48 protein-coding genes and 3 tRNA genes (2 of these 51 only partly in view) are annotated in these 57,671 nt (G+C 47.7%); 35 read left to right on the top strand and 16 right to left on the bottom strand.

Going from position 1 to position 57,671, the window contains the following annotated elements; all coding sequences use genetic code 11:
• Both JYJ62_RS02630 and metH read right to left on the bottom strand, forming a co-directional pair.
• Window positions 1-1,503 carry the 5' portion of a nitrite/sulfite reductase gene (locus tag JYJ62_RS02630; RefSeq protein WP_205340622.1) on the bottom strand. It extends 156 nt beyond the left edge of the window, so only the first 1,503 of its 1,659 coding nucleotides appear in the window; its start codon is at window positions 1,501-1,503; the stop codon falls past the left edge of the window.
• 202 nt (window positions 1,504-1,705) lie between these two features.
• Window positions 1,706-5,398, bottom strand: a complete 3,693-nt coding sequence (gene metH, locus JYJ62_RS02625) for a methionine synthase (protein ID WP_205340621.1) — start codon at window positions 5,396-5,398, stop codon at window positions 1,706-1,708.
• Window positions 5,399-5,565: 167 nt separating this feature from the next.
• Between metH and JYJ62_RS02620 the strand changes: the two genes are divergently transcribed.
• Window positions 5,566-7,842 carry a fatty acid cis/trans isomerase gene (locus tag JYJ62_RS02620; protein ID WP_205340620.1) on the top strand — a complete coding sequence of 759 codons (2,277 nt, stop codon included), beginning with the start codon at window positions 5,566-5,568 and terminating at the stop codon, window positions 7,840-7,842.
• Between the two features lie 75 nt (window positions 7,843-7,917).
• On the opposite strand, the gene JYJ62_RS02615 is transcribed toward JYJ62_RS02620, so the two are convergent.
• Complete coding sequence (locus JYJ62_RS02615) at window positions 7,918-9,846, bottom strand: transglycosylase SLT domain-containing protein (protein ID WP_205340619.1); 1,929 nt, start codon at window positions 9,844-9,846, stop codon at window positions 7,918-7,920.
• A gap of 185 nt (window positions 9,847-10,031) precedes the next feature.
• On the opposite strand from JYJ62_RS02615, the gene JYJ62_RS02610 reads away from it, so the two are divergent.
• Entirely contained in the window at window positions 10,032-11,951 is a 1,920-nt protein-coding gene (locus tag JYJ62_RS02610; protein ID WP_205340618.1) for an ATP-binding cassette domain-containing protein, read from the top strand.
• Between the two features lie 127 nt (window positions 11,952-12,078).
• Here JYJ62_RS02610 and JYJ62_RS02605 read toward each other — a convergent pair whose 3' ends face one another.
• A complete protein-coding gene (locus tag JYJ62_RS02605) occupies window positions 12,079-12,528 on the bottom strand; it encodes a universal stress protein (RefSeq protein WP_205340617.1) in 450 nt (149 codons plus the stop codon).
• A 671-nt stretch (window positions 12,529-13,199) separates the two neighbouring features.
• Between JYJ62_RS02605 and fadB the strand changes: the two genes are divergently transcribed.
• The 9 genes from fadB to rmuC all read left to right on the top strand — a co-directional run bounded on the left by fadB (window position 13,200) and on the right by rmuC (window position 25,371).
• Window positions 13,200-15,347 (top strand): fatty acid oxidation complex subunit alpha FadB, encoded by a 2,148-nt coding sequence (fadB, locus tag JYJ62_RS02600; RefSeq protein ID WP_205340616.1) that lies wholly within the window; start codon window positions 13,200-13,202, stop codon window positions 15,345-15,347.
• A 30-nt stretch (window positions 15,348-15,377) separates the two neighbouring features.
• On the top strand, window positions 15,378-16,553 hold the full coding sequence (fadA, locus tag JYJ62_RS02595; protein WP_205340615.1) for an acetyl-CoA C-acyltransferase FadA: 1,176 nt from the start codon (window positions 15,378-15,380) through the stop codon (window positions 16,551-16,553).
• A gap of 61 nt (window positions 16,554-16,614) precedes the next feature.
• Window positions 16,615-16,848, top strand: coding sequence for a DUF1653 domain-containing protein (locus JYJ62_RS02590; RefSeq protein ID WP_205340614.1), 234 nt, complete (start codon window positions 16,615-16,617; stop codon window positions 16,846-16,848).
• Between the two features lie 152 nt (window positions 16,849-17,000).
• A complete protein-coding gene (gene topA, locus JYJ62_RS02585; protein WP_205340613.1) occupies window positions 17,001-19,610 on the top strand; it encodes a type I DNA topoisomerase in 2,610 nt (869 codons plus the stop codon).
• A gap of 80 nt (window positions 19,611-19,690) precedes the next feature.
• Complete coding sequence (locus JYJ62_RS02580; protein WP_205340612.1) at window positions 19,691-19,939, top strand: hypothetical protein; 249 nt, start codon at window positions 19,691-19,693, stop codon at window positions 19,937-19,939.
• A gap of 7 nt (window positions 19,940-19,946) precedes the next feature.
• Window positions 19,947-20,828: a pseudouridine synthase gene (locus JYJ62_RS02575; protein ID WP_205340611.1), complete on the top strand. Its 882-nt coding sequence runs from the start codon at window positions 19,947-19,949 to the stop codon at window positions 20,826-20,828.
• 257 nt (window positions 20,829-21,085) lie between these two features.
• Entirely contained in the window at window positions 21,086-22,843 is a 1,758-nt protein-coding gene (locus JYJ62_RS02570) for a DEAD/DEAH box helicase (protein ID WP_205340610.1), read from the top strand.
• A gap of 201 nt (window positions 22,844-23,044) precedes the next feature.
• Window positions 23,045-23,827 (top strand): amidotransferase, encoded by a 783-nt coding sequence (locus JYJ62_RS02565; RefSeq protein WP_205340609.1) that lies wholly within the window; start codon window positions 23,045-23,047, stop codon window positions 23,825-23,827.
• A complete protein-coding gene (rmuC, locus tag JYJ62_RS02560; RefSeq protein WP_205340608.1) occupies window positions 23,815-25,371 on the top strand; it encodes a DNA recombination protein RmuC in 1,557 nt (518 codons plus the stop codon). The genes JYJ62_RS02565 and rmuC overlap by 13 nt, the downstream gene beginning before the upstream one ends.
• Here the strand turns inward: rmuC and JYJ62_RS02555 are convergent.
• The 3 genes from JYJ62_RS02555 to JYJ62_RS02545 are packed head-to-tail and all read right to left on the bottom strand — an operon-like array spanning window position 25,368 to window position 26,516.
• On the bottom strand, window positions 25,368-25,814 hold the full coding sequence (locus JYJ62_RS02555) for a DUF2489 domain-containing protein (protein WP_205340607.1): 447 nt from the start codon (window positions 25,812-25,814) through the stop codon (window positions 25,368-25,370). The genes rmuC and JYJ62_RS02555 overlap by 4 nt on opposite strands.
• A gap of 1 nt (window position 25,815) precedes the next feature.
• Window positions 25,816-26,013, bottom strand: a complete 198-nt coding sequence (locus JYJ62_RS02550; RefSeq protein WP_205340606.1) for an SEC-C metal-binding domain-containing protein — start codon at window positions 26,011-26,013, stop codon at window positions 25,816-25,818.
• A 5-nt stretch (window positions 26,014-26,018) separates the two neighbouring features.
• A complete protein-coding gene (locus JYJ62_RS02545) occupies window positions 26,019-26,516 on the bottom strand; it encodes an LEA type 2 family protein (protein WP_205340605.1) in 498 nt (165 codons plus the stop codon).
• 133 nt (window positions 26,517-26,649) lie between these two features.
• On the opposite strand from JYJ62_RS02545, the gene JYJ62_RS02540 reads away from it, so the two are divergent.
• Window positions 26,650-27,198, top strand: a complete 549-nt coding sequence (locus JYJ62_RS02540) for a hypothetical protein (protein WP_205340604.1) — start codon at window positions 26,650-26,652, stop codon at window positions 27,196-27,198.
• A 35-nt stretch (window positions 27,199-27,233) separates the two neighbouring features.
• Here JYJ62_RS02540 and JYJ62_RS02535 read toward each other — a convergent pair whose 3' ends face one another.
• On the bottom strand, window positions 27,234-27,704 hold the full coding sequence (locus JYJ62_RS02535) for a YchJ family protein (RefSeq protein ID WP_205340603.1): 471 nt from the start codon (window positions 27,702-27,704) through the stop codon (window positions 27,234-27,236).
• Between the two features lie 94 nt (window positions 27,705-27,798).
• Here JYJ62_RS02535 and dinG point away from each other — a divergent pair, with 94 nt between their 5' ends.
• Window positions 27,799-29,943 carry an ATP-dependent DNA helicase DinG gene (gene dinG / locus JYJ62_RS02530; RefSeq protein ID WP_205340602.1) on the top strand — a complete coding sequence of 715 codons (2,145 nt, stop codon included), beginning with the start codon at window positions 27,799-27,801 and terminating at the stop codon, window positions 29,941-29,943.
• A 28-nt stretch (window positions 29,944-29,971) separates the two neighbouring features.
• Complete coding sequence (locus JYJ62_RS02525; RefSeq protein WP_205340601.1) at window positions 29,972-31,117, top strand: serine hydrolase domain-containing protein; 1,146 nt, start codon at window positions 29,972-29,974, stop codon at window positions 31,115-31,117.
• A gap of 80 nt (window positions 31,118-31,197) precedes the next feature.
• Here the strand turns inward: JYJ62_RS02525 and folD are convergent, their stop codons facing one another.
• Entirely contained in the window at window positions 31,198-32,055 is an 858-nt protein-coding gene (gene folD, locus JYJ62_RS02520; protein ID WP_205340600.1) for a bifunctional methylenetetrahydrofolate dehydrogenase/methenyltetrahydrofolate cyclohydrolase FolD, read from the bottom strand.
• Window positions 32,056-32,324: 269 nt separating this feature from the next.
• On the opposite strand from folD, the gene JYJ62_RS02515 reads away from it, so the two are divergent.
• From JYJ62_RS02515 to JYJ62_RS02505, 3 genes are all read left to right on the top strand, one after another.
• Window positions 32,325-32,401, top strand: a tRNA-Arg gene (locus tag JYJ62_RS02515).
• A 56-nt stretch (window positions 32,402-32,457) separates the two neighbouring features.
• Window positions 32,458-32,533: transfer RNA gene (locus tag JYJ62_RS02510), tRNA-His, on the top strand.
• A gap of 46 nt (window positions 32,534-32,579) precedes the next feature.
• Window positions 32,580-32,664 (top strand) — tRNA-Leu (locus JYJ62_RS02505).
• Between the two features lie 305 nt (window positions 32,665-32,969).
• Here the strand turns inward: JYJ62_RS02505 and JYJ62_RS02500 are convergent.
• Window positions 32,970-33,323, bottom strand: a complete 354-nt coding sequence (locus JYJ62_RS02500) for an ArsR/SmtB family transcription factor (RefSeq protein WP_205340599.1) — start codon at window positions 33,321-33,323, stop codon at window positions 32,970-32,972.
• 118 nt (window positions 33,324-33,441) lie between these two features.
• On the opposite strand from JYJ62_RS02500, the gene JYJ62_RS02495 reads away from it, so the two are divergent.
• The 5 genes from JYJ62_RS02495 to JYJ62_RS02475 all read left to right on the top strand — a co-directional run bounded on the left by JYJ62_RS02495 (window position 33,442) and on the right by JYJ62_RS02475 (window position 39,977).
• On the top strand, window positions 33,442-34,467 hold the full coding sequence (locus JYJ62_RS02495; RefSeq protein WP_232365709.1) for an efflux RND transporter periplasmic adaptor subunit: 1,026 nt from the start codon (window positions 33,442-33,444) through the stop codon (window positions 34,465-34,467).
• A gap of 5 nt (window positions 34,468-34,472) precedes the next feature.
• The gene (locus tag JYJ62_RS02490; RefSeq protein WP_205340597.1) at window positions 34,473-37,706 is read left to right on the top strand and encodes an efflux RND transporter permease subunit; all 3,234 of its coding nucleotides are present in this window, start codon (window positions 34,473-34,475) and stop codon (window positions 37,704-37,706) included.
• Entirely contained in the window at window positions 37,703-37,912 is a 210-nt protein-coding gene (locus JYJ62_RS02485) for a YgaP family membrane protein (RefSeq protein WP_205340596.1), read from the top strand. The genes JYJ62_RS02490 and JYJ62_RS02485 overlap by 4 nt, the downstream gene beginning before the upstream one ends.
• 13 nt (window positions 37,913-37,925) lie before the next feature.
• Window positions 37,926-39,323: a TolC family outer membrane protein gene (locus JYJ62_RS02480; protein WP_205340595.1), complete on the top strand. Its 1,398-nt coding sequence runs from the start codon at window positions 37,926-37,928 to the stop codon at window positions 39,321-39,323.
• Window positions 39,324-39,578: 255 nt separating this feature from the next.
• The gene (locus JYJ62_RS02475) at window positions 39,579-39,977 is read left to right on the top strand and encodes a SirB2 family protein (RefSeq protein WP_205340594.1); all 399 of its coding nucleotides are present in this window, start codon (window positions 39,579-39,581) and stop codon (window positions 39,975-39,977) included.
• A gap of 18 nt (window positions 39,978-39,995) precedes the next feature.
• On the opposite strand, the gene JYJ62_RS02470 is transcribed toward JYJ62_RS02475, so the two are convergent.
• Both JYJ62_RS02470 and JYJ62_RS02465 read right to left on the bottom strand, forming a co-directional pair.
• The gene (locus JYJ62_RS02470; protein WP_205340593.1) at window positions 39,996-40,334 is read right to left on the bottom strand and encodes an EscU/YscU/HrcU family type III secretion system export apparatus switch protein; all 339 of its coding nucleotides are present in this window, start codon (window positions 40,332-40,334) and stop codon (window positions 39,996-39,998) included.
• Window positions 40,331-41,863 (bottom strand): flagellar hook-length control protein FliK, encoded by a 1,533-nt coding sequence (locus JYJ62_RS02465; RefSeq protein WP_205340592.1) that lies wholly within the window; start codon window positions 41,861-41,863, stop codon window positions 40,331-40,333. The genes JYJ62_RS02470 and JYJ62_RS02465 overlap by 4 nt, the downstream gene beginning before the upstream one ends.
• A 147-nt stretch (window positions 41,864-42,010) precedes the next feature.
• Here JYJ62_RS02465 and ccmA point away from each other — a divergent pair, with 147 nt between their 5' ends.
• The 10 genes from ccmA to greB all read left to right on the top strand — a co-directional run bounded on the left by ccmA (window position 42,011) and on the right by greB (window position 49,670).
• Window positions 42,011-42,646, top strand: coding sequence for a cytochrome c biogenesis heme-transporting ATPase CcmA (gene ccmA / locus JYJ62_RS02460; RefSeq protein WP_205340591.1), 636 nt, complete (start codon window positions 42,011-42,013; stop codon window positions 42,644-42,646).
• Window positions 42,643-43,314, top strand: coding sequence for a heme exporter protein CcmB (gene ccmB, locus JYJ62_RS02455; RefSeq protein WP_205340590.1), 672 nt, complete (start codon window positions 42,643-42,645; stop codon window positions 43,312-43,314). Before ccmA ends, ccmB begins: the two co-directional genes overlap by 4 nt.
• Before the next feature lie 102 nt (window positions 43,315-43,416).
• Entirely contained in the window at window positions 43,417-44,172 is a 756-nt protein-coding gene (locus JYJ62_RS02450) for a heme ABC transporter permease (protein WP_205340589.1), read from the top strand.
• Window positions 44,169-44,345, top strand: coding sequence for a heme exporter protein CcmD (ccmD, locus tag JYJ62_RS02445; protein WP_205340588.1), 177 nt, complete (start codon window positions 44,169-44,171; stop codon window positions 44,343-44,345). Before JYJ62_RS02450 ends, ccmD begins: the two co-directional genes overlap by 4 nt.
• Window positions 44,342-44,809 carry a cytochrome c maturation protein CcmE gene (gene ccmE, locus JYJ62_RS02440; protein ID WP_205340587.1) on the top strand — a complete coding sequence of 156 codons (468 nt, stop codon included), beginning with the start codon at window positions 44,342-44,344 and terminating at the stop codon, window positions 44,807-44,809. Before ccmD ends, ccmE begins: the two co-directional genes overlap by 4 nt.
• Window positions 44,806-46,809, top strand: a complete 2,004-nt coding sequence (locus tag JYJ62_RS02435; protein WP_205340586.1) for a heme lyase CcmF/NrfE family subunit — start codon at window positions 44,806-44,808, stop codon at window positions 46,807-46,809. The genes ccmE and JYJ62_RS02435 overlap by 4 nt, the downstream gene beginning before the upstream one ends.
• Window positions 46,802-47,341, top strand: a complete 540-nt coding sequence (locus JYJ62_RS02430) for a DsbE family thiol:disulfide interchange protein (protein ID WP_205340585.1) — start codon at window positions 46,802-46,804, stop codon at window positions 47,339-47,341. Before JYJ62_RS02435 ends, JYJ62_RS02430 begins: the two co-directional genes overlap by 8 nt.
• Entirely contained in the window at window positions 47,338-47,811 is a 474-nt protein-coding gene (locus JYJ62_RS02425; protein ID WP_205340584.1) for a cytochrome c-type biogenesis protein, read from the top strand. Before JYJ62_RS02430 ends, JYJ62_RS02425 begins: the two co-directional genes overlap by 4 nt.
• A 14-nt stretch (window positions 47,812-47,825) precedes the next feature.
• Window positions 47,826-49,058 carry a c-type cytochrome biogenesis protein CcmI gene (gene ccmI / locus JYJ62_RS02420; RefSeq protein WP_205340583.1) on the top strand — a complete coding sequence of 411 codons (1,233 nt, stop codon included), beginning with the start codon at window positions 47,826-47,828 and terminating at the stop codon, window positions 49,056-49,058.
• A 102-nt stretch (window positions 49,059-49,160) separates the two neighbouring features.
• The gene (greB, locus tag JYJ62_RS02415; protein ID WP_205340582.1) at window positions 49,161-49,670 is read left to right on the top strand and encodes a transcription elongation factor GreB; all 510 of its coding nucleotides are present in this window, start codon (window positions 49,161-49,163) and stop codon (window positions 49,668-49,670) included.
• Window positions 49,671-49,751: 81 nt separating this feature from the next.
• On the opposite strand, the gene JYJ62_RS02410 is transcribed toward greB, so the two are convergent.
• Window positions 49,752-50,276, bottom strand: coding sequence for a TIGR00645 family protein (locus tag JYJ62_RS02410; protein WP_205340581.1), 525 nt, complete (start codon window positions 50,274-50,276; stop codon window positions 49,752-49,754).
• Window positions 50,277-50,557: 281 nt separating this feature from the next.
• On the opposite strand from JYJ62_RS02410, the gene JYJ62_RS02405 reads away from it, so the two are divergent.
• Both JYJ62_RS02405 and JYJ62_RS02400 read left to right on the top strand, forming a co-directional pair.
• Complete coding sequence (locus JYJ62_RS02405) at window positions 50,558-50,899, top strand: hypothetical protein (RefSeq protein ID WP_205340580.1); 342 nt, start codon at window positions 50,558-50,560, stop codon at window positions 50,897-50,899.
• A gap of 117 nt (window positions 50,900-51,016) precedes the next feature.
• Complete coding sequence (locus tag JYJ62_RS02400; RefSeq protein WP_205340835.1) at window positions 51,017-52,639, top strand: NAD(P)/FAD-dependent oxidoreductase; 1,623 nt, start codon at window positions 51,017-51,019, stop codon at window positions 52,637-52,639.
• 71 nt (window positions 52,640-52,710) lie between these two features.
• On the opposite strand, the gene JYJ62_RS02395 is transcribed toward JYJ62_RS02400, so the two are convergent.
• From JYJ62_RS02395 to JYJ62_RS02385, 3 genes are all read right to left on the bottom strand, one after another.
• Complete coding sequence (locus JYJ62_RS02395; RefSeq protein WP_205340579.1) at window positions 52,711-53,610, bottom strand: hypothetical protein; 900 nt, start codon at window positions 53,608-53,610, stop codon at window positions 52,711-52,713.
• Between the two features lie 316 nt (window positions 53,611-53,926).
• Window positions 53,927-56,443 (bottom strand): ABC transporter permease, encoded by a 2,517-nt coding sequence (locus tag JYJ62_RS02390; RefSeq protein WP_205340834.1) that lies wholly within the window; start codon window positions 56,441-56,443, stop codon window positions 53,927-53,929.
• Entirely contained in the window at window positions 56,431-57,114 is a 684-nt protein-coding gene (locus JYJ62_RS02385) for an ABC transporter ATP-binding protein (protein ID WP_205340578.1), read from the bottom strand. The genes JYJ62_RS02390 and JYJ62_RS02385 overlap by 13 nt, the downstream gene beginning before the upstream one ends.
• Window positions 57,115-57,124: 10 nt before the next feature.
• Between JYJ62_RS02385 and JYJ62_RS02380 the strand changes: the two genes are divergently transcribed.
• Window positions 57,125-57,671, top strand: partial view of an arylesterase gene (locus JYJ62_RS02380; RefSeq protein ID WP_205340577.1) — the 5' portion only. 89 nt of this gene lie beyond the right edge of the window; only the first 547 of its 636 coding nucleotides appear in the window; the start codon lies at window positions 57,125-57,127; its stop codon lies off the right edge, out of view.

Here is a 57,671-nt window from a genome sequence, read left to right as displayed (position 1 = left end):
GAGTATTTTTCCTAAGCTGGCTTGGCGACCGCTGCTGCCACCGAGTGACACTTGATAAAATTCTTCACCTTTTTTGTCAACACCGAGGATGCCGATATGACCAATATGGTGATGACCACAGGCGTTCATGCAACCAGAGATATTTAGATCAAGATTGCCGATATCGAATAAATAATCGAGATTATCAAAACGCTCTTGAATTGCTTCTGCGACGGGGATTGATTTTGCGTTGGCTAGAGCACAGAAATCGCCACCAGGGCAGCAAATAATGTCAGTCAGCAGGCCAATGTTAGGGGTGGCAAAGCCATGTTCACGCAGTTGCTCCCAGAGCTCAAAGAGTTTGCTTTGTTCTACATCAGCCAGCACGATGTTTTGCTCATGAGTATTGCGTACTTCAGAAAAACTGTATTTATCGGCTAAATCAGCAATAGTATCCAGCTGCTTTTCAGTGACATCTCCCGGAGCAATACCGGTTTTCTTCAGTGATAAAGTCACCGCAGCATAGCCTGGCTTTTTGTGGGCGACGACGTTACGACTGCGCCAGCGAGCAAAGCCAGGGTGTGCTACATCTAATGCGGCAAGCTCGGCGTCTTGATCGCTAAGATCGAGGTAAGCTGGATCAGTAAAGTGTTTAGAAACGCGCTCGACTTCTTCTTCAATCAGGGTGATCGGACCATCTTTTAAGTGTGCCCATTCTTCAGCTACACGCTCAGCAAATACCGCAGGTGACAGTGCTTTGACGAGTATTTTAATCCGCGCTTTAAACTTGTTATCACGACGACCAAAGCGGTTATAGACCCGTAAGATGGCTTCTAGGTAACTGAGTAGATGTTGCCAAGGTAAAAACTCATTGATGCAGCTACCGACAATCGGAGTGCGGCCTAAACCACCGCCTACGAGGACGCGAAAGCCAAGCTCGCCGGCGGCATTATGCAGCGCTTCCAGACCGATATCGTGTACTTCAATGGCTGCACGGTCGAGCGTACAACCATTCACCGCAATTTTAAATTTACGCGGTAAACGGGCAAACTCTGGGTGAAAGGTTGACCACTGGCGAATAATTTCACACCAAGGGCGTGGGTCAATACGCTCATCGCGGGCAACGCCGGCAAACTGATCGGTGGTGGTGTTACGGATGCAGTTACCACTGGTTTGGATGGCGTGCATTTGCACACTGGCCAAATCATCTAAAATATCGGGTACATCTTCCAGCGCCGGCCAGTTTAGCTGGACGTTGGTGCGCGTAGTTATATGCGCATAGCCTTTGTCGTACTTGCGGGTGATATGCGCGAGCATGCGTAGCTGCTTAGTCGCCAACAGACCATAAGGCACGGCAATGCGCAGCATCGGTGCATGGCGTTGTACGTAAAGACCATTTTGCAAACGCAGTGGTAAGTATTCGTCTTCAGAGAGTTCGCCAGCAAAATAACGGCGGGTTTGATCGCGAAATTGTTTGACGCGATCTTCAACGATTTGTTGATCGTAGTGGTCGTAAATATACATGGGTGTCCCTGTATCAAGCCGCTGTAAGCGTATGGCATGGTGTGCAGAATAGAGGCTACAGTAACAATTATTGCTTATGCGATAAAGTAATTATTTATCATAAGATGATTCTTTTTTGATATAAGGAGGGTGCTGAACGGGTTGCGTGTAGAGTCAGCTCAGTAAAATAGGTGGGCAGCACAAATGCCGCCCACCAAAGTTTTTACTCGTCGTAGCCTAGCGCAGGACTGAGCCAGCGTTCGGTGTACTCCAGATCATCTTTGCGGCGTTGCGCGTAACTTTCGACTTGATCTTTTTCAATTTTACCAACGGCAAAATATTGCGCTTCAGGGTGGGCGAAATACCAACCGCTAACCGCGGCGGTGGGGAACATCGCATAATGCTCGGTCATCGTCACACCGAAGTCTTGGTTGGGATCAAGCAGCTCAAATAACGTACCCTTTTCGGTGTGATCAGGGCAGGCAGGGTAGCCAGGTGCCGGACGAATGCCTTTGTACTTCTCGCGGATCAGTTCGTCGTTGCTCAGCTCTTCTGCCGTATCGTAACCCCAGTAGTGGGTGCGCACTTGCTGATGTAACCATTCGGCACAGGCTTCAGCCAAGCGGTCAGCAAGGGCTTGCACCATAATGGCATTGTAGTCGTCGCCTTGTGCTTGATACGACTTAGCCAGTTCGTCGACACCAATGCCTGAGGTCACAATAAAGCCACCAATATAATCGGTCACACCGCTGTCTTTCGGCGCGACAAAGTCAGCTAAGCACATATTTGGCTTGCCATCGGTTTTTTCAATTTGCTGACGTAGATGATGCAACATAGCGATCGGCTCGCCAGCGTCATCATACAGTTCGATATCATCGTGATTGACTTGATTGGCTGGCCAGAAAGCAAAAGTCGCACGTGCTTCAATCAGATTTTCATCAATCATTTTTTTCAACAGAACTTGAGCTTCATCGAATAACGTTTGCGCTGCTTCGCCGACTACTTCATCTTTGAAAATACGCGGGTATTTGCCGACTAAGTTCCAAGAAATAAAGAATGGCGTCCAATCAATATATTCTGCAAGCACGGTTAAATCGATATTATAGAGACGCTGCGTGCCTGCCACATTCGGCTTGGGAGCCTGATAAGTATCCCAGGCAAATTTTGGCTTATTGGCCAAGGCTTGCTCATAGGTCAGGCGCTTAGTGCGCACACTACGAGCGGCAATGCGCTCACGGATTTCTGCGTACTCTTCGCGAATCTTACGGGTATATTCAGGCTTAAGTTCTTTAGACAGCAAAGTGGTTACTACGCCCACTGCGCGTGATGCATCGGTGACATAGACCACCGCATCATTGCTGTAGTTGGGGTCAACTTTAACCGCTGTATGCGCTTTTGAGGTGGTCGCGCCGCCAATTAACAACGGCAGATGGAAGTTTTGTCGTTGCATTTCTTTAGCAACGTTAACCATTTCGTCCAGTGATGGGGTGATCAAGCCTGACAAACCAATGATGTCGCATTTTTCTGCAATAGCGGTTTTGAGAATTTTATCTGCCGGTACCATCACGCCAAGGTCAACAATGTCATAGCCATTGCAACCGAGCACCACTGCGACAATGTTTTTACCAATATCGTGTACATCGCCTTTTACCGTCGCCATCAGGATTTTACCCTTGGCTTCAGGTTTGTCACCTTTCTCAGCATCTATAAAGGGCACTAAGTGCGCAACCGCTTGCTTCATCACGCGTGCCGATTTAACCACTTGCGGTAGGAACATTTTACCGCTGCCGAACAGGTCGCCAACGATATTCATCCCCGACATCAACGGGCCTTCAATCACTTCAATCGGGCGAGCAAACTGCTGACGCGACTCTTCAGTGTCTTCAACGATCCACTGGGTGATGCCTTTGACGAGAGCGTGCTCTAAACGCTGATTCACTGGCAGGCTGCGCCATTCTTCAGTTTCAACTTCTTTGATCGAACCATCACCACGATAGTCTTCAGCAATCGCTAATAGTGCTTCCATCGAACCAGGGTGGCGGTTAAGAATGACATCTTCTACTTTGTTGCGCAGGTCTGCAGGGATCTGGTCGTAAATTTCTAGCTGACCGGCGTTGACGATGCCCATCGTTAGGCCATTCTGAATGGCGTAGTAAAGGAACACTGAGTGAATCGCTTCACGCACCGGATTATTGCCGCGGAAGGAGAAGGATACGTTGGAGACGCCGCCTGAGGTTAAGGCGTACGGCAGGTTGTCGCGAATCCACGCACAGGCTTCGATGAAGTCAACGGCGTAGTTGTTGTGCTCTTCAATACCGGTGGCCACGGCAAAGATATTGGCATCAAAAATAATATCTTCTGGCGGGAAGCCGACTTGGTTGACCAAAATGTCGTAGGAGCGCGCACAAATTTCTTGCTTACGTGCTGCAGTATCGGCTTGACCTTGTTCATCAAAGGCCATCACCACCACGGCGGCACCATAACGACGACAGAGTTTGGCGTGCTTAATAAACTCATCCACGCCTTCTTTCATTGAGATGGAGTTAACGATGCCTTTACCTTGAATGCATTTCAGGCCAGCTTCAATAATGTCCCATTTCGATGAGTCAATCATGATTGGTACGCGCGAGATATCCGGCTCACCAGCGATCAGGTTGAGGAAGGTCACCATGGCCGCTTTAGAGTCGAGCATGCCTTCGTCCATGTTGATATCAATCACCTGAGCGCCTGACTCCACTTGCTGCAAGGCAACGGCGAGGGCTTCAGTGTAATTGTCTTCACGGATCAAGCGCGCAAAGCGAGCAGAACCGGTGATATTAGTACGCTCACCAACGTTTACGAACAGTGACTTACGATCAATAGTAAAAGGCTCAAGACCTGATAAACGGCAGGCCTTGGGGATATCTGGAATCACCCGTGGGGCATACTGGGCTACTTTTTCAGCAATGGCGCGGATATGCGCAGGCGTGGTACCACAGCAGCCGCCAACGATATTTAAAAAGCCAGAGGCCGCAAAATCTTCGATCATTGCTGCAGTTTCAGCTGGGGTTTCATCGTACTCAGCAAAGGCGTTGGGTAGGCCAGCGTTCGGGTGGGCAGATACAAAGGTGTCGGCTTTTTCCGATAACTCTTGCAGGTACGGACGCAACTCTTTTGCACCCAGAGCGCAGTTTAAGCCTACTGATAAGGGTTTACAGTGGCGTATTGAGTTCCAAAAAGCTTCCGTGGTTTGCCCTGATAGCGTACGTCCTGATGCATCAGTAATAGTGCCGGAAATCATAATCGGCAGAGTGGTCCCCAATTCTTCGAAAACACCTTCCACCGCAAAAATTGCAGCTTTGGCATTCAGTGTATCGAAAATGGTTTCGATCATAATAATGTCAGCGCCGCCGTTAATCAGGCCGCGCGTGGCTTCGCTGTAGTTTTCAACCAAAATATCAAAGGTGACGTTACGAAAGCCAGGGTTATTCACATCCGGTGATAACGAACACGTGCGGCTGGTTGGGCCCAGCACGCCGGCAACAAAGCGTGGTTTATCCGGTGTTTCTAAGGTTTTTGCATCGACCACTTCGCGAGCAATACGCGCCCCTTCAAAGTTCAACTCATAAGCGAGGGACTCTAAACCATAATCCGCTTGCGAAACTTGGGTTGAGTTAAAAGTGTTGGTCTCTATAATGTCAGCGCCAGCATCAAGATAGGCTTTCTCAATATCTTGAATCAGTTTGGCTTGCGTCAAAATCAGTAAGTCGTTATTACCTTGTAGATCTTGTGGCCAGTCGGCAAAGCGCTCGCCACGAAAGTCATCTTCAGTCAGTTTGTGGCTTTGAATCATTGTACCCATACCGCCATCGAGCACCAGGATCCGCTGCTGTAGTGCTTCTTGAAGGGCTTGTTGACGTGCTAAATGGTTGGCCATGCGTCTCTACCTAATTAATACAGTGCAATCGTAAAAAAGCTAATGATAGCAAAACATCGCCACCTTGAGTGGGCAGCTGGGGTATTAAGCCTGGAGAGGGAAAGAGATGAGGCGCCCTTAGCAGGCTAAAGCGAATTAATATTGTACAAATAAATACTTGAGGCATTATGAAAAAGTGGTGTTTTGCTGTTTTAGGACTTGTATTGAGTCATTGCGTCAGTGCTAATCAAAGTTCCTATAGCCAAGACATTCAGCCTATATTTACTCAGAAATGTGTGGCCTGCCATGCCTGTTATGACTCGCCTTGCCAGTTAAACTTAGGTAGCGCTGAAGGGTTGACGCGGGGTGCACATAAACTACCTATCTATAATGGTCGACGCACCACGGCGCAAGCCACTACTCGCTTGTTTGTCGATGCGCGTAATAGCGAAGAGTGGCGCGAGAAAGGTTTTTTTGATGTCTTGGCTGCAGGCCAAGCACAAGCTTCATTGTTAGCGGCGATGTTGGAGCTAGGTCGACAGCAGTCGTTTGCGCCTAATAGTCGTTTGCCTGCTGATTTGCAAATTGGTATCGCTCGTAAAGATCAATGCCCGCTGCCGGGTGAGTTTGCTTCGTTTGCGCAAAAAAATCCACACAGTGGCATGCCCTATGGTGTCACAGGGTTAACGGATGCTGAGTACGCTAGTATAAAGCAGTGGTTGCAAACAGGGGCGACTGTGGACTGGCAGCCTTGGTCAGCTAATAACCTTGAGCAGCAGCAAATTGAACAATGGGAAGCGTTTCTAAATGCGCCCGGTGCGCGCGAGAATCTGGTCAGCCGCTGGCTCTATGAGCATTTGTTTATTGCCCATATCAATTTTGAACATGGGCATGAGCAACATTTTTTCCGCATTGTGCGTTCTTATACGCCGACGGGTAAGAAGGTCAAGGAAATTGCCACGCGTCGCCCCAATGATGATCCTGGGGTGAAAATGTATTATCGCTTTGTCCCTGTGACCGATGTGATTGTGCATAAAACGCATATCACCTATGCGATGAGTGTAGATAAGCTGGAGCATGTTAAAGCTTTATTTTTAGGTGGTGATTGGCGTGCGGATAAGGTACCTGATTACGGTGCTTTTTCACGCAGTAATCCATTTGCGACCTTTGCCCTTATTCCTGCGCAAGCGCGTTATCAATTTATGCTCGATGATGCCGAGTATTTTCTCCGTACTTTTATCCGTGGGCCTGTGTGTCGTGGGCAAATTGCTACGGATGTGATTCGTGATAATTTTTGGGTGTTCTTTCAAGATCCGCAGCACGATATCTACCTCACTGATCAGGCTTTTCAGGGTAAGGCGACGCCTTTATTGGAGATGCCTGGGCAGTTTGACCAGATTAGTAATTTACTAGGATTGTGGGGCAGCTATAAAGAAAAGCGTAATGCCTACGAGAAATTACGTATTAAGCGTTATAGCAAGGCTGAACGGCCTGACTGGTCACATATTTGGAGCGGTAATGAGCAAGCGCTATTGAGCGTTTTTCGTCAGTATGATAGCGCCACTGTGCGTAAAGGTTTAATTGGTGATGTGCCGCAAACCATGTGGTTGATGGACTATCCGATACTTGAGCGTACCTATTACCAATTAGTGGTGAATTTTGATGTGTATGGCAACGTCGCACATCAGGCGCAAACTCGATTATATTTTGACTTGATTCGTAATGGTTCAGAGGTGAATTTCTTACGTTTAATGCCGCATAATGCGCGTCAAAAAATATTGAATGACTGGTATCAAAAGAGTGGAAGAATCAAACTCTGGCTTGATTATACTGATATTGATAATGATACAAAAAGCGCTCTAGGTGTGCCGAAAAAAAATAGCATACGAGTTTTCGCCGAGCGAGCTTTACAGCGATTCGATGCGGTTAATGCGCGACCTGATCCCATCAATCGTTGCCGCAGTGCGCATTGCTATCGCGAAGGTTTAAGTACAGAAGCGGCTGCTGTTGAGCATAGCTTGGCGCGTCTTAGCAGCCGTCCGGCGGCGGGCTTTCAAGTAATTAATTACCTGCCTGAAGCCAGCATGCTGCGTATTGAGTTGAGTAACGGTGAGCGTGAGGTGTATAGCCTTTTGCGCAATCGTGCGCACAGTAATGTAGCGTTTATGGCTGGTGAATCACTGCGCTATCAGCCGGGTCTGGATACCTTAACGATCTATCCAGAAGTGCTGAGTAGTTATCCTAACTTTATCTTTAATATCTTGGCGGCTGATGTGCCTAGGTTTGTCGCTGCGTTGGAGCAGGTTAAAGATGAGACGGATTTTCGTAAAGTAGTTGAAGAGTGGGGGATTCGTCGCACCCATCCGCAATTCTGGCGATACTTTCACGACCTCAGCGAGCATATTCGTGAACGTGAACCGCTTGAGGCGGGGGTGCTGGATATGAACCGTTATGAGAACTTGTAAGCAATAACTAGGCTGTTGATTGGTGCTCAATACCGCTCAGCTTAAAGGATTGAGTTAGGCGCAGCGATATCAATGTTACTGCTTTTCAAACGAGCGCTCATGCCACTCAACTAGAGGCATTGGCGCTTTTAGTTTTTCCCCGTAAATCACCGAGTAGGTCAATACGTTTTGTACATAAAGACGGGTTTCATCAAATGGAATGCTTTCCACCCAGACATCGTAAGGCAAATGCTTGGCATCGCGCAGCCACTGACGTACGCGCCCAGGACCCGCATTGTAGGCGGCTGAGGCCAGTACCCGATTACCATTAAATTGCCCGAGAACTTGGCTCAAGTAGGCCGCACCTAATTGAATGTTGACCGCCGGAATCACTGCGCTTTGTGGTGTGGCTAAGGCAATACCATAGCGCTGTGCTGTTTCTTTAGCGGTCGCTGGCATCAGTTGCATAAGCCCCATGGCGCCGACGTGCGATTGCGCTTCGGTCATAAAGGCACTTTCTTGACGAGTAATGGCAAAAATCCAACTGGAGTGTAAGCCTCGTGTTTTCGCTTCTGCAACGAAATTGCTTTGGTGAGCCATTGGGAAACGTATTTCTAAGTCATCCCAATAGCGAGCCTGAGTAATGGTGCGAATCGCCGGGAAGTACCAGCCCATATCATAGGCAATGCGTGCTTGAGCAACCAGTTCATCACGACTTAAAAAATTACTAAGATGGTACCACTCACGACGCGACTCAGTGATTTCATTACGAGCATTAAACTCTAGAGCGCGCTGCATTCCTGCGGCATTGCGTACTTTCTGGATGGTTTGCGGCTGCAGAGCTAACGCTTGGTGTTTAAGATGATAGGGCTGCTGGCTTTGATCGGCAGCCATAAAACCATAGAAATCACGCTCACGGGCTAGAGGTTGATAGAGAATCAATGGCTGCTGACTGCTGGGTTGTGCCAGTTGCAGGCTGCGCGCTTGCCAGTAGCGCCAACGGTTGCTGAGAGCTAATTCTGCGGGTAAGCGGCGGGTTAGTTGGTAGGCATCATTCCAGCGGCCTAAGCGCAGCAGTAAGCGTGCCCGCCACTCGCTGAGGTTGGCGTTTTGTAACTGTGGATCGTATTTTTCCATCACCGCTAAGGCGCGAGGATCAAAGCGTTTCGCCAAGCGTAGACCAATATCATTGGCAAGAGTGAGTTGGTCAGCAGGGCTAAAAGTTACTTTCTTTTCGTAATGACTAAGTAACTGCACACTGGCATCGAGGTCTTCGGTGGCCAGTTTGCGCAAGCCTAACGCAATGACCTCTGCACTTCTCTTATCCTGGCCACTAAAGCGTTTTGTTTGTTTCAATAAGCTTGGCTTTTGTGCGACATCAATCAGTCGTTGCCCTTGCTGTTGCTGGGTTGTCAGTAGCTTCACTAAATACGCTGATACACCATAATTGCGTGCATCAGTGGCCAGCTTTAAACGCTGCCATATTCTATCTTCAGTCAGTTGTCCTGCTGCGGTCCAGCTCTCAAAAAGAGGGTCGCAGGCATTAGGTTGTGATTGCGCGCTCAGCCAAAGCTTTTCGGTACTAGCAAAGGCTGCTTGCCTGTGACCGCTCTCTAATTGGTATTGGGTAAAGCGGCAGTCCAACTCAGTGAAGTTTAATTCGGGGCTGTAGTACTTGAGAAATAACGGCCATTGCTGACGTTCGCTGAGTATGCGTAACCAACGTAGCTTCATCCAATTGATTTGCGGTAAATCGCCATGCTCAAGGAGAAACTTTTCTACTTCATCATTACTGGCGTTACGTAAACGTTGGGTGAGCTCGTCGTACGCTAGGTAAGGTGTTAATGGGTAGTCGCGCAACGTTGTACGGTTATCTAAGTACACCGATGCATCATTTTTACTCATCGCCAGCTTCGCTTGGTTATACAGGCTGCGTTGCTGCGCTAGAGGAGCAGCGTACGCTGTAGAAACGGGATGACAAAGTGTTATAAACAACACCAGAGGTAACAGATAGCGACTGCGCATAAAAAACCCTAGAAAAATAAATGCCCAGTAAAACGCCAGAAGATAATCGGTTTTATGGCGAAGGCAGCCTAGCTTAGCTGCTTGTGTACAGTGGTGAAAGGGCTGTACAGAGTGTTGAATGCAGATATCCAACGAATCATTGCGCGAATCTGTACAATACGTCGCAGATTTTAGGAGAACTACAAATGACTTTGCTCAAATTAACTCAAGTATCACTTGCTTACGGCGCCACCCCCCTTTTAGAAGAGGTCTCGTGGCAGATTGCTCGTGGCGAGCGCGTGTGCATTATTGGCCGCAATGGTACGGGCAAGTCAAGCATGCTGCATTTGGTCAAAGGTGGGCGTTTAGCCGATACCGGTGAAGTATGGCGTGCACCTGGCCTGAAAATTGGTGAGCTGCCGCAAGAGCTACCGGTCGCTGATGAGCGCACCATTTTCGAGGTGGTGTCAGAAGGACTGGAGGGTGTCGGGGCTTTATTGGCTGAGTACAATCATTTAAGCCAAAACATCCATACCGATGAAGACCTCACTAAGCTGATGCACGTCCAGCAAGATCTGGAGGCGCGAGATGGTTGGCGCTTACAGCAATTGGTTGATAGCACTTTAAGCCGCTTGCAGTTACCTGCAGATAAAAAACTTAACGAATTGTCCGGTGGCTGGCGTCGACGAGTGCTGTTAGCACAGGCTTTAGTTGCTGAGCCCGACTTGCTGTTACTCGATGAGCCAACCAACCACTTGGATATTGGTGCGATTGCTTGGCTGGAAGATGCGTTATTAAACTTTCCCGGTGCCGTACTCTTTATTACCCACGACCGGGCTTTTTTACAAAACTTAGCCACGCGTATTTTAGAGTTAGATCGCGGTCATTTAATTGATTGGGATGGTGATTACGCCAGCTTCCTTGAGCATAAAGAGCAGCAGTTGGCCGCTGAAGAAACCGCTAATGCGCTGTTTGATAAAAAGCTGGCGCAGGAAGAGGTGTGGATTCGTCAAGGGATTAAAGCGCGGCGTACGCGTAATGAAGGACGTGTGCGTGAACTGAAAGCGCTCCGAGTTGAGCGCAGTCAGCGTCGTGAGCGTCAAGGTGCGGCAAATATCAATATCGGTGCGGCAGAAAAGTCCGGTAAACAAGTCATCGTGGTGGATAAAGTAAGCTTTGCCCATCCCGGCGGACGTCAGCTGATTAAAGACTTCTCAATGGTCTTGCAGCGTGGTGATCGTATTGGTCTGTTGGGTGCAAACGGTAGCGGTAAAACGACTTTGCTTAAATTGTTGCTGGGTGATTTGCAACCAACGCAAGGCAGCATCGAAGTGGGTACTAAACTAGAAGTGGCTTACTTTGATCAGTTGCGTCATCAGCTTGATCCAGAGAAAACCGTCATCGAAAACGTCGGTGAAGGCAGTGATACCATCATGATTGATGGCCAAAGCAAGCATGTTCTCAGTTACCTCGGTGACTTCTTATTCAGTCCTCAACGTGCCCGTACACCGGTTAAGGCGTTGTCGGGCGGTGAGCGTGCGCGCTTATTGTTAGCGAAGTTGTTTACTCGTCCAGCTAACTTGCTGGTACTCGATGAGCCAACCAACGACCTTGATGTGGAAACTCTCGAGCTACTTGAAGAAGTGCTGATGGAGTTTAAAGGTACAGTATTGATCGTCAGTCACGACCGAGCCTTCCTAGATAACGTAGTGACCAGTACCTTAGTGTTTGATGGTAGCGGTAAGGTCCGTGAGTATGTGGGTGGCTTTGATGATTGGCTGCGACAGGGTGGTAGTATTCGCTTGCTGGGTGCTGCAGATGAAATGGAAGCGCCGGTTCAGGCGGCAGCAGTTGCTGATGTCGAACAGATGAGTCCGCCCATAGCCGTTGTTGATAGCGCTGAGCCGAAAAAAAAGCTGAGCTATAAATTGCAACGTGAACTGGATGCGATTCCTGGGCAAATCGAAGGGCTGGAAACTGAGCTTACTCAGTTGCATGCGCAGGTTTCACAAGCTGATTTTTATCAGCAGCCCATTGAGACAACTGAAGCAGTGCTGGCGCAAATTACCACTGTGCAAGAACAGTTGGATGCACTGATTGAGCGTTGGGCTGAGTTGGACAGTTAACTCGCCACATAACAGGCTGTAATTGATAGGGTGCCAATGCGCTCAGCATCCTATCAAAGTGCAGAGCATCACATGCGAGGTATCGGGCAAGTCAACCCTAGGGCTGCTTGCCTGTGCTTAGCTAAGCCTAATCCTCTGGATCATGATCCTTCAGGTCAACTGCCAGCACATCGCAGGGTGCACCGGATAATAAATCGTTGGTGGTCGAGCCTAATAACAGCGCGAGACCGTGGCGGCCGTGACTGCCAACAATAATCAGGTCGCAGTGCTGCTCTTTAGCGAGAAGATGAATTTCTTGGCGTGGCTGGCCATAACGTAAATGACAGTTATTTTCTTTGAGTAACTGATGTTGTTCGGCAAGAATATTCAGTTTGTTTTGCGCTTGTTCGGTTTGCTGTTGTTGTAATAACGATAAGTCCATTGGCACGTCACCACCAAAAGCCATCGTCAGTGGCTCAACAACATGCACTAAAGTGGCTTGGCATGAAAGCGCCTGACAGAGTGCATTGGCTCGATCTAAAACGCGGTGACAGTCTTCTGTCAGATCAATTGCAATGAGCAGATGAGAATACGCCATAACAATCTCCATATATGCTCCATGGGTACGATCACAGAGCTCAGTTTAGCTTAGATAGTCAACAGCGCTTATTGAGCGGTTAATAGCTCAAAGTCTTGCAGTAATACTGCGTGCGTATAGTAAAATCACGCAGACTAAAGCTGCCTCCATTGCGGTTTTTTACGCCTCTTCAATGTAACGCCACTGCTTGCTAATTGCACGAATTGATTTGTGCATGAGAGCAGTATTTAAGTCTAGTACCTATCGTGTATTCACGTTCTTTCGGCAGCTTATCTAATCGATGTGACATACCTATTTAAGATAAACAAGTCGGGAAGCAAAGCCGATTGGCTCGCTGATGTGTCATTCGTCTAGACTTCTTTTAGTCATAAAGCGGCTATCTTTCGATCAATATTTTTCCCTTATAAAACAAAGAGGTGCGACAAAATAACGCGCATTTTTAGGAATTCTTCACGACTGGCAATTGACAAAGGAGAAAAATTCCGTGAATGTGTGCTAACCCAAATCAAACGGGCGTATGAAATGCATATTGGCATGGCCGCATGTATTCTGTTGAATGCTGAGTCGGCGAGTATGCTGATAAGTACTGCGCAAAGTGCTATGCACATTGTTTAATTGCTGTCAGTGGCCAATGTGTAACTGTTCAGCTTCCATATCGTGGAGATCAGTTGATGATTTACGAAGGTAAAGCCATCACGGTGAAGGCTCTTGAAAGTGGTATCGTCGAATTCAATTTCGACCTCAAGGGTGAGTCCGTCAATAAGTTTAACCGTCTTACGCTGACCGAACTGCGTGATGCAGTCGTTGCAATTAATGCCAATAGTGATGTTACCGGCGTGATTGTGACCAGTGGTAAGGATGTATTTATCGTTGGTGCAGACATCACAGAGTTTGTTGATAACTTCAAACTGTCTGAAGAAGAATTGGTTGCTGCCAACCTTGAAATTAACGCATTTTTTAATGCTTTTGAAGACCTCAATGTACCTACCGTTGCCGCTATTAATGGTATTGCGCTAGGTGGTGGTTTTGAAATGTGCTTGGCTGCGGATTACCGCGTCATGGCCGACAGCGCAAAAGTTGGTTTGCCTGAAGTTAAGCTGGGGATTTATCCGGGGTTCGGCGGAACTGTACGTCTAACGCGAATTATTGGTGCAGATAACGCCATTGAGTGGATTGCCGCCGGTAAAGAGGCACGTGCAGAAGAAGCCTTAAAAGTTGGTGCTGTTGATGCAGTGGTTAGCTTAGATAAATTGCAAGCCGCTGCGCTTGATTTGGTTAAGCGTGCGATTGCTGGCGAACTCGATTACCAAGCTAAGCGTCAGCCTAAGCTTGAGAAAATCAAGCTCAATGCTATCGAGCAAATGATGGCATTTGAAACAGCAAAAGGCTTTGTTGCTGGCAAAGCAGGCCCGAACTATCCCGCGCCACTTGAAGCGATTAAAACCATTCAAAAAGCAGCGAACCATGGCCGCGATAAAGCGTTAGAAATTGAAGCCAAGGGTTTTGCTAAACTGGCTAAAACGTCTGTTGCTGAGAGTCTGGTGGGTCTGTTTTTAAATGACCAAGAGCTTAAGCGTAAAGCAAAAGGTTACGAGAAAATTGCTCGTGAAGTAAAACTTTCTGCGGTCTTAGGTGCAGGTATTATGGGTGGTGGTATTGCCTATCAGTCAGCGCTAAAAGGCACGCCAATCTTAATGAAGGATATCCGCGAAGAGGGTATTCAGTTGGGCTTGGATGAGGCGGCTAAGCTGCTGGTCAAGCGTCTTGAGCGCAAGCGTATTGAACCCGCTGCCATGGCTAAAGCCTTAAATGCGATTCGCCCAACCATGTCGTACGGTGATTTCGGTCATGTCGATATCGTGGTGGAAGCGGTTGTTGAAAACCCAAAAGTCAAGCAAGCTGTTTTGGCTGAAGTTGAGCAGTATGTGGGTGACAACACCATTATTGCTTCCAATACCTCAACCATCTCAATTAATTTGCTAGCAAAAGCGCTGAAGCGTCCAGAAAACTTCGTCGGCATGCACTTCTTTAACCCTGTGCACATGATGCCGTTGGTTGAAGTGATTCGTGGCGAACACTCTTCGGACGAAGCGGTAGCAACCACTGTTGCTTATGCACAGAAAATGGGTAAAAACCCAATTGTAGTCAATGACTGCCCAGGTTTCTTAGTCAACCGCGTACTGTTCCCGTATTTCGGTGGTTTTGCCAAGCTGATCAGTGCGGGTGTTGATTTCGTGCGTATTGATAAAATCATGGAAAAGTTTGGCTGGCCGATGGGTCCTGCTTACTTGATGGACGTGGTTGGTATTGATACCGGACACCATGGCCGTGATGTGATGGCTGAAGGTTTCCCTGATCGGATGAAAGATGATCGTCGCTCAGCAGTCGATGCACTGTATGAAGCGGATCGTTTAGGTCAGAAAAATGGCAAAGGTTTCTATTCCTATGAAACTGACAAGCGTGGTAAGCCGAAAAAAGTTGTTGATGATACGATCGCAGAAATTTTAGCGCCGATTGTTTACGAGCAACGTGAAGTGAGCGATGAAGACATTATCAATTGGATGATGATCCCATTGTGCATGGAGACGGTACGCTGCCTTGAAGATGGTATTGTTGAGACCGCTGCAGAAGCAGATATGGGCTTAATTTACGGTATCGGTTTCCCGCTTTTCCGTGGTGGAGCGTTACGTTACATCGACAGCATTGGTGTTGCTGAGTTTGTTGCTTTAGCAGACAAATACGCTGACTTGGGTGCGCTGTATCACCCGACCGAGAAATTGCGTGAAATGGCCAAAAACGGTCAAACCTTTTTCGGTTAATCGCGGACAGATTAGAGCGGGAGTAAAGAAATGAGCTTGAATCCAAGAGATGCAGTGATTGTCGATTTCGGACGTAGCCCAATGGGCCGTTCGAAAGGCGGCATGCACCGCAATACACGTGCTGAAAATATGTCAGCACACTTAATTACTGGTTTGCTGAATCGTAATGATAAAGTTGACCCAGCTGAAGTTGAAGATGTGATCTGGGGTTGTGTTAACCAAACCCTTGAACAGGGCTGGAATATTGCCCGTATGGCATCCTTGTTGACGCCAATTCCGCACACCAGCGCCGCACAAACAGTGAGCCGTTTATGCGGATCATCAATGAGCGCGCTGCATACCGCCGTACAAGCCATTCAAACCGGTAACGGTGATGTGTTTGTGGTGGGTGGTGTTGAGCATATGGGGCATATCAGCATGATGCATGGTATTGATCCTAACCCGCACATGTCACTGTACGCGGCAAAAGCGTCGGGCATGATGGGTTTGACTGCAGAAATGCTGGGTAAAATGCACGGTATTACTCGTGAGCAGCAAGATGCGTTTGCTGAGCGTTCGCACCGTTTGGCGCATAAAGCCACCGTTGAAGGTAATTTCAAAGATGAAATTATCCCGATGGAAGGTTACGATGCTGATGGCTTTTTGAAAGTTTTTGATTATGATGAAACTATTCGTCCAGACACAACATTGGAAAGTTTAGCGGCATTACGTCCAGCGTTTAACCCTAAAGGCGGTACGGTAACAGCGGGTACGTCTTCGCAGATTACTGATGGCGCGTCATGCATGATCGTCATGTCAGCGCAGCGCGCGAAAGACCTTGGCATTCAGCCAATGGCTGTCGTGCGCGCGATGGCGGTTGCTGGTGTTGATCCGGCAATTATGGGTTATGGTCCTGTGCCTTCCACGCATAAAGCGTTGAAGCGTGCTGGTTTGAGTATGGATGATATCGATTTCGTTGAACTTAACGAAGCCTTTGCCGCTCAATCATTACCGGTGCTGAAAGACCTTAAGTTGCTCGATAAAATGGAGCAAAAGGTTAACTTACATGGTGGTGCGATTGCTCTAGGTCATCCATTTGGTTGCTCTGGTGCGCGTATTTCCGGTACCTTGCTCAATGTTATGAAGCAAAATGGTGGCACCTTAGGTGTTGCAACCATGTGTATTGGTTTAGGACAAGGCATTACGACAGTATTTGAGCGCGTGTAAACGCACTTTAAATACTCAAGCCGAGGCCTAGTGCCTCGGCTTTTTTATTAGGATTATACGCGTGAGTTTAACAACTGGGATTTATCAGCATTATAAAGGCCAGCAATACCGTGTTTTAGGCATTGCCCAGCATTCGGAAAATGAACAGCAGTTGGTGGTCTATCAAGCGTTATATGGTGCGTTTGGTTTATGGGTGCGACCACTGTCGATGTTTATCGAGACGGTGGAGATTGATGGTCTGCTGCAGCCGCGTTTTGCTTTGCTACAGGCGGAAGAAAGTCTGTTTTCTCGCTGATAAGACAGCGAACAAATGACGCGAAAACTTGACCTAGGCCGCTTTCAACCTATATATAGCCTCACTGTAGAGTCAGTTATCGTATTTTTATGTGATATTTAGCGCCCGAGTACAGGCCAATCACTTTATTTATTTCAGGAATATTCTGAACAATGAGCAAATCGCTGGTTATCGTAGAGTCTCCCGCTAAGGCGAAGACAATCAACAAATACTTAGGTAATGAGTTCGTTGTGAAGTCGAGCGTGGGTCATATCCGTGATTTACCGACAAGTGGCTCGTCTGCTGCCGGTAAAGAGCCAGCTAAGCGTGGTAAAGCGGCTGATACTGCGCAGCTGACGCCGAAAGAAAAAGCCATGCGTACTCTCGTTGCGAGAATGGGTATCGATCCGGAAAATGATTGGAAAGCGCGTTACGAGATTTTGCCAGGCAAAGAAAAAGTCATCGAAGAGTTGCGTCGTCTGGCGAAAGATGCCGATATCATCTATCTCGCAACTGACTTGGACCGCGAAGGGGAGGCCATTGCTTGGCATCTGCGCGAAGCCATTGGTGGTGATGACAGTCGTTACAAACGTGTCGTGTTTAACGAGATTACTGAGAAAGCGATTAAAGGCGCTTTTGCTGAGCCAGGTAAGCTGGATATCGATCAGGTTAATGCCCAACAGGCCCGTCGTTTCCTCGACCGTGTTGTGGGTTTTATGGTTTCACCGCTGTTGTGGAAGAAAGTTGCACGTGGTCTTTCCGCTGGGCGTGTGCAGTCGGTTGCGGTTAAGCTGGTTGTGGAGCGCGAGAAAGAAATCCGTGCTTTTATTCCGGAAGAGTTTTGGCAGGTTCATGCAGACTTAAATAATGCTGAGAAGGTTAATACCCGTTTTGAAGTGATTCGTGACGCTGGTGTAGCCTTCCGCCCGGTCAACAAAGAACAAACTGATGCGGCCTTAGCCGTGCTTAAGACGGCACCTTATACCGTCGTTAAGCGCGAAGATAAGCCGACCAGTAGTCGTCCGAGCGCACCCTATATCACTTCAACTTTGCAGCAGGCAGCGAGTACGCGCTTAGGTTTTGGGGTGAAGAAAACCATGATGCTGGCGCAGCGTTTATATGAAGCCGGTTATATTACTTATATGCGTACTGACTCGACCAATATCTCTGGCGATGCGATTGAAATGGTACGCGTTTTTATTGATCAAGAGTTTGGTTCGAAGTATTTACTTGAGAAACCTGTTTTTTATAGCAGCAAAGAAGGCGCACAAGAAGCGCACGAAGCAATTCGTCCTTCTGATGTAAATACGCAGACCTCGCAGCTTAAAAGCATGGAGCGCGACGCTGAGCGCCTGTATGAGTTGATTTGGCGCCAGTTTGTCGCCTGCCAGATGCCTGCGGCCGAGTATTTAGCGACCAGCGTGACTGTTGAAGCGCAGACCTTTGAATTGCGCGCGCGCGGTCGTATTTTGAAATTTGACGGTTACACTCGTGTACAGCCACAACAAGGTAAGGGCGCAGAAGACGCAGTGCTACCCGACCTCAAAAAAGGTGATGTGCTAAATTTACTGAAGCTCGACCCATCACAGCACTTTACTAAACCACCGGCACGCTTCAGCGAGGCCAGTTTGGTTAAAGAGTTAGAAAAACAAGGTATTGGCCGCCCTTCGACCTATGCTGCGATTATTTCTACCATTCAAGATCGTGGTTATGTCGCGATTCAGAATCGACGCTTTTATGCGGAAAAAATGGGTGATATTGTTACTGAGCGTCTTGGTGAAAGCTTTGCTAATCTGATGGATTACAGCTTTACCGCGCAGATGGAAGAGCGTTTAGATAGCGTTGCGCACGGTACCTTGCAGTGGAAGCAATTGCTCGATGAGTTTTATAAAGATTTTAAGAAAAAGCTAGAAGCGGCTGACGCTGCTGAGAATGGCATGCGTGAGAACACACCAACGTTGACCGATATTCCGTGTAAAGAGTGCGGTCGGCCAATGATGATTCGTACCGCTTCGACTGGCGTGTTCTTAGGTTGTTCAGGCTATGCTTTGCCGCCGAAAGAACGTTGTAAGTCGACTGTGAATCTCGTGCCGGGTAATGAAATTGCCGACGATGATGAAGGCGAGTCTGAATCATTATTGTTACGTAACAAGCGTCGCTGTGCTAAATGTGGCACCGCAATGGATGCCTATTTACTGGATGAAACGCGCAAGCTGCATGTGTGCGGTAATAATCCAGATTGCACAGGCTTTGAAGTGGAGGCAGGGCAGTTCCGGATTAAAGGCTATGAAGGGCCGAGCCTGGAATGCGATAAGTGTGGCAGTGAGATGCAATTGAAGACCGGCCGTTTTGGTAAGTTCTTCGGCTGCACCAATACAGAGTGTAAAAATACGCGCAAACTGCTGCGTAGTGGTGAGGCTGCACCACCAAAAATGGATCCGGTGCCCATGCCAGAACTGCAGTGCTTGAAAGTGGATGATACCTACGTATTGCGTGATGGCGCCTCGGGTATGTTTTTGGCTGCCAGCCAATTTCCTAAAAAGCGCGAGACACGTGCGCCTTTAGTGCTTGAGTTGATTCCGCACAAAGCAGAGATTGATCCGAAATACCATTATTTGCTCACTGCGCCACAGCATGACCCTGATGGTGTGCCAGCGGTGATTCGTTATAGTCGTAAAACCAAAGAGCAGTATGTGCAGTCAGAAATTGAAGGCAAGCCCAGCGGTTGGAAAGCGTTTTACGATGGCAAAAAATGGCAAGTTGACGATAAGCGTAAAAAATAAATCGACATGCAAGCTATTAAGCGGGGCTTTGATTTTGAGCCCTGCTGTATTTTAATTTATTGATTTTTTAAGAGTTATTTATGTCCAGTGCGTTTTTGGAAATTGTTGAGTTGCCCGACGGAAGAATAGTTTTGCGTCGCTCGGAAGAGGAGTCACCCTTAGTAACTCTGACTTTTTCAAACGAAGCGCGTGGTTTTTTAAAGGCCCGTTATATTGATATCGCCAAAGAAATGTTTCATGCAGGGTTGTTGGCTGCCGGACATTTAGCTGAAGAAGAAGCGCTGACTGAAACGGATGAAGATGATCCTTCTGGGCATACGCTGCATTGATGTGAGTATGACTCGTTCTCGTTTATTTGGCGCCAGCATGGTGCATCTGCCGGATAAGAGCTATCGGCTTTTATTGGATTTTCTGAGTGAGCATTTTGCTGCGATTAGCCGTGATACATGGCAGCAGCGCATGCTCGCAGGTAAAGTGCTGGACTCACAGCAGCGTTGTTTACTACCGGACGAACCCTATCAGATAGGGGGCTTGGTCTATTATTTTCGTGAAGTGTCTGAGGAGACTAAGGTGCCCTTTATCGAACAGATTCTTTATCAAGACGAGCATCTGATTGTTGTTGATAAGCCGCACTTTCTGCCGACCATGCCGGCGGGTCGCTTCGTGGAAGAAACCGTTTTGCGGCGTTTAATGAAACGCTTTAATAGTTCAGACATTGTGCCAATTCATCGACTGGATCGTTTAACCGCGGGCGTTCTACTGTTCTCAGTTAATCCGAGCAGTCGGGATGCTTATCAAGGTTTGTTTCGTGAGCGCAAAGTGTTTAAGTGCTATGAAGCATTAGCACCAGCATTGCCCTATCGAGAGTGGCCTTATCGTCATTGCAGTCGATTGCAGCCAGCGCAGCAGTTTTTCCGTATGCAAGAAGTGCTGGGTGAAGCCAATAGTGATACGATCATTGACGTGTGTGAGCAGCATGGCGCGCTATGGCGTTATCGGCTCTATCCCGTGACGGGGCGTAAACACCAGTTGCGTGTGCACCTTGCTGCATTAGGTGCACCAATTGTTAACGATCCGCTCTATCCTTGTTTGCAAGAGATGAGTGAGCCAGACAATTACACTCAGCCACTTAAGCTGCTAGCTAAGCAAATCAGCTTTATAGATCCGTTTACGGGTATTTTGCGCAGTTTTAAAAGTCAATTGAACTTATCGATGTAAGTTGCTTAACTAACACTAGGCAGATCAGTGTAAAAGTGTCTATAATATGCGCCGGCCAGATCGGCCCCCGTTAAGGTTACTGCAATATCCCGAAGCACTGCTTCGACTGCTTGTCCTCTATAGGACTATCCTAGACGTTTTTTCTAAACAGCGTTCTCGCAAATACTCGCAAATAGGCTGCCAAAAGGGCGACCATTATGGTCTTTCACGGCGTGTGCAGCTTTCATGGGTCTTTGCGGATGCATATAAGGCATACCATGACCCAAGAAATCGGCACTACCCCAGAAGTCGGCAATTTTGCCACGCTCGGTCTTCACCCTTCAGTTCTTGCAGCAATTACTGCAGTCGGTTACGAAGAGCCGTCACCTATTCAAATACAGTCTATTCCGTTGATTATGGCTGGCCACGATATGATTGGCCAGGCACAAACCGGTACCGGTAAAACGGCTGCATTTGCTTTACCTATTTTGTCGCGTATTGATGCTGCGCGTCGCGAAGCACAAGTGTTGGTGCTGGCACCGACCCGTGAGTTGGCCTTGCAAGTGGCCACTGCGTTTGAAAGCTTCGCTGCACAGATGCCAAGCGTTAACGTTGTGGCTATTTATGGTGGCGCGCCGATGGGCCCGCAACTGAAAGCAATCCGTAACGGTGCACAAGTGATTGTAGCGACCCCAGGTCGTTTGGTTGATCACCTCAGCCGTAACGGTGGTTTGCTTTCAACCATTAAATTCTTAGTTCTTGATGAAGCCGATGAGATGTTGAAACTCGGCTTTATGGATGACTTGGAAGTGATTTTCAATGCGATGCCTGATGATCGCCAGACCGTACTCTTTTCTGCAACCTTGCCTGCATCCATCCGTGGCATTGCTGAAAAGCACTTGCGTAGCCCGCAGCAAGTTAAAATTGCTAGCAAAACACAAACGGTTGCACGTATTGATCAAGCGCACTTGATGGTGCATGCCGACCAAAAAGTAAATGCTATTTTGCGTTTGCTTGAAGTCGAAGACTTTGATGCCATGATCGGTTTTGTGCGTACTAAGCAAGCCACATTAGATATCGCTGCAGCACTTGAAGCCAAAGGCTACAAAGTTGCCGCGCTGAATGGTGATATTGCGCAGAATCAACGTGAGCGCGTGATTGACTCACTAAAAGATGGCCGCTTAAACATTGTGATTGCCACTGACGTTGCTGCACGTGGTCTTGATGTACCGCGTATCACTCACGTTTTTAACATTGATATGCCATACGATCCAGAGTCTTATGTGCACCGCATTGGTCGTACGGGCCGTGCCGGTCGTGATGGTCGTGCTTTATTGCTAGTGACTCCGCGTGAGCGTCGTATGTTGCAGGTGATTGAGCGTGTTACCGGTCAGAAAGTTGCTGAGATTTTACTACCAGATGCAAAAGTTATTCTGCAAGCGCGTATTCGTCGTTTGACGCAAGACTTAACACCACGTGTTAAAGACAAAGAGAATCAGAACGTTGAGTTATTAGCGCATCTGACTACTGAGCTTAACTGTAGTGTTGAAGAGTTAGCATTAGGCTTGTTGGCAAAAACCACGGAAGGCCAGGCCTTTACTTTGGCTGGTGTTGAACGTGAGCAACCAGTGATGACTTCACGCAGCCGTGATGACCGTGGTCAGCGCGGTACACGTGATGGCGGCGGACGCGGTGACGGTGCTGGTCGTAGCGAAAGCCGTGGCGATCGTGGTGACCGTGGCGAGCGCAGTGGTGATGGTGCTCGTGAGCGCCGTGCGCCCTTGGCACTCAGTGAAGGTAAAGTACGCTGCCGTACCGCATTAGGTATTCGTGATGGCGTGGCTGCACGTAACCTGTTGGGCGCTATCTTAAATGAAGGCGGTTTATCGCGTGAAGCGATTGGCCGTATCCAAATTCGCGAAAGCTTTAGTTTGGTTGAATTGCCAGAAGAAGGTTTGGAGCGTTTATTGGGTAAATTGAAAGATACGCGAGTGGCCGGTAAAGCACTTAAGTTGCGTCGCTACCGCGAAGATTAATACTGGTTATGAGCTGATAATGCTGAGGCATTGATTGCTTAAATTAAACCGATTCGACTGTAAGGTTGAATCGGTTTTTTTGTTTTAAAATCCACCATTAAATACTGTGCTAGGCTGCTGTGCGCTGGTTTATTTGCAACGGCGAGCCCTATCTGAGGTATTCTATACTGTGTGTTTGATCAGTTGTTTTGAGGTGCATGCATGATCTTACGAATATGTATTTTAGAAGCGGATGATTTGCATCCGACGATGCAGGATGCTTTTATTGGTTTTGGGCAGATGTTTAAACAACTATTTGCTACGCAAGATCCCCAAGTCGATTGTCAGATATTCAATGTTGTAAGAGGGGAATACCCTCAGCTTAGCCAACAGTTTGATGCCTATCTGGTGACTGGCAGTAAAGCCGACTCATTTGCCAATGACCCCTGGATTGTTACCTTGCGGGATTATTTACGTGTACGTTTTGTGCAGGGTGATCTGTTGCTAGGTATTTGCTTTGGTCATCAAATTCTTGCATTGGTTTTAGGGGGTGATACCCAGCGCTCCAGTAAAGGCTGGGGGCTTGGTGTGCATCGTTACCGTCTAGAGCATAAGCCTGAATGGTTGCCTGCAGCGGCTGATGAGTTTCAGTTATTGATCAGTCATCGTGATCAAGTCACGGCCCTGCCGACGGGTGCTTCATTATTAGCCAGCAGTGATTTTTGTAAAAACGCAGCTTTTATTTTAGATAAACAGGTGTTGTGCTTTCAGGGGCATCCTGAGTTTACTCAAGATTTTTCTAGAGGTCTGTTGCAGTTGCGTCAGTCTATTTACTGTCCGCAAGAGTATCAGAGTGCTTGTCAGAGCTTGGTACATGATCACGATGGTCAAACTGTTGCGCAATGGATGTTGTGCTTTATCCGAGCGGGGCAAAAGGCGCACGGTCAAACTGCAGCAATTGAGCAGTCTGTCAGTGTGTTAAGAGATCGCTTATGTTCGGCTTAACTGTAGCAGAACTTGGCCAGTATGCTGCGCCGTTACTTGCCGCGGTGGTTATGTTAGGCGTTACGTTACAACAGTTTATCCGCGCGCAACATTTGCAGCAGCAGCTTATTGATAAGCAGGCTAAGGTGACTGCAGTTCAAGAAGAGTTACATCAACAGGATGTTGGTTTACAAGTGCTGGCGAGTCAGCAAGATCAACTGCATGCGCAATTACAGCAACGTCAAACTGACTATCAGCAGTTAAAAATCGAGAATAGCGCCTTACACGAACAGTTATTGCAAGGGCGAGGTGTGGCTGATGCGGCGCGAGCGGGTTACCGTGAGCTTAAAGAGCAACAAGTGCTAGGTGAGAAAGTCTCGGCCGAGCAGCGCGCGCTCTACTTTAAGTTGCAGCAGGATCATCAGCAGTTGCAACAAGATTTTTCTTCATTGCGCGGTTTAAGTGCGCAAAAAGAGCAGCATCTGCTTGAGCAGCAGCAATTGCTTAAAGACAGCCGTGAGCAGTTAAAGTTAGAATTTGAGCAATTGGCAACACAGATTTTTGACGCCCGTGGCCAGTCATTAACGCAAAGCAGTCAACAATCCTTAGAAGCCATGTTAAAACCTTTTCGTGAGCAAATTGATGGGTTTCGGCAGAAGGTTGAAGATATTCATCATAAAGATGTGCAGCAACAAGCCTCCTTACAGCAGCAGCTTTTGCAGTTGAAGGAGCTTAATCAACAAATCACCCAAGAAGCCCATGAGTTGAGTAGTGCCTTACGAGGCCAGAAAAAAACTCAAGGTAATTGGGGAGAGCTGATTTTAGAGAACGTGCTGGAGCGTGCCGGCTTGCAGTTGGGCAAGGATTTTGCTCGCGAGGTGAGTTTTACGACCAGTGAAGGGCGTAAGCGTCCCGACGCCATCATTTATTTGCCGCAGAATAAACACTTAGTCATTGATGCTAAGGTTTCACTCAATGCCTATTTACGTTACGTCAATGCTGAGGATGAGACGTTACGTGCGCAAGCGTTGATTGAGCATGTCAGTGCATTTTCGGCACGTGTTGCTGAGCTCGCTGAGCGTGATTATGCGGCGTTACCTGGTCTGAATGCGCCGGATATGGTGTTTATGTTTGTGCCAATCGAGTCAGCTTTTGCTGATGCGATGCGGGCTGATGAAGGCTTATTGCAGCGCGCTATTGAGCAAAATATTTTAATTGCCACGCCCAGTACCTTGTTGGCCAGTTTAACCATTGTCCGTCAGTTATGGCGTTTTGAAGAGCAAAGCCGCAGTACTGCAGAGCTGGCTGAGCGTGCCAGTAAAGTGTACGACAAGTTGCGGATCTTTTTGGGCAGTATGGATGGCATTGGCAATAGTTTGGATCGAGCGCAAGAGGCTTACCGCAAAGCCTGTGACCAGCTGGTGAGCGGGCGCGGTAATTTGATTAAACAAGCCAGTGATTTTCAGCAGTTGGGTGTGGCGGTCAAAACCGAGATTGCGGAGCAATGGCAAGACCGCGCACGACTGGAGTTGACCCATAACCGCGATGCTGAAACTGCTGATTAACCGCGCAGGTGATTGAGCAGTTGTTGCACCACTTTTATTGAGTCTTGTTTGTGTTGCTGTTCGAGTTCGTTGAGCAGTTGCATAAACGTCTGCTTTTCTGTGCTGCTGAGTTTGCGCCAGGCATCATGCGTAGGGATATGCTCGGTTGCGCTAAAGACAGTCTGCAGGACTTGGTAATCTGGGTGCATGGCCACCTTCGAGTCATAATGATCGAGAATCACTTTGATGCGAATACAGCCTTCAGCCCAAGGCATTTGCTCGCTTAAAAAACCGTTAGCCAAAACAATTAAATCATCATGGCGCTGGCGCTTTTGTTCAGCGTATTGTTGCTTGCGTTGTTGTTCTGCTTGTCCAACTCGGCGCCACAATACAGTCGCGTAGACGGCCAGTCCTAGAATGCAAACAACAGCAGCAATCAGCCAGATACTTGAGAGTGTCTGCACATTAAGCACCGTGGCATTTTTTGTATTTCTTACCACTGTCGCATGGACATGGATCGTTGCGACCAATTTCTTTTAGTGGATTGCGCACAGGCTCTTGCTGTGCATGACCGCAGTGTGGGCCGTGTACATGCGCAGTTGGCACGTGCTCTTGGTGATCATGTTGGCAGTCAGGGCCGTGAACGTGTTCTGTAGAAGACATAACAATTACTCGCGAATATAGTCGCCGGGAATGATATCACCGTGACGCAGGATATTGATTGTTTTGCTGAATAAAAGTCCGGTTTTCACATCAGCATGCAGTGCATAATGGATCGGCTGATCAGGCTTTTCTAACATACGGACAATAACTTTCATGTGTCGCCATAGATTAGTGTGTACCGGTATTTTAAAATACGAATAACTATTGGCCGGCACTGTTAGCCATTGGTTATTGCTGCCTGTGGCTAAAGGCGTGTCGTTTAGCAAGATACGGTAGTTAATACTGCGCATTGGCAAACTTTGTGAGTTTGGGTTATCGACACGAAAGTGTAAAATAAATTGCTGCTCCAATAATTTAGCGTGTACCAGTTCAACATCGACCAGTTGTATATCAGGTTTTTGAAAGCCGCTGCTGAACCAAGTAGAACAGCCGCCCAGCGAACTTAATAAAGCTAATAATGCTAAGAGTGCCGATGTTTTTTTTATAGTTGCCAAATAATCCATTGATTAACTCCAAATCTCACGGCAGTGTAGCAAGCAAATGTTATGCAGAGTAAATAAAACACAAACAGTGCCTGTTTACTTAAGAGATATCAATTACATTGCTACGTGAATCATGAATCATAGAGGGTTGGGTATGCAACAGTTCGAAATTGCTTTTTCCGGGCAAATACTTCCCGGTGCTGAACTTGAGCAGGTTAAGGCAGCCATTGCTCGCGTGTTTCAAGCCGATGCTGCGTTACTGACGCGTCTTTTTTCAGGTCAGCGTGTAGTCATTAAAAAAGGTGTGGATGCCCTTGGTTTGGCTAAGTATCAGGCAGCCTTTGAGCGTGCAGGCGCAGTGCTTGAGGTGCGTGATCTGTATGAGCAAAGCATAGAAAAAATTACTCCAGGCTTACCCGCAGAAGAAACGATGACAGAGTCTGAGACTACGGACGGCTTTGCCATGCTGCAGGTGACGCCGCGTGATGAGTATATGGCCGCTTTTGCTAATGTGCAGGCGCCAGATTTTGGTATCGCGCCTCTGGGTGATGACTTGCAACCTGCACCTGTAGAAACGCCTGCGCCGGAGTTAGATTTGTCAGCCATTAGCCTAGCGCCAGTGGGCAGCGATATGGGACAACTGTCTCGTGTGAAAACTGAGATAGCGCCGGATACCACACATTTTGAGTTGTTGGATGAATAAAAAAGTTTTACGCATCTGCAACTGTTTTGTCCTATTTAGAGATAAGGCGCGCAGCATTTTTTGAATTTTAAGCCGCTACCGCAAGGGCATGATGCATTGCGTTCTGCGCGTAATGGCACATTGGGGTCGTAAAAATACCAGCGCTCAGCAGGCTTGATAAATAATGATGTTTCTTGATGCTGATGGCGGCCTTCTGCATCTTGCCAGTGTGCAATAAACTCAACAGTGGCATGCCGCTGATCCTGCGCCACTCTTTCTGCGATAACATTCAAGCCTAACCACTGACTGTTTTGGCTCCACTCTGCGATTGACCGCATGTCGAGTTGTGCTTGCTGGCTCGGTAAACTGGTGCTTTTTATAAACTCAATATTGTGTTGTGCATACGCGCTGTAGCGCGCTCGCATTAAGCTGTGTGCCGAAGCTGCAAGTGCTCCGTTATGGTAGCGGCCGCAACACTCTTGATAGGCCACATTAGAGGTGCATGGGCAGGACAAAATAGCAGTCATAGGTAATCCGTAGAGCATAAAGCGTATAAACAGACTATTATACGTTTTTAGGTGGGTACTGAACAAACATACAGTTCGAAAAAGTGGATGCAGCATGCTCAGCGACGAATTAAAAAATACTATTCAAAGTGCTTACACGCGCTTTTTGGATCAGAAAGGGCTTAAGGCGCGCTATGGTCAACGCCTAATGATTGCTGAAGTGGCGAAAGCTTTGGGCAATATTGCGGTGGACGAAGAGGGTAAGCGCTCTGGAGATCCAGCCGTGGTGGCGATTGAGGCCGGGACCGGTACTGGTAAAACAGTCGCCTATAGTTTGGCGGCAATTCCCGCAGCGCGAGCAGCAGGTAAGCGTTTAGTGATTGCTACGGCGACAGTTGCGTTGCAAGAACAGATTGTGGATAAAGACTTACCCGATATTATTAAAAACAGTGGCTTGAATTTTACTTATGCCTTAGCCAAAGGCCGTGGACGCTATTTGTGCTTATCTAAATTGGATGCATTATCTCAGCACGGAGAGGCTGAGCAGGCCACCGCGCAGTTATTTGCTGATGATGGTTTTCATATTGAAGTGGACAGTGACAGTGAAAAGCTCTTCACTGAGATGATTAATAAGCTCGCCAGCAATCGCTGGGACGGTGATCGGGATAGCTGGCCGCAAGTACTTGAGGATGTCACGTGGTCACGGGTGACCACCGATCATACTCAGTGCACGGGCCGTCATTGTGGCAACTTTCAGCAGTGTTCTTTTTATAAAGCTCGTGAAGGTATGACCAAAGTCGATGTGATTGTCACCAATCACGATATGGTTTTGGCCGATTTAGCCCTTGGTGGTGGTGCAGTGCTGCCTGATCCACGCGAAACTATTTATGTCTTTGACGAAGGCCATCACTTACCTGATAAAGCTATTGGTCACTTCGCTCATTTTACCCGCTTACGTTCCACTGCTGACTGGTTGTCACAAGTGGATAAAAACCTGACCCGCTTATTGGCACAAACCCCTTTGCCAGGCGAGTTCGGTCGTTTATTGGAAGCGGTTCCAGAGTTGGCGAAAAACTTGCGCACACAGATGCAGTTTATGTTTACGTTGTGTGAGCAGTTAGCTGATTTTCGCCCCAATCATGATCCAGATAGCTATGAGAAGCCACGCTACCGTTTTGTTGGCGGCGTGATTCCTACAGAATTGGCTGAGTTGGGCATTGAGCTGAAAAAAGAATTTGTTAAATTAACTGACATTTTCAGTCGTGTGACTGAACTGTTAAAGAAAGCGATGGATGGTGAGCCTGGGTTGAGTGTGCCCAGTCATCAGGCCGAAGAATGGTATCCGCTCTTTGGTAGTCTCTTGGCGCGCTCGGAAAATAATCAAGAGTTATGGTCAGCCTTCACTGCCGAGGATCCAGAGAAAAGCCCGCCAATGGCGCGTTGGTTATCTTTGGCCGATGGCGGAGGGGCCTTTGATATTGAAGTCAATGCTAGTCCTATTCTTGCTGCTGAAACCTTACGTCGGCATTTATGGAATGTCGCACATGGTGCGCTGGTCACCTCAGCAACTTTAACTGCGCTGGGTAAATTTGACCGTTTTAATATGCGTGCTGGCTTGCCTTTTGATTCGAAAAAAACTGTGGTGCCCAGTCCGTTTAACTATGCAGAGGCGGGTGTCTTGCGGGTGCCTGATTTACGCGCAGATCCACGTGACTCTGAGGCGCATACGCAAGCGATTATTCGAGAAATAGCCGCTATATTAGAAGGTGCGCAAGGTAGCTTGGTACTGTTTTCCTCACGGCGACAAATGCAAGACGTGTTTTCTGGCGTCGATGCTGAGTGGCGTAAACGTGTGTTGATTCAGGGAGGCTTATCACGTCAAGAAACCCTAGCAAAGCATAAGGCGCAGATTGATAAAGGCCATGTTAGCGTGTTGTTTGGTTTGGCCAGTTTTGCTGAGGGTATCGATTTGCCTGGTGCTTATTGTCAGCATGTGGTGATTGCTAAGATTCCCTTTGCCGTGCCGGATGATCCGGTTGAGGCTGCGCTCTCTGAGTGGATTGAGGCGCGTGGAGGTAATCCATTTATGGAAATTGCCGTGCCTGATGCTTCGTTGCGCTTAATTCAAGCGTGCGGACGTTTACTGCGTAATGAGCAAGATATTGGTAGCGTCACCTTATTAGACCGCCGCTTAGTGACTCAGCGTTATGGCAAGGCTATCCTAAATTCATTACCACCGTTTCGACGCGAAATTGATTAAGTATTCACTGTTATAAATAGAGGTCAGTATGCATATTGATGGCAGCAGCGACAGTGCATTTTCAAATGTTCTTGATGTGTTTACGCAGCTCTTGGAAGAGCCGGAGCAGCGCGGTGCTGCTTTATGTGTGCAGATTGCTGGGGAGACTGTGCTGGATGTGTGGGGTGGGGTGCTTGATCGCCATTCTGAGCAGCTGTGGCAGCGTGATACCTTAATTAATATTTTTTCCAGTGGAAAACCGATTGCCGCAGTGGTGGTGTTGCAGTTGGTGGCGGAAGGTCGTTTGCAGTTGGATATGCCGCTGGCTGAATATTGGCCAGAGTTTGCCATGCAGGGTAAGCGGCGAATTACTCTGCGTCATGTGCTTAGTCATCAAGCGGGAGTGCCCGCGCTACTTGAGCCACTTGCGTCTGAAGCGCTTTACGACTGGGAGCAAATGATTGGCGCTGTGCAGAATACGCCGCCGTGGTGGACACCTGGTACTGCCCATGGCTATGCGCCAATGACCTATGGTTGGCTAGTCGGTGAGTTGATTCGCCGCATTGAAGGGTGTGAGCCGGGTGAGGCGATTGCTAGACGTATTGCTGAGCCGTTGCAGTTAGAGCTTTATCTGGGATTGACGGATCAGCAATTGCCACAGGTTGGCGATGTAATGCGTATGAAGGGCGCTTTCGGTGATGCTGCTTCGTTGCGGCTCATGCAAAATATCGGTAGTAATCCGCAAGGTATGACGGCAAAGGCTTTTGCCAATCCACCATCGATGATGACCAGCACTAATAAGCTTGAGTGGCGGCAAATGCAGCAGCCGGCAGCAAATGCACACAGTACTGCACGGGGTTTAGCTGGCTTTTATACTGGATTGTTGCAAGGCAAATTACTGGACAGTGAGATGCTTAGTGAAATGCTCACAGAGCAGAGTGCGGGCATGGATTTAACCTTGTTGACGAAAACGCGTTTTGGTTTGGGTTGTATGCTAGAGCAGTCTGATGAGCTACCAGCCAGCTATGCTTTAGGTCAGCGCAGCTTTGGTCATCCTGGAGCAGGCGGTACGTTGGGCTGCGCTGATCCAGAGCGCGAACTGAGTGTGGCCTTCGTTACCAATAGCTTAGGAGCTAGCGTATTGATGGATCCGCGTGTGCAAAAAATTAATGCGATGCTGAAAAAATGCTTATGAGAGTGGCTTTATCTGTCGTTATAAAAACTAGCAGATAAAGCCACTGAGCTGATCTGTAGCGCAGTTAGACGGTACAGTACTTACTGTTGCTCTGCTTGTTCGCAGGCCTGCAAGGTGTTTTCCAGTAAGCAGGCGCGGGTCATTGGGCCGACACCACCTGGAACCGGTGTGATCCAAGACGCGCGTTTAATTGCCTCATCAAAACCCACGTCGCCTACGAGCTTACCATCGGCTTGGCGGTTAATACCGACGTCAATCACCACAGCGCCAGGCTTGATCCATTCGCCTTTAACAAGGTTTGGAATACCTACTGCCACGACAACGAGGTCTGCACGGCGTACATGGCTTTCTAAGTCTTTAGTGAAGCGGTGAGTAATCGTTGTGGTGCAGCCTGCTAGCAGCAATTCCATCGCCATTGGGCGGCCAACAATATTAGATGCTCCAACAATGACTGCATCTAAACCGTGTAGGTCTACACCTGTATGTTCAAGCAGAGTCATAATACCTTTTGGCGTGCATGAGCGTAGTAAAGGAATACGTTGGGCTAAACGACCGACATTGTAGGGGTGAAAACCATCAACATCTTTGCTGGGGTTGATGCGCTCCAGCAGTAGAGATGAATCAAGATGCGCGGGCAGGGGTAACTGCACCAGAATCCCATCAACCGAATTGTCAGCATTCAGTGTATCGATTAAGTTCAGTAGTTCTTCTTGCGTAGTAGTGGCGGGTAGATCGTAGGCTTGTGATTGAAAACCAACTTGTTCACAGTCCTTACGTTTATGTGCGACATACACCTCAGAGGCGGGATCGTTACCGACTAGAATCACCGCTAGGCCCGGGGCACGCAAACCTTGGTTAATGCGAGCTTGTACTTGTTGGGCGATAGTGTCTCGAATATCTGCGGCGATCTGTTTGCCGTCAATCAATTGTGCTGTCATGAGGTTATTAGCCATACTAATTTTAGTAAAAAAGATGAGGCTATTCTCGCATGACCTGCGGCATGGGGCAAAGATGCGAGAGAAGTATTTTATCCTTTATCACTATCTAATTGATTCTTTTGAAAATAATGGTTGACGGCATGTCGCCTGCTCTGTAATATTTGCCCCGCTTACCCAGTACAGCCTGAAGCTGGATACGAAAGCTGAACAAGTTATATTGGACAGCAATCGAGCCTTGAGTCAGTTACTTTTAATAGTAATGACAACAAGCGCCCGTAGCTCAGTCGGATAGAGCACCCGCCTTCTAAGCGGGTGGTCGCAGGTTCGAATCCTGCCGGGCGCGCCATTAAGGCGAAGCTTGTAAGTGATGTAAGTTACATGTAATATGCACGGCGCAATATGGTGGGCGTAGCTCAGTTGGTAGAGCACGGGATTGTGATTCCCGGTGTCGTGGGTTCGAAACCCATCGTCCACCCCATATTTGGAAAACTTAATGCTGTTACAGTATTAAGCGTGAGTAACAAGCGGACGTGGTGGAATTGGTAGACACACCAGATTTAGGTTCTGGCGCCGCGAGGTGTGAGAGTTCGAGTCTCTCTGTCCGCACCATATAAGGGTTTCACATAGACCCTATTAGTATCAAAGCCCCTTAATTGGGGCTTTTTTATGTCCATCTTTTTTGTTTCTGCAATTCTGAGCGCTGTCTAGCATTGCTAGATCAGTGGTCTTCCTTTCTGATGAGTCTGCCTGACAAGCTCTTCTCTTTATTAGTACTGCTTCAGCGTGATTCTATTTGTCAGTAGTTTTGCGCCGCTTGCTGTTTGCGGTATGCAGACGCTAAGAGCCAGTGCTTGATCTTTTTGTTTTTTCTGGTTTTTTGCTGCTATAGCGATGCGCAGTTAGGCTAAGACTGTTTAGTTAAAGGCATCTTTTTGCGCATTTATTTTTTGAGTAATGTTTTCACAAACCAGTTTGCATAATGCGTAAGTTGAATTGTCAGTGAGCTGGTAATAGGCGCGCGTGCCTTGGGTTTTTCGAGTGATGAGACCGTGCTGGCTAAGAATAGACAGATGGCGAGAAATATTTGCCGAAGTGGAGTTGCAGCGCTCAGCCAATTCGCCAACATTCAACTCGCCTTCACGCAATAAACTTAAAATTTGTAAGCGATTTGGATCTGCCAGCACTTTGAAATAAGCGGCAATTTGTTCCAGTGCTTTTGGCGAAAACTTATCCATGATGTGTCCGTGTTGGTTATTAATATCATGCATTATGGTCTACCACTTAGGTCGCGTACACCACGATAAATAGATACTTGCTTATTTACAAGCGTAGTTAGATAATTGATTACGTAATAAGTAAACTATTGACGTGGAGGATGCGCAGGTGATGAAGAAAAAACAGGTTTTTTTTGCACTTGCAGCTGTGTTGATCAGTTCCTGGGCTGCTGCACAAGAGTTGGCAACAGTTCAAGTGACACGTGCTTCTTTAACCAACAGTGCTGTATATGAAGGGCATATTGAGGCAGTCACAGAAACAACTATCGCGGCCCAAGTGGCTGGCGTTATTCAGCAGATTCATATCAATGCTGGTGAGCAGGTGCGCACTGGGCAGGTTCTAGTTCAGATCGATGCGACTCAAGCCAAGCAGCAGCAAGCCGCTCACACTGCACAGGTCGATGCTGTTCGCGCAGAGTTGCACGCATTGACTCAAGAGTTAAATAGACAGCAACAACTGTTTGCTAAAAACTACATCAGTAAAGCCGCCTTAGAACGCGTAGAGGCGCAACAACGTGCTGCAGTTGCACAGTTAAAAGCCCAGCAAGCGCAAGCACAAGCGGCTCAAGTGCAAACAGACTTCTTTATTATTCGTGCTCCTTATGATGGCGTGGTGATTGATGTGCCTGCCATGCAAGGGGATATGGCCATGCCAGGCATGCCTTTACTGTCTTTATTTAATCCGAAAGCCTTACGCGTCAGTGTGGCGATTCCGGTTGCCGCGGCTGAGCAGACTCATCTGTCTGAGCATGATATAGCCGCTGTGCGTGTGCTGCATGAACAGCGTCCGTTGACGGTGGAAAGTATACAGGTCTTACCTACGGCGGACCGTTCTACCCATACGGTACGTTTGCGTATCGGTGTGGCTAATGAGTCGAATACTTTATTCCCAGGGCAGTCTGTCAAAGTACAACTACAGCACGCAGTGACTGACGACGATCAACGTTTATTTATTCCTAAAGCAGCGGTGATTCAACGTGCCGAACTGACTGCTGTTTACGTATTAAGCGAGCAACACAAACCATTATTAAGGCAGGTGCGTTTAGGCGTCACTGATAATGACCGTGTTGAAGTGCGCAGTGGCTTGGCGGAAGGTGAGCGGGTTCTTCTTGATCATCACGCTGTAAGTAAGGAGTAATGAGCATGCGTCCTCTTGGGATTTCGGGTCGTATTGCTGCGGCATTTCAAGCTGCACAAATCACACCTTTATTGGCTTTACTGGCGCTCTTGTTGGGCGTGTTTGCTGTTTTAGTCACGCCACAAGAAGAAGAGCCGCAAATTAATGTCACCATGGCTAACGTGATTATTCCGTTCCCAGGTGCTGCGGTACGCGATGTGGAAAGTATGGTGGCAACACCGGCTGAGCAAGTGCTAGCACAAATGACCGGTGTTGAGCATGTTATGTCGCTCTCGCAACCCGGTGTAGCAGTGTTAACGGTACAGTTTGCAGTGGGTGTTTCACGTAACGATGCATTGATTAATCTGCATGATACGTTGCGCTCCAATGAACAGTGGCTGCCGAGAGATTTAGGTGTTTTAGAACCAATCACTCGCCCTATGGGGATTGATGATGTACCGATTGTTGCGGTAACGCTGTATAGCACCGCTACTGATACGGGTGCTTACGATTTAGAGCGTATTGCCCACAGCATCGAGATTGATCTTAAACGTGTTCCAGGTACGCGCGAAGTTCGAACTATTGGTGGTCCGGGACGTGCGGTGCGTGTTGATTTTAAGCCTGAGCGTTTAAGTGCATTGGGATTAACCGTGAATGATCTGCGCGCAACCTTGCAGTCAGCAAATCTTGGTTTACCCGTGGGGAACTTGGTGCGTGGTAATACTCAAGTGCAGATTGAGGCTGGACGCTTTTTAAATAATGCTGAAGAAGTCGCTGATCTAGTGGTAGCTGTTGAAGATGGCCGCGCTATTTATCTGAGTGATGTAGCAACGGTTAGTGACGGGCCGTTACTGCCGAGTAATTATGTGCGCTTTGGTACCGTGGGCGAGGCTGGGCAAGAATATCCAGCGATCACGCTTACGGTGACGAAAAAGCCAGGCGAAAACGCCATTGATGTTTCCAATGCGGTGATGCAACGTGTCGCTGAGCTGGAAAATACACTGATTCCGCACAATATTGAAGTAGTGGAAACCCGCGACTACGGTGCGACGGCGAATGAAAAAGCGCGGCAGCTCATTCAGAAATTAATTTTTGCTACGCTCTCTGTCGTGGCGTTGGTGTTCTTTGCTCTAGGTCGTCGTGAAGCAGCGATTTTAGGTGTGGCGGTTGGTTTAACTCTGGCTGCTACGTTATTTGCGTCATGGGCATGGGGCTTTACTCTGAACCGTGTCTCGCTATTTGCGCTGATTTTCTCTATTGGTATCTTGGTTGATGATGCCATTGTCGTGGTGGAAAATATTCACCGACACCAAAGCTTGTATCCAAACAAAACGCTGACAGAGATTATTCCCTATGCGGTAGATGAAGTGGGCGGTCCAACGATCCTCGCGACTTTTACCGTCATCGCTGCGCTGTTACCGATGGCGTTTGTGACGGGGCTGATGGGGCCGTATATGAGCCCAATCCCAATTAATGCCAGTATGGGAATGGTGTTGTCATTGGCCATCGCCTTTACTTTGACCCCCTGGTTAGCGCGCTTATGGCTTAAGCACTCGGCAACTGAGCCTGCTCAGCAAGCGCCACAAAAGCCTGCTCGCTTACCTGCTTTTTTAACGCGTTTATTTGAAGGCATCTTTAAGCCGTTTTTGGATCCGCGTAGAGGCACCCTGAATCGATTTTTCTTAGGTTTAGGTGTGATGGCGCTGATTGGTTTGTCGATGCTGCTGCCTGTTTCTGGCTTAGTCTTGTTGAAAATGCTGCCGTTTGATAATAAGTCAGAGTTTCAAATTATCGTTGATATGCCCGCCGGTACACCGTTAGAACAAACTTCAGCGGTGCTGAGTGAGTTGGGTGCTTATTTAACTACAGTGCCTGAAGTGACTCATTATCAGGTGTATGCCGGTACCGCCGCGCCGATTAACTTTAACGGTTTGGTGCGTCAGTATTATCTACGCAGCAACAGTGAAAGCGGTGATATTCAAGTTAATTTGGTGGATAAAGCACACCGTTCGGAGCAGAGTCATGCGATTGCGACACGCTTGCGTCCTGCTCTGCAAGATATTGGTCGGCGTTTTAACGCCAATGTAAAAGTGGTAGAAGTACCGCCCGGCCCGCCAGTACAAGCACCGGTGGTGGCTGAGATTTATGGACCAACGGCTGAGGGTCGCCAAGCAGTCGGCGATGCAGTGCGTGCGGTGTTTGCTAAGGTTGATGGCATGGTCGATATCGATGACAGTGCGATTGCTGATACACCGCGCAAACTGTTGTTGATTGATCGACATAAAGCCAGTCAGTTGGGCGTCACTCAAGCGGATATTGTCAGTACCTTGCGTGCTGGATTGCAGGGTGAAGCTGCCACTTGGTTACACGATGGTAGCAAATACCCCGTGTCCGCCTACTTGCAATTAAGTCCTGAATTGCACGGTGATCTGGCGACCTTACTGCAACTTAAAGTGCGGACTGCGCAAAATAATTTAGTGGCTATTGCTGAGTTGGTGACCATTACCGATACCTTGCAAGAGCAGCCGATTCATCATAAAGATTTACTGCCAGTGCATTACGTGACCGCGGATATGGCCGGCGCAGTCGATAGTCCGCTGTACGGGATTTTTGCTTCACGCGCAGCGCTTGAAGAGATTGTCACTCCAGCGGGTACACCTATTGATGAGTACTTTATTAGCCAACCACAAGATCCTTATCGCAACTATGCATTGAAATGGGATGGCGAGTGGCAGATCACTTATGAGACTTTCCGTGATATGGGCGCAGCCTATGCGGTAGGTATCTTGTTGATTTACTTGCTAGTGGTGGCACACTTTTCATCCTACCTAACTCCTTTGATAATTATGGCCCCGATTCCCTTGACCATTATTGGGGTGATGCCAGGCCATGCGCTGATGGGGGCGCAGTACACGGCGACCAGCATGATTGGCATGATCGCTCTGGCGGGGATTATTGTGCGTAACTCAATCTTGCTCGTGGACTTTATTAACTTGCAGGTGAAAGCTGGGCAGACGCTTGAACAGGCAGTGGTCAATTCGGCCATTACTCGCGCACAACCTATTGTTTTAACTGGGTTAGCGGCCATGCTTGGCGCGTTGTTTATCGTCGGTGACCCGATTTTTAATGGTTTAGCTATTTCACTGATCTTTGGCGTACTGGTTTCGACCGTGCTGACCTTAGTGGTGATTCCATTGCTGTATTACGCAGCCTATCGCAACAAACTTCATCTACTTGAGCAACAAGGAGAGTCGTCATGACTTCGTGGCAGCTAGTGCGAGTTATCGCAGGTGTTTTTATTGTTTTATCCATCGCGTTGGGTGCACCTTCCAGTCCACTGTTTATCAGTGAGTGGTGGTTGGCTTTCACCGTGTTTGTGGGCGCAAATATTTTTCAAAGTGGTTTAAGCAAGTGGTGCTTGCTGGAAACGATGCTACGCAAAGCAGGCGCTAAACCAGGCTGTTAAGGAGTTATTCGCCATGCCTCAATTGAGCTGTAAACCTAAACATTATGTGTGTGTTAGCTTGTTGCTGGCTGTGTTTTGGCACAGTGCCAGTGCTGCTCAGCCAATGGATCTATTAGAGACTTGGCGTTTAGCACTCAGTCATGATCCGCAATACCGAGCTGAGCAAGCGGCAGTTGAGGCGGGTGGAGAACACAGAACTCAAGCGCGGAGCATGTGGTTGCCGACGTTAGGAGCCAGCGCGACAGCAGGGCGAGCGGGGCGCACCTCGAATACGAAAGGTGCGCAGTTTATTACGCCAACCATGACCTCAGAAGAGGTTGAGTTTAACACCTCTATTCGTGGTGGGGATTTATACAGTTATGGGCTGGGAGTGAAGCAGCCTTTGTTAGATCGGGCGCGTTTGGCGCAAAGTCGCCAATTAAGACTTTCTGCTGAAGTAGCTGATTTGCAATGGCAATCGGCGCAGCAAAATCTGCTGCTGAAAGTAGCACAACGTTATTTTTCAGTGCTACTGGCACGTGAAAAAGTGCATTTTTTAACCCAGCAGCAAGCACAAGTGGACCTAATTCAAGAAGAAACCCAGGCGCGTTTTGAGTTGGGTGATCGTCCAGTGACTGACACTTATGAAGCTTTAGCGCATGCGCAAGGTTTACAGGCGCAAGTTCTGGCAGCGCAAATGCAAGCTGATTTAGCTGAGGCAGACTTTACTGATTTGACCATGCAAGCGCCAGACAGCTTGCTAAGTTTACCCTTGCAAACGCCTTTACAAGCCCCCGTCTTAGCGCCGCTCACTGAATGGCTGACTGATACTGTCCAACTTAATCCTTTGCTGCTTATGCATGAAAAAGGTGTGAGTATTGCGGCTGAGCAAGTCGCACAATATTCCAGCTGGAGCAGCCCAACTTTGGACTTAGTCGGACGTCTTGGCTACGAGAAGCTGGATGGCAGTGGACGTTATGGCTCGGCGTTAAATAAAACGGATGACTGGATGATTGCTGTACAGTTGAATGTGCCTATTTTTACCGGTGGCTACCGCAGTTCCAAGCATCGTGAAGCATTGTATTTGCAGGATAAAAATATTGCTGAAGGTGAAGTGTTACGCCAACAGATTAAGCAACAAACTCGTGCCGCTTGGCTTGGCGTACAGATGAATGTTCGACAGGTCAGTGCTTTACAAAAAGCACTGATGGCCAGTCAAGAACGCCTTGCAGCAACGCGCTTAGGTCATGAGTTGGGTGATAACACCACTTTAGAGCGCTTAGATGCAGAAAATAAAATAGCGCAGGTGCAACTTGAACTCTTAGATGCCAAGGTGTCTTTGATTATTCATCAGTTACAATTGGCCGCCCTGGTGGGGGCCTTGGACGAGGCGCATTTATTGCAAGCGAATCGATATTTGCAGGTGCTCTAACAGTTATGTAGAAATACCATCAAGTACTGTGCCACTAAAAACTCGCTTTATGCGGGTTTTTTATTTTTCGTCTCAAGGATTTAATTCTTATGCTTTTAATCAAGCGGATGCTGATCTCTACGCTTTAGACTGAGACTGTGTTGAATGCTGCGCTTACTCGCAGTTTGTGCGAGATTGAGGTTTCGCGATTGAGTGGATTTAAAAGGTAAATGCTCAGTTCGAGTGTTGCGAAGTGTAGGCAGGAGAGAAAAGGTTATGTTTGCTGAGCATTATCTGTTGGTGAAAAATATCCATATTGCTTTAGTGCTGCTCAGTGGTAGCTTATTTGTTTTGCGCGGCTTATGGGTTTTATTGGCAGGCACAGGTACAGCGTTGCAACGCCAAGTGAATCGTTTGAGTTATGTGATAGATAGCTTGCTGTTGTTGGCTGCGTTGCTGTTATTAATTATTCTAAATTTTACACCTTTAAGCGCTTCTTGGTTGCAGACTAAGTTACTGTTATTGGTGTTGTATGTATTATTTGGCGTCTTTGCTTTTCGTACAAAGTACAGCATGCGTGTGCGCTGGCTGGCTTATATTGCCGCGTTGCTATGCTATGCCGGTATGTATTACTCCGCCCGCTTGCACCAGCCTTTTGCTGGGTTAGTGAGCTGAGTCTTCAGTAGTTCGGAGTTAGTTATCTTGCTGCCGCGGCTGATAAGGCAACAGCAAGGGCATATCATTGTCTTTAGACTGCGCTGAAAACCCTTTCGGAGCTTTACCTTTTAAGTACCATGCAAAGGCAATGATTTCTGCAATAGTCTGATACAAGGATTCAGGGATCGCATCGCCCAACTCGAGACGCGCCAGTAAGCGCACAAGGTCTGCGTTTTCATAAATAGGTACATTGTTTTCACGAGCAATTTGCAGAATTTCTTCAGCTAGAGCATCGTTACCTTTCGCCGTTAAGTTGGGGGCGTTTTCGCCATCATACTTTAACGCGATCGCTTGTCGTTCCGTGCGTTTACTCATGCTAGGTCATCAATCCAACGTTGTTGTAGGGTGGTTTTCGCACCTTGTGGCGGTGAGCCTTGATGGCAGGTTAAATCTTTTACGGTCAGACCGATAGCCAGTAAACGGTCACGCAGATGATTCAGTTCGTGATCAATCAGCTGCGCGGTGCTGGCTTGTTGCGCCCAGAGCTGACTGGAGATGCTTGAACCTTGTACGCTGGCCTGAATATGCAGCGGCCCTAGAGGTTCTAGGTCAAAGCTTAAATCGATTTTCCAAAGCGGTGTCACCGGTTCGTCAGGTTTTTTTGCTGTCGGTTGTTCGTGTTGAAATTTAATTTGTAGCGGCACAATGTTGTGCTGGTCGCGGGTCGGTATCTCCACCTGCCAGACGGTGACCTGTGTACCTTCACTGTTGGTATGGGTTTGTCCTAGACTGGCCAGTTGATGGGTTTGCAGGCGTGAGACGGCTGCTGCGGCCAAGCGTAATAGTGCACCCAGATCATTAGGATTATCCAGCGTTTGCAATAAGCGACCGGGTAATGGGAAACGAAGCGCCTGTTCGCGCAGTTGCGCTTGCGTATTACCCAGCAATTGCTCACGCAGTAAGCCAGGTAATGCTTGTGATAATAGAGCACTTTGTGAGGCGGCTAGGGTGGGATTACTATTGGACAACAGAGGCATGATTTGTGCAATTAAGCGTAATAAATTGGCTTTAATATCCTGCTGGGCATGTTCTGCTGCACCACTGAGTAAGCGCTGTTCCAGCTGCGCGCCACTGTTGAGTAAGCTTTGTGCGAGCTTTTTAGGGTTTGATAGCTGGTCCAGTTCAGGTAGTGCGCCGAGTAGCTGTTGGATGGTTTTCTGAGCATCTGGAGAAAGATTGCCCAATGATATAGTATCCAGACCCTTAAATAATTGACTTAAAGAACCTTGTTGATTGAACTGTTTTTGCAGTTCTTGATTAATGGCTAAAGGCTCCATGCGCGTGGTAAAGGGTTGAAAACTCAGCTGCTGGGGGCTGTCTATTCGAGCACTGAGTAGACTATTAAGTGGTAAGGATTTTGCACTCTCCAGCTGCAATTGCTGTCCTGCTAACGCACTGTTGGTCACGCTGATAAGGATTTTAAAGCCGCCTTGAGGGTTGGCTTCGACTTGAGTGACCTTGCCCTCAAGTAGGGTACCTGGCGCGAGTAGGGTTGTATCAATACGTGTGGCAATCGCAGCTTTGCTGTCTGTGAGTAAGCTAAATACCAGTTGTTGCGCAGACAAAGCTGTGACATTAAGGATGCTGCCGGCTGTGAGAGGTTGGTTACTTTGCACTTCAACCGTGCTGGTTTGGCCATTGCCCAGCGATAAACGCAGCAATACTTGAAAGGAGTTTTGGCTTTCACGTAAGGCCAGCACCTGTGCTTGCGCGCAATCACCAATATTCAGCTGCGTCGGTAGGCTGCTCTGCAGCTGCAAAATGTTGTTAACAGCTTGCACCACAGGGCGTTGCATGCTCGGGATGCTAGGGGAAGGGCGGGCGGAAGGTATTTCACTGGCCATTTCGATGCAACCTATTGTAAATGCTTTGTAAATGCCTGCCGCGCTGGCTGCGCAGCTGTGTATAATCGCGATTCATTGGAGTGTCTGCAGAGCAGTATAGCGGCTCTGTGAAATTGACCTGAAACTTTTTCGCAAGGCGATGTGTTTGTGACCGATGCTTATCTTGAAACTGTTGACTTGGCGTGTGAGCGTGATTGGCGACTGCTGTTTGAGCACTTGCATGTCAGTGTAAAGCCCAAGGATATGCTGCAAGTCAGCGGTCCAAATGGTAGTGGTAAAACCAGCTTATTGCGTTTGCTGGCTGGCTTGATGCGGCCAACGACAGGTGATGTCTTGATCAATGGCGTCAGCATTCATCAGCAACGTAATGAGTTAACGTCGAATTTGCTCTGGCTTGGCCACGCAGCCGGTATTAAAGGTCTACTGACTGCCGAAGAAAACCTGATGTGGCTCTCGGCGTTGCATCATGGCGCCAGTCGCGAGCAGGTTTGGTACGCTTTGGCGGCTGTCGGTTTGGCGGGCTTTGAAGATGTGCCTTGCCACACCTTATCGGCTGGACAGCAGCGTCGTGTTGGCTTAGCACGATTGTATTTGGATGCTCCGGCTTTATGGATACTGGATGAGCCCTTTACGGCGCTGGATAAACAAGCGGTGACTCAGTTAGAGCTGCATTTGGCAGCGCATTGCAATCAGGGTGGCATGGTTGTGCTGACGACGCACCACCCGTTACAAAACGCCCCCAGCACATTTCGAGAACTTGATTTAGGACAGGCGACTTTATGAGTAATGTCTTTACGCTGATGTTGTTGCGTGAGACGCGTCTCATGTTTCGTCGTCCAGCTGAGTTAGTCAATCCGTTAGTGTTTTTTGCCATTGTGATTGCTTTATTTCCGCTGGCGGTAGGACCTGAGTCGCAGTTGTTACAGACCTTGTCACCCGGTCTGTTGTGGGTGGCTGCATTGTTAGCGGTGTTGTTATCATTAGATGGTTTATTTCGCAGTGATTTTGAGGACGGCTCGTTAGAGCAGTGGGTCGTTTCGCCACATCCCCTAGTGGTACTGGTGCTTGCTAAGGTGCTGGCGCATTGGTTGTACTGCGGGTTGGCATTGGTGATGTTATCGCCGTTATTAGCCTTGATGTTAGGTATGCCACTGGATCGTATCCCTACTTTGTTGCTGTCACTTTTATTGGGTACGCCAGTCTTGAGTTTATTAGGGGCTGTCGGTGCAGCCTTAACGGTCGGATTAAAACGCGGTGGAATACTATTAGCCTTGCTGATTTTACCGCTATACATCCCTGTGCTGATTTTAGGCAGTGGGGTGATTCAAGCAGCCTTACAAGGGCTGCCAACCACAGGGTACTTATTATGGATGGCCAGTTTGACCATGTTAACCGTAACGCTGGCGCCTTTTGCGATTGCTGCAGGCCTGCGCATTAGTGTTGGCGAATAACAAACGAATGAAATAATTTGTATGTGTGACAATAGTTTAGATGCGTAATATATACGCGGTCACACACTGCACAACTGATCTTGAATAACTGTGAGTATCTCGATGAATTGGACGTGGTTTCATAAATTAGGCTCGCCCAAGTGGTTTTACGAAATAAGCGGGCGTTGGTTACCTTGGCTCAGCGTCAGTGCCGTCCTTTTGATCGTCGTGGGCGCAGTGATGGGCTTAGCCTATGCGCCGCCTGATTATCAGCAAGGCAATAGTTTTCGGATCATTTATATCCATGTTCCTGCTGCTTTTTTAGCCCAGTCGACCTATATTTCTCTAGCCATTGCTGGAGTTGTCGGTTTAGTTTGGAAAATGAAAATTGCTGATGTGGCCGTGCAGCAAGCCGCACCTATTGGTGCTTGGATGACGGTGATTGCACTGGTTACCGGTGCAGTCTGGGGCAAGCCAACGTGGGGTGCATGGTGGGTTTGGGATGCGCGCCTGACAGCAATGTTGATTTTACTGTTTTTATACTTTGGGATCATTGCTCTAGGTCATGCGATTAGCAACCGTGAAAGTTCAGCAAAAGCCTGTGCTATTCTGGCAATTGTTGGCGTTGTTAATATTCCCATCATCAAGTACTCGGTAGACTGGTGGAATACCCTACATCAGCCTGCTACTTTTACTATCACTGAAAAGCCAGCGATGCCGATGGAAATGTGGTTGCCGCTGTTAATCATGACGATTGGCTTTTATTGTTTTTTCGCAGCTGTATTGCTGATGCGGATGCGTCTAGAGGTATTGCGACGAGAGTCGCGCACGCGCTGGGCGCAAGCTGAAGTGGCACGGCAGATCGGGAGAAGTGCATGAATTTCAATTCGTTTTCTGAATTTTTAGCGATGGGCAATCACGGTGTTTACGTGTGGTCGTCGTATGCTATTAGCTTTGCAATTTTATTGTTGAATGTGGCTTTGCCGTTAATGGCTCGTCAACGTTATTTAAAGAATGAGGCGCGTCGTTTGCGCCGGGAGGCTCAGCAGTGAATCCGATTCGTAAAAAGCGTTTAATCATAATTGTCGCTATTTTATTGGGTGTGATTGCCACGGTCGCGCTAGGACTGACTGCTTTACAACAAAATATTAACCTGTTTTATACGCCAACCCAGATTGCTAACGGTGAAGCACCGCAAGGTGCACGCATTCGTGCCGGCGGTTTGGTGAAAGAGGGTTCATTAACCCGTAGCGAAGATTCTCTAACCGTCGATTTTGTCGTAACGGATGGTGATGCAGATACCGGTATTCAATACCGCGGTATCCTGCCTGATTTGTTCCGTGAGGGGCAGGGCATCGTTGCTTTAGGCCGTTTAAACGATAAAGGCGTTTTGATCGCCGATGAAGTGTTGGCCAAGCATGATGAGAACTATATGCCGCCTGAAGTCAGCAGCGCTTTAGAAAAAACCGGTATGCTCAAAAATTACCAAGATGGCCAAAAGGAAACAAATAAATGAACAATGCGGCGTTGTTTGTGCCGGAGTTGGGTCAGTTAGCAATGATCCTTGCGCTATGTTTTGCTGTTGTGCAGTCATTTTTCCCTTTAGTCGGCGCATGGCGCGGCGATCATAAGTGGATGAGCTTAGGGCAGCCTGCTGCTTGGGGACAGTTTCTGTTTTTGCTGTTTGCTTTCGGCTGCTTAACCTGGTCATTTGTGACCGATGATTTCTCGGTGGCTTACACCGCGTCGAACTCCAATAGTGCCTTACCTTGGTATTACAAGTTCAGCGCAGTATGGGGTGCGCATGAAGGCTCTCTACTGTTATGGGCATTGATTTTATCGGGATGGACCTTTGCCGTAGCGATTTTTTCACGTCAGTTGCCTGAAGAAATGCTGGCGCGGGTGCTCGCCGTAATGGGACTGGTCAGCGTCGGCTTCTTGTTGTTCTTGATTGAAACCTCCAACCCCTTTGAACGCCTACTGCCGCAGATGCCGCTGGATGGTCGCGACCTTAATCCCCTGTTGCAAGACTTTGGTTTAGTGGTGCATCCACCGATGCTGTATATGGGCTATGTGGGCTTTTCTGTGGCGTTTGCTTTCGCCATTGCCGCACTGCTCGGCGGTAAGCTTGATGCTGCTTGGGCGCGTTGGTCACGTCCATGGACATTAGTCGCTTGGGCGTTTTTAGGCATAGGTATTGCGCTAGGCTCATGGTGGGCGTACTACGAATTAGGCTGGGGCGGCTGGTGGTTCTGGGATCCGGTAGAGAACGCATCCTTTATGCCATGGTTGGTGGGTACAGCGCTGATTCACTCCTTAGCAGTGACAGAAAAACGCGGTGTATTCAAAAACTGGACGGTATTGCTGGCCATTGCTGCATTCTCGCTCAGCTTGTTGGGTACCTTCTTGGTCCGTTCCGGCGTGCTCACCTCAGTGCATGCCTTTGCTGCTGACCCAGAGCGCGGCATATTTATCTTAGTGTTCTTGTTGGTGGTGGTGGGCGCATCATTAACCTTGTTTGTAATGCGCGCGCCAGTCGTAAAAAGTAAAGTGGGTTTCGGCTTTTGGTCGAGAGAAACTTTGCTGTTAATTAATAACATTATTTTAGTGGTAGCTACTGCGATGGTGCTCTTGGGTACCTTGTATCCATTGATTCTTGACTCATTAACCGGCGCTAAGTTGTCGGTTGGCCCACCGTATTTCAATGCATTATTTGTGCCCTTGATGGCTATTTTAATGTTGGCCATGGGTGTTGGGGTAATTAGCCGCTGGAAAAACACGCCGCTGCAATGGCTGGTTAAAATGCTGGGCCCAGTACTGGTGCTCAGTGCGGTATTAAGCGGTATTGGTAGCGTGCTGTATCGCGACTTTAATATTGCAGTGCTGGGCCTGTTCTTTGTCAGTGCTTGGGTGGTGTTGGCCGGTGTGCGCGATATCCTTGATAAAACACGCCACAAAGGCTTATTCAAAGGGATGCGCTCATTGACCCGCAGTTATTGGGGTATGCAATTAGGTCACCTGGGTATGGTGGTGTGCGCCGTCGGTGTGGTGCTGTCCAGTCAGTACAGTGATGAACGTGACTTGAAAATGGCCCCAGGCGATGCGCTGGAGCTGTCCGGTTACCGCTTTGTGTTTGAGGGTGCTGAGCACCACCAAGGCCCAAACTACACTTCTGATAAGGGTACGGTTCGTATTTTCGAAAATGGCAAAGAGATTGCTCTGTTACACCCTGAAAAACGCCTGTATACCGTGCAACAGATGCCAATGACCGAAGCCGGTATCGATGCAGGTTTTACCCGTGACCTGTATGTCGCCTTGGGTGAACCCTTGGAAAGTGGTGCGTGGGCAGTGCGTGTACATATTAAACCTTTCGTACGCTGGATCTGGCTGGGCGGCTTAATGACTGCTTTAGGCGGTATCTTAGCGGCAATGGACCGGCGCTACCGCGTTAAAGTGACGAAAAAAGTGAAAGACACCTTGGACGTCGCTGAACAAGGAAAAACTGTACATGTCTAGAGCACGTTTAATCGGCGTATTCGGCGTTTTGCTGGGTGTCGCGCTATTTGCGGGGATGGCCCTGTTTGGGATTAATAATGATCCAAGTGAGTTGCCATCTGCCTTAATTGGTAAACCTTTCCCTGAGTTTTCCAGCCGTTCGTTGGATGATCCTGAGGTGGTGATTACCCGTGCCGACTTACTTGGTCGACCCGCATTAATTAACGTTTGGGCCACTTGGTGCGTTTCCTGCAAAGTTGAGCATCCAGTACTCAATGACTTAGCCAAGCAGGGTGTGGTGATTCACGGTATCAACTATAAAGATAACAACCCTGATGCGCAGCGCTGGCTGCGTGATTTTTTAAACCCTTATCAGCTCAATATCAGTGACCCTAAAGGCACTTTAGGTTTTGATCTGGGCGTCTATGGAGCACCTGAGACGTTTATGATCGATAAGAAAGGAATTATTCGTCATAAGTTTGTTGGCGTGGTTGATAAACGCGTATGGCGTGAAAAATTAGCGCCGATTTATCAGGAGTTACTCGACGAATGAAACGCTTTATCTATGCTCTAGGTCTGACTATTGCTTGTTTGAGCTCTGCGCAGGCCTCGATTGATACCTATGAGTTCTCAACTCAAGCTGAGCGCGATCGTTACCGTGTTCTCGTAGAGGAGTTGCGTTGCCCTAAGTGTCAAAATCAAAATATTGCTGACTCAGATGCACCTATCGCTATGGATATGCGCGATGAGATTTTTAAGAAACTCGAAGAAGGTGAAAGCAACGAGCAGATCGTCGGGTATCTCGTCGATCGTTATGGCGACTTTGTTCGCTATAAGCCGCCTGTTAACAATCGCACCTTAATTCTCTGGTATGGCCCAGCTGCGTTCTTAGCCTTTGGCTTTTTGATGGTGGCGGTGATTGTGATACGTCGTCGTCGCTCTGTGCGTGCCGAACTGGCTGAGCAGCAGCTGTCTAGCGAAGAAAAAACTCGCTTGTCAGATATTCTTAAGCAATATAAGTAGGATACCCCATCGTTATGACACAGTTTTGGATTTATGCGGTGCTGCTACTGCTGGTGGCATTGCTTCTATTGCTTTGGCCTGTGCTTCGCGGTCGTAAAGATCAAGCTGAAGAAGACCGTACGGCATTAAACATTGCCCTGTATGAAGAGCATATCGCCGAGTTAGAAGCGCAGCACGCTAATGGCGCATTGTCTGCAGAGCAATTAGCAGAAGGGCGTATTGAAGCGGATCGTGAGCTGCTCGATGACACCGATGTAGGCCGGCCTAAACAAAGTGCTAATTTAGGTAATGTTTTACCGTTGATTGCTGCATTATTGGTTCCTGTTGTCGGTCTAGGTTTGTACTTTCACTGGGGCGCAAGCGATAAAGTAGCTTTGACCTTAAGTCTTGCTGAACAGCCGAAGACAGTTGAAGAAATGATTCAGCGTCTTGAAGATACCGTACGTGTACAGCCTGAGTCAGTGGATGCTTGGTACTTCTTGGCGCGCACTTATATGAGCGAGCAAAAACCAAAAGAAGCGGCACAGGCCTATGAAAGAACCATCGAGTTAGTCGGTCGTCAGCCTGATTTGTTAGGTCAGTGGGCACAGGCGTTGTATTTTGCTAATAACAATCAGTGGAGTGCCGACTTACAAGCCTTGGTTGATGAAGCATTGCAACAAGATCCAAATGAAGCGACCAGCTTAGGCTTGCTCGGTATTGCTGCCTTTGAAGAAGGACGTTTCCAAGCGGCAATTGACGCGTGGACACAGTTATCGAAAGGGCTCGATCCAGAGGATCCATCTTACCAAGCGATTCAAACTGGGATTGAACGTGCGCGCAGTAGTTTACCGAATAGCCAACCACCTGCAGCAAGTGGCATACCGGAGTCTAAGACGTCTGCTGTTGAGCCGGCTAATGTCGGAGAGTATCAATTATTTATTGAGATTGCTCTTAGCGAAGAATTGGTTGGAAAAGTAGCAGCGACCGACACTGTATTTGTCTTTGCTCGTGCTGAAAGTGGCCCGCCGATGCCTTTAGCGGCTAAGCGCTTAACGGTTGCTGAATTACCAGCACGTATTGCTTTGACTGATGCTGATTCATTGTTGCCGCAGTTACAGCTATCCAGTATTGGCCGTTTAAAACTACAAGCCAGTATTTCCAGTACAGGGGATGCTATGCAGGCGCAATGGAGCAGTCAGCCGTTATTGGTTGATGTAACCGAAGAGGGAGCTAAGCACGCGCTGCTGATTGATCAAAAAAACTAAGTAGAGTTTCTGCTTGGTACTAAGCCGCTTATTTGCTAATGCAGTAAGCGGCTTAGCTGTTTCTATAGACTCAGAATGCAGTCAAATATGTGAGTAATTATAATGATTAGAAAATTGTTGACCGCTGAGGGTTATGACACACTTAAAGACGAACTCACCTATCTGATTCGTAAGCATCGACCTGAAATTACTGAGATTGTGTCGTGGGCAGCAAGCCTTGGAGATCGCTCTGAAAACGCCGATTATCAATATAATAAGCGTAAACTGCGTGAAATTGACCGTAGAATCAGGCACTTAACCAAGTTGTTTGAAGTGGCGGAAAGAATTCAATACAACCCTGTACAAGAGGGCAAAGTCTATTTTGGCGCATGGTGCGAACTGGAAGATGATGATGGTGAAATCATCAGGTTTCGTATCGTTGGTGATGAAGAGATTTTTGCCAACAAAGACTATATATCACTAAAGTCACCGATGGCAAAAGCGTGCTTAGGCAAGTCGTTGGATGATGAGGTCGCTGTACACACACCGAGTGGTGATAAGCATTGGTATATCACTGGCATTGAGTACCAGCTAGCAACGGGTGCTGACTGTGGTATCGGTGCAGGCGTTTAAATACCTACAACACGATACCCTGTACAAGGTCGCTCTGCTGTATGCCACTACGGTCTTTAAGCTCTTAGCTCTCGATAAAAGTTAGTGCTTTTTAGTATCGCCGGCGACTTTGTCCATAATGGCAAATAATACGCCGGATACGACGAATGCCATATGAATGATGACTTTCCACTTCAGACTATTGAGATCAGCGTCGTTCATCTTTCCAGATATATCCATAAACGACTTTAAAAGATCAATCGCGGAAATAGCGACGATAGCGCCAATAACTTTTAGCTTTAGACCAGAAAAGTCGACTTTTCCCATCCAATCAGGACGATCTTTATGATCACCTGTGTCGATTTTTGAAATAAAAATCTCATAACCGCTGAAAATAATCATTAGCAATAAGCTACCCACCAGTGACATATCGACTAGCGCAAGGATACCAACGATGACGTCTGCTTCAGAGGCAGTTATAACAGTGCTTGCCAGATGCCAGAGCTCTTGGGCAAATTTGATAAATAATAAAATAATGCCCAGAACTAAACCTAAATAAAACGGCGCCAAAATCCAGCGGCTGTTAAAAATAGTTTTTTCCAAGGAGTGTTCAATTTTTTTTAGCATGTAATGCTCGTGAGGTTTTTAGAACTGCGAATTATAAATTGCTAACTGTTCTTTGCGTTAGTAAAAGTTTTCGCTGATAGAAGAGGTTTTTGCTCTGCAGGGCCAAAGGAGCTGTTGCTTACTCTGGGTTTTTCAGCGGTGCGCTTGAGCAGATATGTCTGCTAGCCGACGCTATTGTTGTTTAAGTTGAGGGCTGTTCGCGAGCTTTAAATTATTTTTCATTTGCAAAAACAAAGAGTTAGAGTTTTTGTTAGGAAGATGTTGAAGTCAGGAAAGCAAGCATGCTGACTCATACAATGTTATATTTACTGGTGCTTAACGATGACAAGGATGCAGTTATGAATGTAGATAAAGCAAAGAAACGTATCGCAAAGTTGGTTAAAAAAGGTATCAAGGGCTATCCTCAAGTGTCGCTGGAGTACTTTGGTAAAACGTCTGATTTTGCGACAGAAGTTGTTGTAACCCTCACATTAGAAGAAGGTGCTGAACCACAACAACAAAAAATTGCCAGTAAGGGCGATGCTCGAGAAGACGAAGCGATTCAATCGGTTTTAGTGAAAATAATTGAACGAGCGAATGTGAGTACAGTGATTGAAATCGATGCGACTTCGTTGATTAATTGAAGAGAATTATAGATTTATATTTTATAGGTGAGATGGTTGCTGGGATAGGCCATCTCAGTGGATACCATTTTTAATCAGCATAGTCATCGGCCTATGCTGCAGGCAGTACAAATAATCATGTTAAGACTTACAGATATTAAATTACCTTTAGATCATTCAAGTAGTGCATTAAAACAAGAAGTTATCAGAAAGCTAGAGCTACAAGACGGTGAGCTGCTTGAGCTTACAATTTTTAAAAGAAGTTATGACGCAAGAAAATCAGACTCAATTTTCTTGATTTATAGTGTAGACGTAGCGCTCACAACTGCAGCTGAAGCACGTTGCCTTGAGCAGTTTGCAGGTCAGGGTTTTGTTAAACCGAGCCCCGATATGGATTATAAATTTGTTACTGAGAAGCCTGCAGACTTCCCTCAGGGAAAACAGCAGCGCCCAGTGATTATAGGTTTTGGTCCTTGTGGTATTTTGGCTGCGTTATTGTTGGCGCAAATGGGTTTGAAACCTATTGTGATTGAACGGGGCCAAGATGTTAGGCAACGTACTAAAGATACCTGGGGCTTGTGGCGTGATAGAGCGCTCAATGTCGAGTCGAATGTTCAGTATGGCGAGGGTGGTGCTGGAACCTTCTCTGATGGAAAACTTTATACTCAGATCAAAGATCCAAAGTTTTATGGCCGTAAAGTGATCACTGAATTTATTAAAGCAGGTGCGCCTGAGGAAATTCTTTTTGTTAGTAAACCTCATATTGGCACGTTTAAGTTAGTCAAAATGATGGAGAATATTCGGGCAGATATTATTGCCTTAGGCGGTGAGATCCGCTTCGGTGAAAAGCTAGAACACTTAAACATCGTCGACCAACAAGTTGAAGGACTGACTTTAAGTTCTGGCGAGGTGATTAAAACCAAGCATGTTATTTTAGCGATAGGGCACAGTGCTCGAGATACCTTCCAGAACTTATTAGACAGCGGCGTTTATATAGAAGCTAAGCCTTTTTCTGTTGGTTTAAGAATAGAGCATCCACAGTCAGTTATTGATAAGGCGCGTTTTGGTGATAATGCTGGCAACGAAATTTTAGGTGCGGCTGACTACAAGTTAGTCCATCACTGTAAAGACGGTCGCAGTGTCTACAGTTTTTGTATGTGTCCTGGCGGTACTGTCGTGTCGGCCGTCTCTGAGCCGGGGATGTTAGTTATTAATGGCATGAGTGAGTATTCGCGCAATGAACGTAATGCTAACTCGGCGATTGTTGTCGATGTTAATCCTGAACAGGACTATCCAGAGCATCCATTAGCTGGTATCGATTTACAACGTCAACTGGAAGAAAAAGCCTACCAAATGGGGGGCGAAAATTACAATGCGCCAGTGCAATTAGTGGGCGATTTTTTAGCAGATAAAGTATCTGAAAAATTAGGTAGCGTAACCCCTTCTTATAAGCCTGGTGTGACTCTAAGCGATTTAAGTCAGTTGTTACCTGATTTTGCAGTTAAGGCCATCAGAGAAGCTATCCCTGAGTTTAATAAGCAGATTAAAGGCTTTTCTATGCATGATGCTATTTTAACTGGTGTAGAAACACGTACATCCTCTCCCATCTGTATTAAACGTGACAAGATTAGTTTCAATAGTATTAACATCAAAGGTTTATATCCTGCTGGTGAAGGTGCAGGTTACGCCGGTGGTATCTTGTCGGCTGGTGTTGATGGCATAAAAGTCGCTGAAGCTTTAGCTATTCATTTATTATCTTAAATACAAAAGGCTGCTTATTTTCATAAGCAGCCTTTTGTCAGTTACCTTATAAATAGTATTAACGTCTATATTTATAAGTCTCTAGCTCTGCCGCCTATTGTTGCTGCAAAGCTCGCTACAAATGCACCTAATAAAAGAGATGCAAAAGCCCATAGCGCGAAAATAGCGGCGGCCTTACGTGCATCATCAGCGGCTTCTCGAGCTTGAGTTTCCAGTTTAGCAACGGCTTGTTTAGCGCGATCACTAATTTGCTGCAAACGGGCTCGTGCTTCAGTCTCACTGATATCAGCACGTTGTGCGATAACGCTAACTAAGTAGTTTTCATCCTCTGTCGATAACTCACCTTGCAAAATACTTCGAGTTAAAATGGTAGATATTTCTTTACGATTATCCTGCTTGTTATCCATTTCGCCAGGATTTTTAGGTCGTAACAAAGTGTCAGTATAATAATCTAGAGAGAATACATCATCGTTATTCTGCGCTGCAGAACCTGTTGCAGAGCCAACTGCTTCTACGCTTGCTCCAGCTAATGTTGCACCCGCTTGAGTTGTGCCAGAAATAATAGACGCAGCGACAGAACTCAATAAGACAAATCCTACTATAGTACTCAGCGCCCAAACCATAAAGCCATGCGCTGTATCCCTGAAGTAAATCTCATCGCCTCTGACATCAGTCCACTTGGTTCGTAAACGTCCGGTGACATAGCCAGCAATACCATAAGCAATAACTTGCGTCACTAACAACCATGCAATAGTGCCTATGGCAATACCGCTACCCGATACACCACTGTTTTGCCAAGGTGAGACGGCTAGAAAGCCTAAGCCGCTACCTCCGGTAATAAGTACTATCGTTAAGGCCGCAGCAATCACCGCGCCGACTATCACAGCAGCCCATGAGACGGCTGATTGGCTGGATTCTCCTAGCGCATAGGGACGGTTTATATGAGTTGATTCTGATTGAGTTTTTAGCATGACAAGCTCCGTTGTTATTTTATTTTATCCATATCATTCACTGCATATAAAAAACTTAATGCAAAAATATAGCTAATAAAATGATAATTGGGATAGGAACTCCGATTAACCAGAGAAGAATAGATCGCATGATAGTCTCCTAGTTTTTTTAAATGACTCATTAGTGGTCATGTTTTTATTGTTTAACAATCTGCAATTTGCTTTTCAGTGTTATTTTGATCCACGCCTAACCTCCTTGTATGTGATCTTTAATCACGATGCCGTCCAGTTACTCTTTGTGATGTCTATATTTATGATTAGTTCCGCTAAATTGTTATCAGTTGTTACGTAAAATTTGTAACGGACTGCTGTGCAATACTTGTCTAGTGCCTAGCATACCTACCGCGGTGATCAGCAAAGCACCAAGAATCGGTAAGCTCATCAGCCAAGGATGCAGCTGCCAGGTTAAATTAAAAACAAAGCGGTAAAGAATGTAGCTGCTCACTTCACAACCTAGCCAAGCCAGCAGCCCACTGCATGCGCCAAGCAAGACAAACTCATTGCGCTGAGATTGCACCAGCAACTTGCGTGAAGCACCTAGAGCACGCAGCAGTGCGCCTTGTTTAATACGTTCAGCCAAGGTGCTATGCAAACCTGCGATTAAAACGCTAATGCCCGCTGCCAGAACAAACAGTAAAATCAATTCAATGGCTAATGTCACTTGCGCCAAAATATCGCGTAACTGTCGTAGTACGGCATCTACTTGCAGAATACTGACACTGGGGAAGGCTTTCGCCAGTTCAATGCGCTGGCGCTCGGCATTTTCTGGTAAGTAGAAACTTGTCATCCATGTATGAGCGACGTTAGTCATGTGTTGTGGATCAAAAATCACAAAAAAGTTGGGTTGCATGCTGTTCCAATCGACTGTGCGCAGACTGCTAATCTGTGCAGGGTAATCAGTACCAGCAATATGAAAGGTCAGTTGGTCGCCGACAGTTACGCCCAGTTGTTTGGCTAGAGCACTTTCTACAGAAATATTATAGACGCTGTTGCGGGTAGCGTTGCCCTTACTGTCTGACCACCAGTTGCCAGCAATCACCTGATTGTCTTTGGGAAGTTGATTGGTCCAAGTTAGGTTGAGGTCGCGCTGTAAGGTACGCATCACCCGTGCTTCAGGAGCAATCAGCGTTGTTGCTGGTTGTCCGTTGATTTGGGTTAAGCGTCCTAAAGTGACAGGGTAGAGCGGCGCGCTATTGCTGCTGATTATGCTGAGAGCTGTACTGAAATCGGCTTGCTGTGCCGGTAGGATATTGATGGCAAAGTGGTTTGGAGCGTTTTCTGGTAACTGTGCTTGCCAGTTATCCAATAACTCGCTACGCAGTAAGACAATCAGAGCCATCGACAGTAAGATCAACGCGAAAGCCATAATCTGACCGACGCTATTGAGTGGGTAGCGCAATAAATGCCCCAAACTTAAACGCCACGCGAGGCTACGTTTGGCTAACCAGAAACGTAAGCTCTTGAGACTGAAAAACAAACCTGCACCCAGCACTGCTGCAGTGAATCCGCCGCCGAGTAACAGTGCACTGGTGAGGCGCATATCCAGATTTAGTTGCCACATCAGTACCGCTAAGGTAATAAATACCATGCTATACAAAAGCCAAGTGGCCGGTGCAGTGGGCATTAAGTCGCGACGTAATACTCGCAATGGTGCAATACGTCCTAGTGCAATTAAAGGCGGTAAAGCAAAGCCCGCTAGCATCACCACGCTGGTGGCAATCCCAGCAATAAAGGGTTTTAAGCTGCCGGGCGGAATATCATCAGGCAGTAAGCCAGCTAATAATTCAAACAGGACAAACTGTGCCAGCCAGCCAATCAGGGTGCCGAGTAAGCTGGCCAGTAGCGCCAGTTGTAATAACTGTAGACAAAATATCCACAGGGTATGTTGGCGCGATAAGCCAAAACAGCGCAGTAATGCTGCCTGATCAAAACGCTGGCGTGCAAAGCGACTGGCGGAGAGTGCTACCGCGACACCTGCCAATAAGATGGCGGCTAAGCTGGCTAGATTTAAGTAGCTGGCCGCACGTTCTAAGGCGCTGTTAACTTGCTGATTACCATCGGCGAGGCCTTCGATACGTTGATGCGGTAATAAAGTCTCTTGTAAGCTTTTACGTAATGTTGCAATAGCTTGCGCATCGCCACTCCATAGCTGTCGGTAGCTGACGCGACTGCCCGGCTGCAGTACCTCGGTGGCCGGTAAGTCGGTTATATTAATCATCGCGCGCGGAGTAAAGCTGAGTAGATTGCCGGCACGATCGGGCTCATACGTGAGGATTCGCGCAACTTGAAAAACCGCTGAACCAATCTCAATGCTGTCGCCGACCTGTAGGTCTAAGGCTGTTGTTAGTTCAGCGTCCAACCATACTTCGCCAGGTTGTGGGCGTCCGCCGCTGAGCTCTTCAGTTTGCAATAGCCCGCGACTGCGTAGTGCGCCGCGCAACGGATAGTGATCATCCACGGCTTTCACGCTGGCGAGCTGTAAATCTTTATCAGTGGCAAGCATGCTAGCAAACTGTACGGTTTGTGAACTCTTTAAAGCGTCGCTATGTACGGCTGCCAATTGTTCAGGGCTGGGTGTTTCACTGCTGGAAAGGATCAAGTCTGCGGCAAGGAACTCTCCTGCGCTGAGCTGCATTGCGCCTTGTAAGCGCTCGGCAAAATGGCCAATGGTGCTGCTGCTAGCGACCGCAATCACTAAAGCAAAAAATAGAATGCGTAGTTCTGAGGTGCGCCGCTCGCGCAGCAGTTGCCTAGCCGCTAATTTTAGTAGTTCGAAGAATGTCAGTTGCATGATTGATCCACCTGACAGCCCGCTTCTAAGCGTAAATGCTGTTGACAGCGTGCAGCGAGCTTTTCATCGTGAGTGACCAAAACCAGTGTGGTGCCGAGCTCTTTATTCATTTCAAACAATAAATCACTGATCTGTTCGCCGGTTTGGCTGTCGAGATTCCCCGTGGGTTCATCGGCAAATAACACGTCAGGCTGAGTCGCGAAGGCGCGAGCTAACGCCACACGTTGCTGCTCGCCGCCGGATAGAAGGTTAACGGGATGTTTTAAGCGGCTTGCTAAACCGACACGGGTTAACAACTCGCTGGCCCGTTGCTTGGGATTGGCGTGGCCAGCGAGCTCCAGTGGTAGCATGACGTTTTCTAAAGCATTTAAGCTATCCAGTAATAAAAACGCCTGAAAGACAAAGCCGACGTGGGTGGCACGTAACGCTGCCCGTTGATCTTCATCTAGGGTGTTTAAGTGATTGCCAGCTAAAATGACTTCGCCACTGCTAGGTAGATCAAGGCCCGCTAATAGCCCTAATAAAGTTGATTTACCTGATCCAGAGCGCCCTATAATAGCCAGCGAGTCACCTTGCTTAAGATCAAATGATACATTGTCAAGAATAGCCAGTTGGCCTTCTGTTGAGGGAACCTTTTTGCTAAGGTGCTGGGCGCTAAGAATACTATTAGTCATGAGGGTTCCAATGCGTCAATGGATAGCAACAATATGTTTAAGTGTGCTGTGCTCTATCGCCACTGTTCAGGCAGCAACTGTTTTGGTGGTGGGAGATAGTATCAGCGCAGCCTTCGGACTGGAAACCCAGCAGGGGTGGGTTGCTTTGCTACAGCAGCGTTTGCTTGAGCATAATGCTGAGTTTAAAGTGGTGAATGCCTCGATCAGTGGTGAAACCAGTGCTGGAGGTTTATCGCGCTTTCCTGATTTACTCGCGCAGCACCAGCCGCAGTATGTAATTATTGAGTTGGGTGGTAACGATGGTTTGCGTGGTCTCTCGCTCAGCCATATGGCGATGAATCTCTCAACTATGGTGCAGAAGGCCAAGCAACAGAACGCGTCTGTACTGTTGTTGGGTATGCGTTTACCGAGCAATTACGGCAAGCGTTATACTGATGCGTTTTATAATGTGTATCAGCGTATTGCCGAAAAAGAAAAAGTAGCTTTAGTGGGTTTCCTTTTAGAGGGTGTGGGCGCGGTGGATGGCATGATGCAAGCCGATGGTGTGCATCCGACGC

This window comes from Denitrificimonas caeni, from assembly GCF_905120345.1.
GTDB classification, from domain to species: Bacteria; Pseudomonadota; Gammaproteobacteria; order Pseudomonadales; family Pseudomonadaceae; genus Denitrificimonas; species Denitrificimonas caeni_A.
Note: the sequence above shows the minus strand (reverse complement) of the source record. Positions and strands in the feature narration are given on the sequence as shown.

Bases quoted from the DNA above. Each gene is read 5' to 3' on its own strand.
- metH (WP_205340621.1), bottom strand. From the start codon at position 5,398: ATGGCCAACCATTTAGCACGTCAACAAGCCCTTCAAGAAGCACTACAG.
- JYJ62_RS02620 (WP_205340620.1), top strand. From the start codon at position 5,566: ATGAAAAAGTGGTGTTTTGCTGTTTTAGGACTTGTATTGAGTCATTGC.
- JYJ62_RS02615 (WP_205340619.1), bottom strand. From the start codon at position 9,846: ATGCGCAGTCGCTATCTGTTACCTCTGGTGTTGTTTATAACACTTTGT.
- JYJ62_RS02610 (WP_205340618.1), top strand. From the start codon at position 10,032: ATGACTTTGCTCAAATTAACTCAAGTATCACTTGCTTACGGCGCCACC.
- JYJ62_RS02605 (WP_205340617.1), bottom strand. From the start codon at position 12,528: ATGGCGTATTCTCATCTGCTCATTGCAATTGATCTGACAGAAGACTGT.
- fadB (WP_205340616.1), top strand. From the start codon at position 13,200: ATGATTTACGAAGGTAAAGCCATCACGGTGAAGGCTCTTGAAAGTGGT.
- fadA (WP_205340615.1), top strand. From the start codon at position 15,378: ATGAGCTTGAATCCAAGAGATGCAGTGATTGTCGATTTCGGACGTAGC.
- topA (WP_205340613.1), top strand. From the start codon at position 17,001: ATGAGCAAATCGCTGGTTATCGTAGAGTCTCCCGCTAAGGCGAAGACA.
- JYJ62_RS02580 (WP_205340612.1), top strand. From the start codon at position 19,691: ATGTCCAGTGCGTTTTTGGAAATTGTTGAGTTGCCCGACGGAAGAATA.
- JYJ62_RS02575 (WP_205340611.1), top strand. From the start codon at position 19,947: ATGACTCGTTCTCGTTTATTTGGCGCCAGCATGGTGCATCTGCCGGAT.
- JYJ62_RS02570 (WP_205340610.1), top strand. From the start codon at position 21,086: ATGACCCAAGAAATCGGCACTACCCCAGAAGTCGGCAATTTTGCCACG.
- JYJ62_RS02565 (WP_205340609.1), top strand. From the start codon at position 23,045: ATGATCTTACGAATATGTATTTTAGAAGCGGATGATTTGCATCCGACG.
- rmuC (WP_205340608.1), top strand. From the start codon at position 23,815: ATGTTCGGCTTAACTGTAGCAGAACTTGGCCAGTATGCTGCGCCGTTA.
- JYJ62_RS02550 (WP_205340606.1), bottom strand. From the start codon at position 26,013: ATGTCTTCTACAGAACACGTTCACGGCCCTGACTGCCAACATGATCAC.
- JYJ62_RS02545 (WP_205340605.1), bottom strand. From the start codon at position 26,516: ATGGATTATTTGGCAACTATAAAAAAAACATCGGCACTCTTAGCATTA.
- JYJ62_RS02540 (WP_205340604.1), top strand. From the start codon at position 26,650: ATGCAACAGTTCGAAATTGCTTTTTCCGGGCAAATACTTCCCGGTGCT.
- JYJ62_RS02535 (WP_205340603.1), bottom strand. From the start codon at position 27,704: ATGACTGCTATTTTGTCCTGCCCATGCACCTCTAATGTGGCCTATCAA.
- dinG (WP_205340602.1), top strand. From the start codon at position 27,799: ATGCTCAGCGACGAATTAAAAAATACTATTCAAAGTGCTTACACGCGC.
- JYJ62_RS02525 (WP_205340601.1), top strand. From the start codon at position 29,972: ATGCATATTGATGGCAGCAGCGACAGTGCATTTTCAAATGTTCTTGAT.
- folD (WP_205340600.1), bottom strand. From the start codon at position 32,055: ATGACAGCACAATTGATTGACGGCAAACAGATCGCCGCAGATATTCGA.
- JYJ62_RS02500 (WP_205340599.1), bottom strand. From the start codon at position 33,323: ATGCATGATATTAATAACCAACACGGACACATCATGGATAAGTTTTCG.
- JYJ62_RS02495 (WP_232365709.1), top strand. From the start codon at position 33,442: ATGAAGAAAAAACAGGTTTTTTTTGCACTTGCAGCTGTGTTGATCAGT.
- JYJ62_RS02490 (WP_205340597.1), top strand. From the start codon at position 34,473: ATGCGTCCTCTTGGGATTTCGGGTCGTATTGCTGCGGCATTTCAAGCT.
- JYJ62_RS02485 (WP_205340596.1), top strand. From the start codon at position 37,703: ATGACTTCGTGGCAGCTAGTGCGAGTTATCGCAGGTGTTTTTATTGTT.
- JYJ62_RS02480 (WP_205340595.1), top strand. From the start codon at position 37,926: ATGCCTCAATTGAGCTGTAAACCTAAACATTATGTGTGTGTTAGCTTG.
- JYJ62_RS02475 (WP_205340594.1), top strand. From the start codon at position 39,579: ATGTTTGCTGAGCATTATCTGTTGGTGAAAAATATCCATATTGCTTTA.
- JYJ62_RS02470 (WP_205340593.1), bottom strand. From the start codon at position 40,334: ATGAGTAAACGCACGGAACGACAAGCGATCGCGTTAAAGTATGATGGC.
- JYJ62_RS02465 (WP_205340592.1), bottom strand. From the start codon at position 41,863: ATGGCCAGTGAAATACCTTCCGCCCGCCCTTCCCCTAGCATCCCGAGC.
- ccmB (WP_205340590.1), top strand. From the start codon at position 42,643: ATGAGTAATGTCTTTACGCTGATGTTGTTGCGTGAGACGCGTCTCATG.
- JYJ62_RS02450 (WP_205340589.1), top strand. From the start codon at position 43,417: ATGAATTGGACGTGGTTTCATAAATTAGGCTCGCCCAAGTGGTTTTAC.
- ccmD (WP_205340588.1), top strand. From the start codon at position 44,169: ATGAATTTCAATTCGTTTTCTGAATTTTTAGCGATGGGCAATCACGGT.
- JYJ62_RS02435 (WP_205340586.1), top strand. From the start codon at position 44,806: ATGAACAATGCGGCGTTGTTTGTGCCGGAGTTGGGTCAGTTAGCAATG.
- JYJ62_RS02430 (WP_205340585.1), top strand. From the start codon at position 46,802: ATGTCTAGAGCACGTTTAATCGGCGTATTCGGCGTTTTGCTGGGTGTC.
- JYJ62_RS02425 (WP_205340584.1), top strand. From the start codon at position 47,338: ATGAAACGCTTTATCTATGCTCTAGGTCTGACTATTGCTTGTTTGAGC.
- ccmI (WP_205340583.1), top strand. From the start codon at position 47,826: ATGACACAGTTTTGGATTTATGCGGTGCTGCTACTGCTGGTGGCATTG.
- greB (WP_205340582.1), top strand. From the start codon at position 49,161: ATGATTAGAAAATTGTTGACCGCTGAGGGTTATGACACACTTAAAGAC.
- JYJ62_RS02410 (WP_205340581.1), bottom strand. From the start codon at position 50,276: ATGCTAAAAAAAATTGAACACTCCTTGGAAAAAACTATTTTTAACAGC.
- JYJ62_RS02405 (WP_205340580.1), top strand. From the start codon at position 50,558: ATGCTGACTCATACAATGTTATATTTACTGGTGCTTAACGATGACAAG.
- JYJ62_RS02400 (WP_205340835.1), top strand. From the start codon at position 51,017: ATGTTAAGACTTACAGATATTAAATTACCTTTAGATCATTCAAGTAGT.
- JYJ62_RS02395 (WP_205340579.1), bottom strand. From the start codon at position 53,610: ATGCTAAAAACTCAATCAGAATCAACTCATATAAACCGTCCCTATGCG.
- JYJ62_RS02385 (WP_205340578.1), bottom strand. From the start codon at position 57,114: ATGACTAATAGTATTCTTAGCGCCCAGCACCTTAGCAAAAAGGTTCCC.